The 56,431-nt window shown below is 65.6% G+C and carries 52 protein-coding genes (1 of these 52 cut by a window edge); 20 read left to right on the top strand and 32 right to left on the bottom strand.

Features of this window, described 5'->3' with window-relative positions; translation table 11 throughout:
- Positions 1-3: 3 nt before the first annotated feature.
- Positions 4-1,929 carry a molecular chaperone DnaK gene (gene dnaK / locus AC6CIE_RS09940; protein ID WP_175123160.1) on the top strand — a complete coding sequence of 642 codons (1,926 nt, stop codon included), beginning with the start codon at positions 4-6 and terminating at the stop codon, positions 1,927-1,929.
- Between the two features lie 109 nt (positions 1,930-2,038).
- Complete coding sequence (dnaJ, locus tag AC6CIE_RS09945) at positions 2,039-3,169, top strand: molecular chaperone DnaJ (protein WP_175123159.1); 1,131 nt, start codon at positions 2,039-2,041, stop codon at positions 3,167-3,169.
- A 135-nt stretch (positions 3,170-3,304) separates the two neighbouring features.
- Here the strand turns inward: dnaJ and AC6CIE_RS09950 are convergent, their stop codons facing one another.
- The 3 genes from AC6CIE_RS09950 to AC6CIE_RS09960 all read right to left on the bottom strand — a co-directional run bounded on the left by AC6CIE_RS09950 (position 3,305) and on the right by AC6CIE_RS09960 (position 8,118).
- The gene (locus AC6CIE_RS09950) at positions 3,305-3,586 is read right to left on the bottom strand and encodes a DUF4148 domain-containing protein (RefSeq protein ID WP_313064936.1); all 282 of its coding nucleotides are present in this window, start codon (positions 3,584-3,586) and stop codon (positions 3,305-3,307) included.
- Positions 3,587-4,694: 1,108 nt separating this feature from the next.
- Positions 4,695-5,084 (bottom strand): DUF4148 domain-containing protein, encoded by a 390-nt coding sequence (locus tag AC6CIE_RS09955; protein WP_175137208.1) that lies wholly within the window; start codon positions 5,082-5,084, stop codon positions 4,695-4,697.
- 286 nt (positions 5,085-5,370) lie between these two features.
- Positions 5,371-8,118: a M16 family metallopeptidase gene (locus tag AC6CIE_RS09960; protein ID WP_367351526.1), complete on the bottom strand. Its 2,748-nt coding sequence runs from the start codon at positions 8,116-8,118 to the stop codon at positions 5,371-5,373.
- Positions 8,119-8,250: 132 nt separating this feature from the next.
- Here AC6CIE_RS09960 and AC6CIE_RS09965 point away from each other — a divergent pair, with 132 nt between their 5' ends.
- The 3 genes from AC6CIE_RS09965 (at position 8,251) to AC6CIE_RS09975 (ending at position 10,138) form a co-directional block, all read left to right on the top strand.
- Positions 8,251-8,850 (top strand): GNAT family N-acetyltransferase, encoded by a 600-nt coding sequence (locus tag AC6CIE_RS09965; protein ID WP_218344901.1) that lies wholly within the window; start codon positions 8,251-8,253, stop codon positions 8,848-8,850.
- 248 nt (positions 8,851-9,098) lie between these two features.
- On the top strand, positions 9,099-9,479 hold the full coding sequence (locus AC6CIE_RS09970; RefSeq protein WP_498092172.1) for a hypothetical protein: 381 nt from the start codon (positions 9,099-9,101) through the stop codon (positions 9,477-9,479).
- A gap of 101 nt (positions 9,480-9,580) precedes the next feature.
- Entirely contained in the window at positions 9,581-10,138 is a 558-nt protein-coding gene (locus AC6CIE_RS09975) for a GNAT family N-acetyltransferase (protein WP_175123153.1), read from the top strand.
- 46 nt (positions 10,139-10,184) lie between these two features.
- On the opposite strand, the gene AC6CIE_RS09980 is transcribed toward AC6CIE_RS09975, so the two are convergent.
- Both AC6CIE_RS09980 and AC6CIE_RS09985 read right to left on the bottom strand, forming a co-directional pair.
- Positions 10,185-11,357 (bottom strand): vWA domain-containing protein, encoded by a 1,173-nt coding sequence (locus tag AC6CIE_RS09980; protein ID WP_175184131.1) that lies wholly within the window; start codon positions 11,355-11,357, stop codon positions 10,185-10,187.
- 25 nt (positions 11,358-11,382) lie between these two features.
- On the bottom strand, positions 11,383-12,264 hold the full coding sequence (locus AC6CIE_RS09985; RefSeq protein WP_175123151.1) for an AAA family ATPase: 882 nt from the start codon (positions 12,262-12,264) through the stop codon (positions 11,383-11,385).
- A 175-nt stretch (positions 12,265-12,439) separates the two neighbouring features.
- Here AC6CIE_RS09985 and AC6CIE_RS09990 point away from each other — a divergent pair, with 175 nt between their 5' ends.
- Positions 12,440-12,793, top strand: a complete 354-nt coding sequence (locus AC6CIE_RS09990; RefSeq protein WP_056568700.1) for a c-type cytochrome — start codon at positions 12,440-12,442, stop codon at positions 12,791-12,793.
- 12 nt (positions 12,794-12,805) lie between these two features.
- Complete coding sequence (locus AC6CIE_RS09995) at positions 12,806-13,168, top strand: c-type cytochrome (protein WP_175123150.1); 363 nt, start codon at positions 12,806-12,808, stop codon at positions 13,166-13,168.
- Positions 13,169-13,232: 64 nt separating this feature from the next.
- Here AC6CIE_RS09995 and AC6CIE_RS10000 read toward each other — a convergent pair whose 3' ends face one another.
- A complete protein-coding gene (locus AC6CIE_RS10000; RefSeq protein WP_056321316.1) occupies positions 13,233-13,658 on the bottom strand; it encodes a DUF1841 family protein in 426 nt (141 codons plus the stop codon).
- Positions 13,659-13,863: 205 nt separating this feature from the next.
- On the opposite strand from AC6CIE_RS10000, the gene icd reads away from it, so the two are divergent.
- From icd to AC6CIE_RS10015, 3 genes are all read left to right on the top strand, one after another.
- Positions 13,864-15,120, top strand: a complete 1,257-nt coding sequence (icd, locus tag AC6CIE_RS10005; RefSeq protein WP_056568692.1) for an NADP-dependent isocitrate dehydrogenase — start codon at positions 13,864-13,866, stop codon at positions 15,118-15,120.
- A gap of 155 nt (positions 15,121-15,275) precedes the next feature.
- A complete protein-coding gene (locus AC6CIE_RS10010; RefSeq protein WP_498092173.1) occupies positions 15,276-16,547 on the top strand; it encodes an O-antigen ligase family protein in 1,272 nt (423 codons plus the stop codon).
- Positions 16,548-16,759: 212 nt separating this feature from the next.
- On the top strand, positions 16,760-18,316 hold the full coding sequence (locus AC6CIE_RS10015) for a methyl-accepting chemotaxis protein (protein WP_481146081.1): 1,557 nt from the start codon (positions 16,760-16,762) through the stop codon (positions 18,314-18,316).
- On the opposite strand, the gene AC6CIE_RS10020 is transcribed toward AC6CIE_RS10015, so the two are convergent.
- From AC6CIE_RS10020 to kdpF, 9 genes are all read right to left on the bottom strand, one after another.
- Positions 18,279-19,178 (bottom strand): 4-hydroxy-tetrahydrodipicolinate synthase family protein, encoded by a 900-nt coding sequence (locus tag AC6CIE_RS10020; RefSeq protein ID WP_498092174.1) that lies wholly within the window; start codon positions 19,176-19,178, stop codon positions 18,279-18,281. The two genes, AC6CIE_RS10015 and AC6CIE_RS10020, sit on opposite strands and share 38 nt — an antisense overlap.
- Before the next feature lie 3 nt (positions 19,179-19,181).
- Positions 19,182-19,508 (bottom strand): hypothetical protein, encoded by a 327-nt coding sequence (locus tag AC6CIE_RS10025; RefSeq protein WP_498092175.1) that lies wholly within the window; start codon positions 19,506-19,508, stop codon positions 19,182-19,184.
- 139 nt (positions 19,509-19,647) lie between these two features.
- Positions 19,648-20,409, bottom strand: coding sequence for a TorF family putative porin (locus AC6CIE_RS10030; protein ID WP_498092176.1), 762 nt, complete (start codon positions 20,407-20,409; stop codon positions 19,648-19,650).
- Positions 20,410-20,555: 146 nt separating this feature from the next.
- The gene (gene kdpE, locus AC6CIE_RS10035; RefSeq protein ID WP_495602173.1) at positions 20,556-21,248 is read right to left on the bottom strand and encodes a two-component system response regulator KdpE; all 693 of its coding nucleotides are present in this window, start codon (positions 21,246-21,248) and stop codon (positions 20,556-20,558) included.
- A gap of 9 nt (positions 21,249-21,257) precedes the next feature.
- Positions 21,258-24,119 (bottom strand): DUF4118 domain-containing protein, encoded by a 2,862-nt coding sequence (locus tag AC6CIE_RS10040; RefSeq protein ID WP_498092177.1) that lies wholly within the window; start codon positions 24,117-24,119, stop codon positions 21,258-21,260.
- Between the two features lie 51 nt (positions 24,120-24,170).
- Positions 24,171-24,779, bottom strand: coding sequence for a potassium-transporting ATPase subunit KdpC (gene kdpC, locus AC6CIE_RS10045; RefSeq protein WP_218344893.1), 609 nt, complete (start codon positions 24,777-24,779; stop codon positions 24,171-24,173).
- Positions 24,780-24,819: 40 nt separating this feature from the next.
- Positions 24,820-27,063, bottom strand: a complete 2,244-nt coding sequence (kdpB, locus tag AC6CIE_RS10050) for a potassium-transporting ATPase subunit KdpB (RefSeq protein WP_498092178.1) — start codon at positions 27,061-27,063, stop codon at positions 24,820-24,822.
- 21 nt (positions 27,064-27,084) lie between these two features.
- A complete protein-coding gene (gene kdpA / locus AC6CIE_RS10055) occupies positions 27,085-28,863 on the bottom strand; it encodes a potassium-transporting ATPase subunit KdpA (RefSeq protein WP_498092179.1) in 1,779 nt (592 codons plus the stop codon).
- On the bottom strand, positions 28,863-28,952 hold the full coding sequence (gene kdpF, locus AC6CIE_RS10060) for a K(+)-transporting ATPase subunit F (protein WP_056321339.1): 90 nt from the start codon (positions 28,950-28,952) through the stop codon (positions 28,863-28,865). Before kdpF ends, kdpA begins: the two co-directional genes overlap by 1 nt.
- Positions 28,953-29,690: 738 nt before the next feature.
- Here kdpF and AC6CIE_RS10065 point away from each other — a divergent pair.
- Together AC6CIE_RS10065 and AC6CIE_RS10070 are read left to right on the top strand one after the other, a co-directional pair.
- Complete coding sequence (locus AC6CIE_RS10065; protein ID WP_175123140.1) at positions 29,691-29,969, top strand: DUF4212 domain-containing protein; 279 nt, start codon at positions 29,691-29,693, stop codon at positions 29,967-29,969.
- Positions 29,969-32,059 (top strand): sodium:solute symporter family protein, encoded by a 2,091-nt coding sequence (locus AC6CIE_RS10070; RefSeq protein WP_239216219.1) that lies wholly within the window; start codon positions 29,969-29,971, stop codon positions 32,057-32,059. Before AC6CIE_RS10065 ends, AC6CIE_RS10070 begins: the two co-directional genes overlap by 1 nt.
- On the opposite strand, the gene AC6CIE_RS10075 is transcribed toward AC6CIE_RS10070, so the two are convergent.
- From AC6CIE_RS10075 to trxB, 5 genes are read right to left on the bottom strand one after another with little or no spacing between them, the layout of a single operon-like run.
- Entirely contained in the window at positions 32,056-33,186 is a 1,131-nt protein-coding gene (locus AC6CIE_RS10075; RefSeq protein WP_498092180.1) for a hypothetical protein, read from the bottom strand. The genes AC6CIE_RS10070 and AC6CIE_RS10075 overlap by 4 nt on opposite strands.
- Entirely contained in the window at positions 33,173-33,841 is a 669-nt protein-coding gene (locus AC6CIE_RS10080) for a hypothetical protein (RefSeq protein WP_498092181.1), read from the bottom strand. The genes AC6CIE_RS10075 and AC6CIE_RS10080 overlap by 14 nt, the downstream gene beginning before the upstream one ends.
- On the bottom strand, positions 33,838-34,167 hold the full coding sequence (locus AC6CIE_RS10085) for a DMT family transporter (RefSeq protein WP_056568656.1): 330 nt from the start codon (positions 34,165-34,167) through the stop codon (positions 33,838-33,840). Before AC6CIE_RS10085 ends, AC6CIE_RS10080 begins: the two co-directional genes overlap by 4 nt.
- Complete coding sequence (locus tag AC6CIE_RS10090) at positions 34,164-34,838, bottom strand: Smr/MutS family protein (protein ID WP_218344888.1); 675 nt, start codon at positions 34,836-34,838, stop codon at positions 34,164-34,166. Before AC6CIE_RS10090 ends, AC6CIE_RS10085 begins: the two co-directional genes overlap by 4 nt.
- Entirely contained in the window at positions 34,825-35,784 is a 960-nt protein-coding gene (trxB, locus tag AC6CIE_RS10095; RefSeq protein WP_218344887.1) for a thioredoxin-disulfide reductase, read from the bottom strand. Before trxB ends, AC6CIE_RS10090 begins: the two co-directional genes overlap by 14 nt.
- A 42-nt stretch (positions 35,785-35,826) precedes the next feature.
- Between trxB and AC6CIE_RS10100 the strand changes: the two genes are divergently transcribed.
- Positions 35,827-38,208 (top strand): DNA translocase FtsK, encoded by a 2,382-nt coding sequence (locus AC6CIE_RS10100; RefSeq protein WP_175137219.1) that lies wholly within the window; start codon positions 35,827-35,829, stop codon positions 38,206-38,208.
- The gene (lolA, locus tag AC6CIE_RS10105) at positions 38,208-38,831 is read left to right on the top strand and encodes an outer membrane lipoprotein chaperone LolA (protein WP_175123354.1); all 624 of its coding nucleotides are present in this window, start codon (positions 38,208-38,210) and stop codon (positions 38,829-38,831) included. Before AC6CIE_RS10100 ends, lolA begins: the two co-directional genes overlap by 1 nt.
- 141 nt (positions 38,832-38,972) lie before the next feature.
- Here lolA and AC6CIE_RS10110 read toward each other — a convergent pair whose 3' ends face one another.
- The 9 genes from AC6CIE_RS10110 to AC6CIE_RS10150 all read right to left on the bottom strand — a co-directional run bounded on the left by AC6CIE_RS10110 (position 38,973) and on the right by AC6CIE_RS10150 (position 48,690).
- On the bottom strand, positions 38,973-39,410 hold the full coding sequence (locus AC6CIE_RS10110) for a RidA family protein (RefSeq protein ID WP_498092182.1): 438 nt from the start codon (positions 39,408-39,410) through the stop codon (positions 38,973-38,975).
- 39 nt (positions 39,411-39,449) lie between these two features.
- On the bottom strand, positions 39,450-40,919 hold the full coding sequence (locus AC6CIE_RS10115) for an N-acyl-D-amino-acid deacylase family protein (RefSeq protein WP_498092183.1): 1,470 nt from the start codon (positions 40,917-40,919) through the stop codon (positions 39,450-39,452).
- Between the two features lie 13 nt (positions 40,920-40,932).
- Positions 40,933-41,805 (bottom strand): MurR/RpiR family transcriptional regulator, encoded by an 873-nt coding sequence (locus AC6CIE_RS10120; protein ID WP_175123132.1) that lies wholly within the window; start codon positions 41,803-41,805, stop codon positions 40,933-40,935.
- Positions 41,806-41,834: 29 nt separating this feature from the next.
- Positions 41,835-42,833, bottom strand: a complete 999-nt coding sequence (locus AC6CIE_RS10125) for an ABC transporter ATP-binding protein (protein WP_175184148.1) — start codon at positions 42,831-42,833, stop codon at positions 41,835-41,837.
- Positions 42,830-43,837 (bottom strand): ABC transporter ATP-binding protein, encoded by a 1,008-nt coding sequence (locus AC6CIE_RS10130; protein WP_498092184.1) that lies wholly within the window; start codon positions 43,835-43,837, stop codon positions 42,830-42,832. The genes AC6CIE_RS10125 and AC6CIE_RS10130 overlap by 4 nt, the downstream gene beginning before the upstream one ends.
- 2 nt (positions 43,838-43,839) lie before the next feature.
- Positions 43,840-44,709 (bottom strand): ABC transporter permease, encoded by an 870-nt coding sequence (locus tag AC6CIE_RS10135; RefSeq protein WP_056568629.1) that lies wholly within the window; start codon positions 44,707-44,709, stop codon positions 43,840-43,842.
- A gap of 9 nt (positions 44,710-44,718) precedes the next feature.
- Positions 44,719-45,660 carry an ABC transporter permease gene (locus tag AC6CIE_RS10140; protein WP_218344884.1) on the bottom strand — a complete coding sequence of 314 codons (942 nt, stop codon included), beginning with the start codon at positions 45,658-45,660 and terminating at the stop codon, positions 44,719-44,721.
- 90 nt (positions 45,661-45,750) lie between these two features.
- Complete coding sequence (locus AC6CIE_RS10145; protein ID WP_498092185.1) at positions 45,751-47,310, bottom strand: ABC transporter substrate-binding protein; 1,560 nt, start codon at positions 47,308-47,310, stop codon at positions 45,751-45,753.
- Positions 47,311-47,421: 111 nt separating this feature from the next.
- On the bottom strand, positions 47,422-48,690 hold the full coding sequence (locus AC6CIE_RS10150) for an amino acid deaminase (protein WP_498092186.1): 1,269 nt from the start codon (positions 48,688-48,690) through the stop codon (positions 47,422-47,424).
- Positions 48,691-48,867: 177 nt separating this feature from the next.
- On the opposite strand from AC6CIE_RS10150, the gene AC6CIE_RS10155 reads away from it, so the two are divergent.
- The 4 genes from AC6CIE_RS10155 to AC6CIE_RS10170 all read left to right on the top strand — a co-directional run bounded on the left by AC6CIE_RS10155 (position 48,868) and on the right by AC6CIE_RS10170 (position 52,981).
- Positions 48,868-49,659, top strand: coding sequence for a deaminated glutathione amidase (locus AC6CIE_RS10155; protein WP_343736657.1), 792 nt, complete (start codon positions 48,868-48,870; stop codon positions 49,657-49,659).
- A 107-nt stretch (positions 49,660-49,766) separates the two neighbouring features.
- Entirely contained in the window at positions 49,767-51,107 is a 1,341-nt protein-coding gene (locus tag AC6CIE_RS10160; RefSeq protein ID WP_056568621.1) for a replication-associated recombination protein A, read from the top strand.
- Between the two features lie 45 nt (positions 51,108-51,152).
- Positions 51,153-52,499 carry a serine--tRNA ligase gene (gene serS, locus AC6CIE_RS10165; protein ID WP_175137226.1) on the top strand — a complete coding sequence of 449 codons (1,347 nt, stop codon included), beginning with the start codon at positions 51,153-51,155 and terminating at the stop codon, positions 52,497-52,499.
- Positions 52,500-52,732: 233 nt separating this feature from the next.
- Positions 52,733-52,981: a hypothetical protein gene (locus tag AC6CIE_RS10170; protein ID WP_175123125.1), complete on the top strand. Its 249-nt coding sequence runs from the start codon at positions 52,733-52,735 to the stop codon at positions 52,979-52,981.
- A gap of 232 nt (positions 52,982-53,213) precedes the next feature.
- Here AC6CIE_RS10170 and AC6CIE_RS10175 read toward each other — a convergent pair whose 3' ends face one another.
- On the bottom strand, positions 53,214-53,546 hold the full coding sequence (locus tag AC6CIE_RS10175; protein WP_218344881.1) for a virulence factor: 333 nt from the start codon (positions 53,544-53,546) through the stop codon (positions 53,214-53,216).
- Between the two features lie 295 nt (positions 53,547-53,841).
- On the bottom strand, positions 53,842-54,354 hold the full coding sequence (locus AC6CIE_RS10180) for an ASCH domain-containing protein (protein ID WP_175123123.1): 513 nt from the start codon (positions 54,352-54,354) through the stop codon (positions 53,842-53,844).
- 196 nt (positions 54,355-54,550) lie between these two features.
- Between AC6CIE_RS10180 and AC6CIE_RS10185 the strand changes: the two genes are divergently transcribed.
- Both AC6CIE_RS10185 and AC6CIE_RS10190 read left to right on the top strand, forming a co-directional pair.
- Positions 54,551-54,748, top strand: coding sequence for a hypothetical protein (locus tag AC6CIE_RS10185; RefSeq protein WP_056568607.1), 198 nt, complete (start codon positions 54,551-54,553; stop codon positions 54,746-54,748).
- A 1-nt stretch (position 54,749) separates the two neighbouring features.
- The gene (locus tag AC6CIE_RS10190) at positions 54,750-55,940 is read left to right on the top strand and encodes an amidohydrolase family protein (RefSeq protein ID WP_498092187.1); all 1,191 of its coding nucleotides are present in this window, start codon (positions 54,750-54,752) and stop codon (positions 55,938-55,940) included.
- On the opposite strand, the gene AC6CIE_RS10195 is transcribed toward AC6CIE_RS10190, so the two are convergent.
- A protein-coding gene (locus AC6CIE_RS10195) for a LysR family transcriptional regulator (RefSeq protein WP_498092188.1) crosses the window boundary here: on the bottom strand, positions 55,937-56,431 show its 3' portion. Its footprint extends 408 nt past the window's final position; the window shows 495 of its 903 coding nt (coding positions 409-903); its start codon lies off the right edge, out of view; it ends in the stop codon at positions 55,937-55,939. The two genes, AC6CIE_RS10190 and AC6CIE_RS10195, sit on opposite strands and share 4 nt — an antisense overlap.

Genomic DNA, 56,431 nt, shown 5'->3' on the forward strand with positions numbered 1-56,431 from the left:
ACCATGAGCAAGATTATTGGCATTGACCTGGGAACGACCAACAGCTGCGTGGCTGTCATGGACGGCGGGCAGGTCAAGATCATCGAAAACGCGGAAGGTGCTCGCACCACTCCCTCCATCGTTGCCTACATGGATGACGGCGAGACCCTGGTCGGCGCGCCTGCCAAGCGTCAGGCCGTGACCAACCCGCGCAACACGCTGTACGCAGTGAAGCGCCTGATCGGTCGCAAGTTCGAAGAAAAAGCCGTGCAAAAGGACATCAATCTGATGCCCTACGCCATCGTCAAAGCCGACAACGGCGACGCCTGGGTTGAAGTGCGCGGCAAGAAGATGGCGCCTCCCCAAGTGTCGGCCGACGTGCTGCGCAAGATGAAGAAGACCGCCGAGGACTACCTGGGCGAAGAAGTGACCGAGGCCGTCATCACCGTGCCCGCGTACTTCAACGACAGCCAGCGCCAGGCCACCAAGGACGCCGGCCGCATCGCGGGCCTGGAAGTCAAGCGCATCATCAACGAACCCACCGCCGCGGCGCTGGCGTTCGGCCTGGACAAGACCGAAAAGGGCGACCGCAAGATCGCCGTCTATGACTTGGGCGGCGGCACGTTCGACGTGTCGATCATCGAAATCGCCGATGTGGACGGCGAAAAGCAGTTCGAAGTGCTGTCGACCAACGGCGACACCTTCCTGGGCGGCGAAGACTTCGACCAGCGCATCATCGACTACATCATTGCCGAGTTCAAGAAGGAACAAGGCGTTGACCTGTCCAAGGACGTGCTGGCGCTGCAACGCCTGAAGGAAGCCGCCGAAAAGGCCAAGATCGAACTGTCGTCCGCGCAGCAGACCGAAATCAACCTGCCGTACATCACGGCCGATGCTTCCGGTCCCAAGCACCTGAACCTGAAGATCACGCGCGCCAAGCTGGAAGCGCTGGTCGAAGAACTGATCGAACGCACGATCGAGCCCTGCCGCGTCGCCATCAAGGACGCCGGCGTCAAGGTTTCCGACATCGACGACGTGATCCTGGTCGGCGGCATGACCCGCATGCCCAAGGTCCAGGAAAAGGTGAAGGAATTCTTCGGCAAGGATCCGCGCAAGGACGTGAACCCCGACGAAGCCGTCGCCGCTGGCGCCGCCATTCAGGGCTCCGTGCTGTCGGGCGACCGCAAGGACGTGCTGCTGCTGGACGTCACGCCGCTGTCCCTGGGTATCGAAACCCTGGGTGGCGTCATGACCAAGATGATCCAGAAGAACACCACGATCCCGACCCGGTTCTCGCAGACGTTCTCGACGGCCGACGACAACCAGCCGGCCGTGACGATCAAGGTCTTCCAGGGCGAGCGCGAAATCGCCGCGGGCAACAAGGCCCTGGGCGAGTTCAACCTTGAAGGGATCCCGCCGTCGCCGCGCGGCATGCCGCAGATCGAAGTCACGTTCGACATCGACGCCAACGGCATCCTGCACGTGTCCGCCAAGGACAAGGGCACCGGCAAGGAAAACAAGATCACCATCAAGGCCAACTCGGGTCTGTCGGAAGACGAGATCCAGCGCATGGTCAAGGATGCCGAGGCCAACGCCGAGGAAGATCACCGCGTCGCCGAACTGGCTCAGTCGCGTAACCAGGCCGACGCGCTGGTGCATGCCACCCGCAAGTCGTTGACCGAGTACGGCGACAAGCTCGAAGCTGCCGAGAAGGAAAGCATCGAGGCCGCCATCAAGGACCTGGAAGAAACGCTGAAGGAAGGCGACAAGGCCGCGATCGACGCAAAGGTCGAAGCCCTGTCCACGGCTTCGCAGAAGCTGGGCGAAAAGATGTACGCCGACATGCAGGCGCAGCAAGCCGCCGGCCAGCAGCAAGCGGCCGACAACGCGAAGCCGGTGGACGACAACGTCGTTGACGCCGACTTCAAGGAAGTCAAGCGCGACCAATAATGGCCGGGCACTGACCTGCCTCTGCCGCCCGGTAGCCGGAGAAATCCGCCTACCGGGCGTACTCATTCTGTAGCACTGAAAAGAAGGCTCGGTTTCGAGCCCACGGATCATGGCAAAACGCGACTATTACGAAATCCTGGGCGTGGCAAAAAACGCCTCGGACGACGATCTCAAGAAGGCCTATCGAAAGCTGGCCATGAAATACCATCCGGACCGTAATCCGGACAGCAAAGAAGCCGAAGAGAAGTTCAAGGAAGCCAAGGAAGCCTACGAGGTCCTGGGCGATGACCAAAAGCGCGCCGCATACGACCGCTACGGTCATGCAGGCGTCGACCCCAACGCCGCTGGCATGGGCGGCGCGGGCATGGGCGGCGGTTTCGCCGACGCGTTCGGCGACATCTTCGGCGAGATCTTCGGCGGCGCCGGCGGCGGCCGTCGCGGCGGCGGACCCCAGGTCTACCGCGGCGCCGACCTCAAGTACGCGCTGGAAATCACCCTGGAACAAGCGGCAGCCGGTTTCGACACCGAAATCCGCGTCCCCAGCTGGGAAAACTGCGACACCTGCCACGGCTCCGGCGCCAAGCCCGGCACCTCGCCCAAGACCTGCCGCACCTGCGGCGGCTCGGGCGCCGTGCGTATGCAGCAAGGCTTCTTCAGCGTCCAGCAGACCTGCCCCACCTGCCACGGCAACGGCAAGGAAATCACCGACCCCTGCCAAGCCTGCGACGGCGTCGGCCGCATTCGCCGCAACAAGACCCTCCAGGTCAAGATTCCGGCCGGCATCGACGACGGCATGCGCATCCGCTCCAGCGGCAATGGCGAACCCGGCATCAACGGCGGTCCTCCCGGCGACCTGTATGTGGAAATCCACATCAAGCAGCACAAGATCTTCCAGCGCGACGGCGACGACCTGCACTGCGAACTGACCATCCCGTTCACCACGGCGGCACTGGGCGGCGAACTCCAGGTCCCCACGCTGGGCGGCAAGGCCGAGATCTCCATCCCCGAAGGCACGCAATCCGGCAAAACCTTCCGCCTGCGCGGCAAGGGCATCCGCGGCGTGCGCGGCAGCTACCCGGGCGACCTGTACTGCCACGTCGTGGTGGAAACGCCCGTGCGCCTGAGCGACGACCAAAAGAACATCCTGCGCCAATTCGAGGCTTCGCTGAACGACGGTGGCGATCGCCACTCGCCGCAAAGCAAGTCCTGGACGGACCGTGTCAAGGAATTCTTCAGCTGATCAGTCTTCAACTGATCGCGCTGCCGCTCAGCGCAAAAAGCCGCGACGAGAGTCGCGGCTTTTTTTCGTTTGGTCGCCAACAATGCTTGGCGCGTCAGGGACAGCGTTGCGGGATCACGCAGAACTGCGAGCCCCTTAGCGGGTGCTCGGCGGGTAGTCGAGTTCGCCGAACGTGTACTCGCCGTTGGCCTTGGCGCGCTCGAGCTGGACGCGCACGTCCTGCTCGGTCAGGTTGGAGGTGCTGGGCTGTGCCGCCGGATAGTCCTGCTCGCCAAACGTGTATTGGCCGCTGACCTTGGCTTCCTGCAGTTCGGCCGCCACCTGGGAACGGGACTTGGATTGTTCAACGCCAGCTGCGTGAGCGCCGGCGCCTGCCAGGGCCAGGGAAACAAACAGCGTCGTGGCCAGGATTTTCATGAGTGAGACCTCCAGATTGCTTTAAGTGAAACCGAGTCCGGCGGCCCATCGTCGTGGTCCATCTGATGATCTCGATGGCCAGATGCAGCACGCCAAATCCCGGCATGAACCCGAACGGCATGAAACCACCTTCCAAATTGGCGAGATATCGAAGGGCTTCTAAAAATTACGCATATGCGGGAATACGCAGTCCAGGAAGCCTTTGCCAGCATGCAATGCACAAGCCTGTATGCAGGTCCTATACCGAGCGCTCCACTAGGGGCGCAACGCAGCGCTGCCATAAGCTCTCCACCAACGCGCAACGCACACTTCTGCCCAGGGCTCTCCACCAACTCGCAACGCACACTTTTGCCCAGGGCTCCCCATCAGCGCGCAGCGCACCCCCGTTGACGCAACGCATCGCGTAAGCGTTGCAAGGCCGCCCGCGCGGCCGACGCAACGCGGGCCCCGCAAGATCCTCCACAGGCGAAAGCTCGTCGCCAAAACGCCAAGAAATCCGCCCGTCCCAGCGTCCGAGGCCGTTCGACAGGGCGAGCCTGGTGTGGCCGCGGCACTCGGCGCGCGGGGCGTCGATAAGCCCAACGGAATCCGAAGGAACCGCCGAAGGCGGTGACGAGGATGAGGCAGGGGAAGTCCGGAGCGAAGGCTCCGGACCGCAATCGTGGCCCCGTGCGCCGAGTGCCGTGGCCGCGCCAGGCGCTAAAGAACCCCAATGGCAGCCCAGCAAAATCCCGACGAAAAAAAGAGACCGCGACAATCGCCACGGCCTCTTCGCTACTACCACTGCAACTTCAACTGCGAACTTCAACTGCAAACTGCAACTGCGAACTGCAACTTCAACTGCGAACTGCAACTTCAACTGCGAACTGCAACTTCAACTGCAACTGCGAACTGCAACTGCAACTGCGAACTGCACTTCACCTGCTGACTTCAACTTCAACTGCTGACTTCAACTTCAACTGCTGACTTCAACTTCAACTGCTGACTTCAACTTCAACTGCTGACTTCAACGACTACTGCTACTGCTACTTCAACCGCCGCTGTACACCGAAAATACCGGCCTCAGGCCATGATGCCACCCGAGGCCGGCCGGGCTACAGCAAGCAGCTCACCGGCTGATCGGCGGGTACTCGAGCTCGCCGAACGTGTATTGACCGCTGGCCTTCGCTTGCGCCAGTTCCTGCTGAACGTCGGCACGCGACTTTGCGCTGCTCGACGCTGCGACGACCGGCGGGTACTGCAATTCGCCGAACGTGTATTGACCGCTGACCTTGGCTTGTTGCAGCTCGGCTTGCACTTCCTGCGAGCTCAGGCTGGTCTTCTGGGGCAGGGCGGGCGGATAGTCCAGCTCGCCGAACGTGTACTGGCCGCTTGCCTTCGCTGCTTGCAGTTCCGTCGCCACTTGGGCGCTGCTCTTCGCTTGCTCGACGCCGGCGGCTTGTGCGCCGAAACCGGCCAGGGCCAGGGATAGGAAAAGGGTGGTTGCTAGGGTTTTCATGGTGAGACCTCCAATTCGTCGTAAAGAGGGACCGAATCCGGCGGCACTCCGTCGTGGTTCGTTTGCTGTTCCCGATGGACTGAATTGTGCGCGCCTTCCCACCTGGGATAAACCCTTAATCCCTGAAAACATCTTTCCAAATAACCGAGTAATAGTTCGGGCTAGATGAATTAGCCCCACCAATGGAATGGTCAAGCCCAATCCCAGCATCATCAAACCGCAACAGCCCACCCACTATGCAAAAAAAACCCCTGCCGAGGCAGGGGCTTTCCCAACAGAGGGTGCATCAGGGTTTCTTGAAATCCCCCGCCAGCGCCGTGCTGAACCCGTCCGGACGCACATACTTGCGCAGCGCCGCGTTCACCGTCTCCGGCGTCAAGGCGGAAATCTTCTTGTCCATTTCTGCAGACCACGCAAACGTACGGCCGCGCTCCAGGTAATCCAGCCACGTGCTTGCCAACACGTCGTCCTGCGCCCGAGCCAGATTTCGATAGTTCAGCAGCGCCGTAATGCCCTCCGTGATTTCCTTCTCCGAGAAACCGTCCTTCAGCACGCGCGCCAGTTCCTCGTTGATCGCCTTCTCCAGCCGCTCGCGATTCTGCGGCGCGTAGATCGCGTAAATGCTCCAGCTTGCGGTCGGTTCAAACGCCGACACCGACAGCGAGCTGCGCACGTTATACGACAGGCCTTCCGTCTCGCGCACCCGGTTCCACAAGCGCGACGTTTCCGACGCACCGAACAGGTAATTGGCCAGGTACAGCGCCGGATAGTCCGCGTCCGTATCCTGCACCTTCAACGGCATGCGCGACAGATAGAACGCATTCGCCTTGTCCGGCGTGTCGATGTCGAACTGCTTGGCCGGCACGTCGCGGTACGGGTTCGGCACGCGGGTGTAGGCCGGCGCCTTCTTCCATCCGGCCAGTCCCGTGCGCAGCGACTTTTCCACCGCTGCCGGCTCGAAATCGCCCACCGCCGAGAACTCGATATCGCCAGCGCCGTAGAACTTGGCGTGGAACGTTGCCAGCGCCTCGCGGTTCAGGCCGCGCACGCTAGCCAGCGACTCTTCGAACGTCGGCACATAACGCAGATCGTCCGCAGGCCACGGATTGTCGTGGCGCGCCAGCGCGCGGCCGGCCAGCGCCGACGGTTCCGTCATCGCATTCTGGATCGAGGTTTCAAGTTGGCGTTGATATTCCTCGACCTGCTCCTTCGGGAAGCTGGCGTTGCGGATGATCTCCAGCGCCAGCGCCGTCAACTCAGGCAGATTCTCGCCCTTGGTCGACATCGCCACCTTCAGCGTCGTGCCGCCGCCGGTAAAGCCAAGTTCAGCCTGCAGTTTGTCCAGACGGTCCTGGATATCCTGGCGCGACAGCTTGTCCGTGCCGCGCAGCAGCAGGTCGGCCGCCGCGCTGGAATTGACGCGCTGGCCCAGCAGGTCCTTCTCGTTGCCGAACTGGATCAGCATCTGCGCCTGCACACGGCTGCCGCGCGTCGCCTTGGGCAGCAGCGCCAGTTTCACCGGACCATTCGGCAGATCAAGCGTCGTGCGTTGCGTCAGCTTGTCGATGTTGGCCGGCGAGGGATCGAACGCCGACGCAGCCTTGAAGTCTGGATCGCCCTTGTAGTCCTTGAACACCGCCGTGAGGTCCACGCGTTCCGTCTGCGGCGCACGCACCGGCTTCTCGGTCGGAATGTAGCGGCCCTCGATGCGGTTGCTCTGCACCAGATAGGTCGTCGCGGCCTTTTGCACCTCGGCCAGCGTTGCCTTGCGCGCGCGGTCGCGTTGCAGGAAGAACAGGCGCCAGTCGCCCGCGGCGATCGCTTCGGACAGCGCCACGCCCACCTGCTCGGGATCGCTGTACGTCTGTTCCCACGACGTCAGCCACTTGCTGCGCGCGCGGTCCAGTTCCTGCTCCGTGAAGGGCTTCTTGTCGAGCGTCTCCAGCGTGCTCGTCATCGCCTTCATGGCGGCGTCCAGATCCTTGCCCGGCGTCAGTTGCGCGGCGAACATCGCCAGTCCCGGGTCCAGGTTTTCCATCGTGAAACCGAACACGCCCGAGGCCAGCTTGGTCGGCACCAGGGCATGGTACAGGCGGCCCGAAGGAGTGTCCGCCAGGATCGTCGTCGCCAGGTCGAACGGCACGAAGTCCGCGCTGCCGCCAGCCGGGATGTGATACATCGCCGCGACCAGCGGCGTGCCGCCGGTGCGGCGCAGCGTCACCGAGCGCTCGCCGTCCTGCGTCGGTTCCACCGTGTATTCCGGCGGCAGCTTGCGGTCGGGTTTGGGCAGCTTGCCCAGCGTGGCTTCGATGTCCGCCAGCGTCGTCTGCGGGTCGAACTTGCCCGCCACGATCAGCACGGCGTTGTCCGGCTGGTAATACTCGTGATAGAAGGCGCGCAGTTGGCCGATATCCACGTTTTCGACGTCCGAACGCGCGCCGATCGTGTTCTTGCCGTAGCTGTGCCACTGGTAGGCGGCAGCCTGCATCTTCTGCATCAGGATGCGGAACGGGTTGTTCTCGCCGCTTTCCATCTCGTTGCGGACCACGGTCATTTCCGAGTCCAGGTCTTCCTTGGCGATCAGCGAATTGACCATCGCATCGGCCTGCCAGCCGAGGTACCACTTCAGCGTCTCGGGGTTGGCCGCGAAGCTCGCGAAGTAATTGGTGCGGTCGCTGGACGTCGAGCCATTGGCCTGCAATCCGCGGCGGGAGAACTCGCCCATCGCGTTGCGGGTGGTCGACGTGCCCTTGAACAGCATGTGCTCCAACAGGTGCGCCATGCCGGTCTGGCCGTAGTTTTCGTTGCGCGAGCCCACCAGGTACGTCATGTTGACCGTGGTGGACGGCTTGGATTCGTCGGGTACCAGGAGCACCCGCAGGCCATTGGCCAGTCGGTATTCGGTGATGCCTTCGATCGAGGCGGCCTCCGTGACGCCGGCCGGCAGGCTGGCGGCTCCGGCCTGAAAGGCCAGGAAGGAGGAAAACAGCAGCACGCCTAGCGGGCGCGGCAGCTTCGACAGGGACAAGCGCATGGCGGACTATTCCTTTGGCATGGCAGAATCCGTTGGAGTGTATACGTTGGCAATGGTTCAGGCGGGCGAAAAGGGCGCCTTCGCCGCCATCGCTGGACTACCATCGCTGGCCGCCATGCTGAGGAAGTTGATATGTCCCTGAACATCGAAGTCGAAACGCCCCGCCTCGTGCTGCGGCAATGGCGCGCGGCGGACCGCAAGCCTTTCGCCGCCCTGAATGCCGACCCGCAGGTGACGCAGTTCCTGTTGCCGATGACGCCCCAGGAAAGCGATGCCCTGGCCGACAGGCTGGCCGCCGGCATTGACGAGCACGGCTGGGGCTTCTGGGCCGTGGAGGCGCCGGGCGTGGCGCCCTTCATCGGCTTCGTCGGCATCAAGCCGCTGGCGCCCACGCTGCCTTTTGCGCCTGGCGTGGAGATCGGCTGGCGTCTCGCGCAACCGTTCTGGGGACGGGGCTACGCCAGCGAAGCGGCTGATGCCGCATTGCGGGTCGGCTTTGAACAGGTGGGCGCGGAAGAAATCGTTGCCTTCACGGCTACGGACAACGTGCGCTCACGCGCCGTGATGGACCGTCTGGGCATGGCCGCCGAACCCGAATGCTTTGACCATCCGGCCGTGCCGGCGGGACACCCGCTGCGTGCGCATGTGCTTTACCGGCTTGGACGTGAAGCATGGCGGCGGCGTCGGGAGGCGGGCGGCGCCAACGATGGCGCCATCTTTGCGGCGGCTTGATGCTCCGCCAAGCCGCGCCAGTGTTGATGGTGCGATGCAGCAGTTCAGTTCTCCCAGGCGATTTGAACCAATTCCGGTCGCGGGTGTAAGCTTTCAAGGACGCATTAGCTGTTGCTGACGGGATGCGCGACGGCCGTCTTACCGGCTTCCCGTCCAACGCCAGACGCTGCCTCAGCGCGGCGCCGGTGCTTGTCGTTCGCGCCTTCGCCGCCGGCATCCTGCCGGCGCATTCTTCGGAGGAACGACCCATGCTGACCGAAATCGTCACGCGTGCCTTGTCCCAACTGACCGGTAGCGCCCTCAAAGGCGACGGGATCAAAGGACAGTTTCAATACGCTTATGCCAGTGATGACGGCCAATACGTGGCCATACTTACCCATGACATGACCACCTATGTGGTGGACCTGAGTACGCAGCGGTATTTCGCGGAGTGCGGTGGATCGCCTCGCGGATTTGCCGGCCATGTGCTTGAAATGGAGGGCGCCAGCGCGCGCTCCCATCCGTGGCCCGCCGCGCAAGATTTGTTCGACCTGGACATGGACGCCGACGAATTGTCGTGGCGGCAATGCCCCGGTTTGCGCCACATGAGTACAAGCGCGCATCGATCTGTGGAGAGCCGCGCCGCCTGAGAGTGGCCAGAAGCGGCAACGTTTCACTGAACCGGCGTCATCGCCGGTTTTTTTTCGTCCGCTTGATACCGGCAGGCGGCGCCATCGCTAAAATTCCCGCCATGAAAACGCCCGCCGAATTCCGCGCCCCGCAGGGCGCCACGCTGGTTGACTGCACGCACGAGCGCCACGCCGACCAGATCCTGGCCATCTTCAATGACGCCATTGCGACATCCACTGCGCTGTACGACTACAAGCCGCGGCCGCGCGAAGCGATGGACGGATGGTTCAAGACCAAGCAGCAAGGCGGCTTCCCCGTCGTGGGGCTTGAGAATGCGGACGGCGAGTTGATGGCGTTTGCCAGCTACGGCACGTTCCGCGCGTTTCCCGCCTTCAAGTATTCGGTTGAGCATTCCGTGTACGTGGACGGGCGCTTTCGTGGCCGCGGTCTGGGCGAAGCCATGATGGCCATCCTGATCGAGCGAGCGCGCGCCAATGGCGTGCACGTGCTGGTCGGTGGCATCGACGCCTCGAACCAGGGCAGCATCCGCCTGCATGAAAAGCTGGGGTTCGTACATGCCGGCACGATCCGCCAGGCCGGCTTCAAGTTTGGACGCTGGCTCGATCTGGCGTTCTATCAGTTGACGCTGGACACGCCCGACAACCCCGTCGACGGCTGACAGCGCCAACCGCGGCGGCAGCATCGCCGCCGCGACGGCGCAACTCCTACTTCGACAGCACCCGCATCGCCTGCTCCAGGCCCGCAACGGTCACGGGATACATGCGGTCCTGCATGATGTCGCGCATCAGCGCAATGGATTGGCGGTACTGCCAGGACGCCGTGGGCTCGGGATTCAGCCAGACCGACTTGGGCCACGCGTCCAGCAGCCGGCGCATCCATTCGGCGCCCGGTTCCTTGTTGTAGTGCTCGACCGAACCCCCCGGCTGCAGAATTTCGTATGGGCTCATCGTGGCGTCGCCCACGATGATCAGGCGCCAGTCCGGGTTGTACTTGCGCAGCACGTCCCAGGTGTCGAAGCGCTCGTTCTGGCGGCGGCGGTTGCTTTGCCACAGGCTTTCGTACGGGCAGTTGTGGAAGTAATAGACCTCAAGGTTGCGGAACTCGCTGCGTGCCGCCGAGAACAGTTCCTCGACCCGGCCGATGTGGTCGTCCATGCTGCCGCCCACGTCCAGCAGCATCAGCACCTTCACCGTGTTGTGGCGCTCCGGGATCATGCGCAGGTCCAGATGCCCTGCGTTGCGCGCCGTGCTGGCGATGGTGTCGTCCAGGTCCAGTTCCAGTTCGGCGCCCTGGCGCGCGAAGCGGCGCAGGCGGCGCAGCGCCACCTTGAAATTGCGCGTGCCCAGTTCGACCTGGTCGTCGTAGTCCTTGAACTGGCGCATGTCCCAGACCTTGACCGCCGTGCGGTTGCCGGCCGATGCGCCGCCCACGCGGATGCCTTCGGGGTGATAGCCGCCGTTGCCGAACGGCGAGGTGCCGCCCGTTCCGATCCACTTGCTGCCGCCGGCGTGGCGTTCCTTCTGCTCGTCCAGGCGCTCCTTGAAGAGCTCCATCAGCTTGTCCCAGCCGTGCTTTTCGATGGCGGCCTTTTCTTCGGGCGACAGGCTTTTCTCGAACTGCTTGATCAGCCAGTCGAGCGGGATGTCCTTGCCCGCGGGCAGCGCGGCTTCGATGCCGCGGTAATACGCGCCGAAGGCCTTGTCGTAGCGGTCGTAGAGGGACTCGTCCTTGACCAGCGTGGCGCGCGCCAGGAAGTAGAACTCGTCCAGCGTGGGCGACATCAGGTCCTGGCGCAGCGCGTCCACCAGCGTCAGGTATTCGTTGACCGAGACGGGCAGCTTGTGCGCCCGGAGGTGATAGAAGAAGTCGATCAGCATGTGCGGGCCGCCCGTGGATGCCGGATCAGCGGCGTTGGCCGCCGCGCGTCATGGCCGCCAGGCGTTCGAGCAGATGCACGTCCTGCTCGTTCTTGAGCAGCGCGCCGGCCATCAGCGGCACGGCGGTGGCCGTGTGGGCGTCGATCTGCGCGGCCGTGACGTCTTCGGCCAGCAAGAGGCGCAGCCAATCCAGGAGTTCGGACGTGGACGGCTTTTTCTTCAGCCCGGGCGCATCGCGCAGCGAGAAGAACGTGTCCAGCGCGGCGCGCAGCACGTCCTGCTTCAGGTCCGGATAGTGGACGGCCACGATGTCGCGCATCGTCTCGCGGTCCGGGAAGCGGATGTAGTGAAAGAAGCAGCGGCGCAGGAATGCGTCAGGCAGGTCCTTTTCGTTGTTGGACGTGATGATGACGAGCGGACGGTGGCGCGCGGCGATGGTCTCGCGCGTTTCGTACACATGGAATTCCATGCGGTCCAGCTCGCGCAGAAGATCATTGGGGAACTCGATGTCGGCCTTGTCGATCTCGTCGATCAGCAGCACCACCGGCTCGTGCGACTGGAACGCCTGCCACAGCGTGCCCTGCACGATGTAGTTGCGGATGTCGCGGACTTTTTCGTCACCCAACTGCGAATCGCGCAGGCGCGACACGGCGTCGTATTCGTACAGACCCTGATGCGCCTTGGTGGTGGACTTGATGTGCCATTGCAGCAGCGGCCGGCCCAGCGCGCGGGCCACTTCCTCGGCCAGCATCGTCTTGCCGGTGCCGGGTTCGCCCTTGATGAGCAGCGGGCGCTGCAAGGTAAGGGCGGCGTTCACGGCGAGCTTGAGGTCATCGGTGGCGACGTAGCTGTCGGTGCCATCGAAGCGGACTGGCTTGGCGGATGAGGCGGTCTGGGCTGCGGACATGGTCTGATGGCTTCTGTGGTTTGATTGGGATCAACACTAACGCAAGGTATTAATCCTGAGCAATTATCGTACAATCAGGCGGTTTTGCTTTGGGTTCCACCCGCAACGTGTTTGCAGAGGGCCTTTTCGTGTGAGCAGGCCCTAGTCCTTAGCCATACCAAGAAGAGTCATTCCAATGAAGTTGCGAACCTCTCTGAAGTACACGGTTTCCGTGTTGGCCACGATGGCATCCTGTGCGATCGCCGGCCAGGCTGTTGCTGCAGACGCAGCGCCGGTCGGTAATGTCCAGAATGCCCGCGACAAGGTTTCGATGTGCATCGGTTGCCATGGCATCCCTGGCTACAAGGCATCGTTTCCCGAGCTTTACCACGTTCCGATGATTGCTGGCCAAAATGCCAAGTACATCGAAACCGCCCTCAACGAGTACAAGAAAGGCGCGCGCAGCCATCCCACGATGGACGCCGTTGCCGGCAGCCTGTCCGATCAGGACATTGCCGACTTGGCCGCGTACTACTCGAATCTCAAATAAGGGGGCAAAATCATGAACCGCACCATGCTTGCCCTTGCGGGCGCGACCCTGGCCATCTGGGGCTCTGCCGCCCAGGCGCAGGATCTGGCGGCCGGCAAGGCCGTCTTCGAGAAATTCAACTGCGCGTCGTGCCACGGCGCCGACGCCAAGACGGCGGTGGATCCGGCCTATCCGACGCTGGCCGGGCAGCACGCCGACTACCTGGCGCATGCGCTGAAGGCCTACAAGCGGGGCGCCTCCGGCAGCGCCGCCACGGCCAACGTGCGCAAGAACCCCATCATGGGCGCCTTCGCCACGCAGTTGTCCGACCAGGACATCTCCAACGTGTCGGCGTGGCTGGCCACGCTGCCCAGCGATCTGGGCGTGCGCCGCTAGGACGCAACGATTTCCGGCCGATGTGAATGAAAAACCCTCGCTAGCGAGGGTTTTTTTCGTTGGGTCAGAGGCTGGCGCGGCGGCGGATCAAGTCGATGTAGGTGTCGCTGTCCAGCGGCGTGCCCAGGCGCTGCGCTTCCCAGACCACCTGGCCCAGGCATTCCATGATTTCGTGCGCGGCGTGATGCGCGTCCGAGCGTGCGGTGAGCTGCTGGTAGGCCTGGCGAATGCCCGGCGGATGGTCGATTGACAATTGTTCCGCGATGGCCAGGTGCATGGACAGGTGCAGGAACGGATTCGTGCGGCCTTTTTCCACCGCGTATTCCGCCGTCATGGCGTCCGGGCTTTCGAGGTCCGCGTGGTATTCGGGATGCTCGATGATCCAGTCCAGCGCAATCGCCTCCAGCGGGGTCAGGACCTCGTTGGCGCGATGTTTGCGCCAGGTTTCAATAAAGAATTCGCGGACTTGGTCGCGGGAGGGATTGAACATTCGGGAGGGGGCCAAAAGCAGGATGTGGTCGCTTTATTTTACCGCCCCGCGCGGACCGCCGGTTTCGCCCGGCGCTTTGCGATATAGAATGGGTTGCTATCCGCCATCCGGTGTGCGGTTCGCAGGAGGCGGTATAACCCGCGGAATCGGACGCTGTCCGATCCTGGCGCGTGCAAGAAAACCACCCGGAGCAAATGGAGCATTCATGTCCTACCAACATATCAAGGTTCCCGCCGGCGGCCAGAAAATTGCGGTCAACGCCGATTTCTCGCTGAATGTGCCTGACCAGCCCATCATCCCCTTCATCGAAGGCGACGGCACGGGCGCCGACATCACCCCCGTCATGATCAAGGTCGTCGACGCGGCGGTGCAGAAGGCCTACGGCGGCAAGCGCAAGATCCATTGGATGGAAGTCTATGCCGGCGAAAAGGCCACCAAGGTCTACGGTCCTGACGTGTGGCTGCCCGACGAAACCCTGGAAGTCGTCAAAGACTACGTGGTTTCCATCAAGGGCCCGCTGACCACCCCGGTCGGCGGCGGCATCCGGTCGCTGAACGTGGCGCTGCGTCAGCAGCTTGACCTGTACGTCTGCCTGCGCCCCGTGGCGTACTTCAAGGGCGTGCCGTCCCCGGTGCGCGAACCCGAAAAGACCAACATGGTGATCTTCCGCGAGAACTCGGAAGACATCTACGCCGGCATTGAATACATGGCCGAAAGCGAGCAGGCCAAGGAGCTGATCCAGTTCCTGCAGACCAAGCTCGGCGTCAAGAAGATCCGTTTCCCGAACACCTCGTCCATCGGCATCAAGCCCGTGTCGCGCGAAGGCACCGAGCGCCTGGTGCGCAAGGCCGCGCAGTACGTCATCGACAACGACCGCACGTCGCTGACGCTGGTGCACAAGGGCAACATCATGAAGTTCACCGAAGGCGGCTTCCGCGATTGGGGCTATGAGCTCCTGCAGAAGGAATTCGGCGCGCAGCTGATCGACGGCGGTCCGTGGTGCAAGTTCAAGAATCCCAAGACCGGCCGCGAGATCATCGTCAAGGATGTGATCGCCGATGCGTTCCTGCAGCAGATCCTGCTGCGTCCGGCCGAATACGACGTCATCGCCACGCTGAACCTGAACGGCGACTACATCTCCGACGCGCTGGCCGCGCAGGTGGGCGGCATCGGTATCGCGCCGGGCGCCAACATGTCCGACTCGGTAGCCATGTTTGAAGCCACCCACGGCACGGCGCCCAAGTACGCGGGCAAGGACTACGTGAATCCCGGTTCCGAGATCCTGTCGGCGGAAATGATGCTGCGTCACATGGGCTGGACCGAAGCCGCGGATCTCATCATTTCCAGCATGGAAAAGTCGATCCAGTCCAAGAAGGTCACGTACGACTTTGCCCGTCTGCTGGAAGGGGCGACGCAGGTGTCGTGCTCGGGCTTTGGCCAGGTGATGATCGAGAACATGTAAGCCTCGGCCGGGGCTCCTCGCCGGGCTGCCGCTGTGCGCTTGGGGCTCCATCTCGATTTTGAGCAAAACCCGCCCGCCGTCATGGCGGGCGGGTTTTGTCTAACCACCCGCATCATGCGTATTGCGTGTGCATTGTTCTTTTCAGGTTGATTGTTGTGCCCCGAATGTATGTAAATCTGGTCGCCTGGCTGGTGTTGCTCATGCCCGCCCTGGCGCTGACCAGTCCCGTTGGCGGTCCCGCCGTGCTGTACCTGAGTGCATTGATCGCGCTGACGGCCATTGCCGTCAATGCGGTGAAGCGCTACGAGCCCATGGATTTCCGGGCGCTTTGGCCCATGGCGTTGGCGCTGCTGTCCCCGCTCGTCTGTATGCTGATCACGTCTTCCGTGAAAAGCGTGTGGAGCAATTCCGAACTCGAAAAGCTGCTGCGCTTTGCATTGGCCCTGCCCGTGTTGTGGCTGCTGCTGCGCGCTCCGCAGCGGCTGCTGCGCCATATCGAATGGACCGTATTGGCCGGCGCGCTTGCCGGCTCCATCCTGCTGATCACGATGATGCTTACGGGCGGCCGCGGCGCGGTGGTCGAGGTTGGCGGACGCTATAACGCCGTGGCCTTTGCGAACATGGTGCTGCTGTTCGGGGGAATGACCTTGCTGTCGCTCGGCTGGGGCCCCGGATCGCGCTGGCCGCGACTGGAGACCGGCCTGAAGGTCCTCGCCGCGGCGCTGGCCGTGTGCGCGACCTGGATGTCCGAAACCCGCAGCAGCTGGATGCTGCTGCCCATTCTGGGACTCGTCTTCCTGCTGGGCCTGCGCAACTGGCGGCGGCGCCACAAGGTGTACTGTGCACTGGCCGTGAGCGTGGCGCTGGTCGTCAGCGCGGCGGCCATCTGGACGTTCAGCAGCCGCATGCAGGAGATCACCCACGACGTGCAAGGGTTCGCCACCTCGGCCAACCGTGACACGTCCTTCGGCATCCGGTTGCAACTGTGGCATGCCGCAATCCTGATGTTTGAAAAAAGCCCGGTCGTGGGCATTGGTCCCAGCAAGTTCCGCGACGAGCTGCGTGTGCTGCAAGGGCAGGGCATTGTGACGCAGGAAGTCGTCGACGGTTTCGGCGAGCCGCACAACGACCTGCTGGCGGCGCTGGCGGGGTACGGCGTGCTCGGCCTGCTGAGCATGCTGACGCTGTATCTGCTGCCGGCAGCCATTTTCTTCCGGCGTTTGGCCAGTGATGACCGCGTGGTCCGCGTGGGCGCCCAGATGGGCCTTCTGTTCTGCCTGAGCTATTGCGCCTTCAGCCTGACCGAGATGATGTTCCGCAACATGCGCAGCGTGCCCACTTACGCGCTGATCACGGTGACGCTGATTGCGCTGACGACGGCGCGTCCGGCGCGCAAGATCCCGCCGGCGTCCCAGTCCGTGGCTTGAATTCGCGCGGGCCAGTCCCGCAACCGGCTTCCATAAGAAACGCAAGGCGCGACACGCCTTGCGTTTTTTTTATCGGATTTGAGCTAGATCAAAGTGACTAGTCAAATCGAATTCAAACGAAGTTTGAAAGAGTATGCTCGACGGCCAAATTACATAAAACGTCACATCCAGCTAGATATTGTTTCTAATTGGTGGCGTGTCAAAGAGAGTCGATGAGTACTTCCAGCTTGCGTAGGGAACTGTTGTGGTTCGTGTTTGCCATTGGCGCCGCCGTCCTGGCGCTGGGGGTGTGGGACGCCTGGCAGCGCCGTGCCGAGATGGTGGACGACCGCAAGACGGAGCTTCGCCATGTCCTGGATATGGCCGCGGGCATCGTCCGCGGCGGCAAGCAGCGCGTGCAGGAAGGTGTGCCGCTGGCCGACGCCAAGCGCGACGTGGCCCGCCAACTGTCGCAATTGCGGTACGGCGGGGACGGTTATGTGGGCGCGTTTGGCGACGACTACGATCTGCTGGTGCATCCCGACGCGAAGCTGGTGGGCACCAACGTGCGCGCCACGCGCGACAGCCAGGGGCAGCCGTTGTTTGAAAACCTTTACGCGCAGGGCAAGGCGGGCGGTGGCTATGTGCGCTACCTGTTTCCGCGCCCCGGTTCCGAGGACCCGTTGCCCAAGCTGACCTACGCGGCCTATGACGCGGAATGGGGCTGGCTGATGTTCACGGGCCTGTACGTGGACGACGTCGATGCAGCGTTCTACGGCACGCTGTGGCGGCAGGGCAGCGTGACGCTGGTGCTGCTTGCGCTGGTGCTGACGGCGGCGCTGCGCTTTTTCAGCACACACATCCTGCGGCCGTTGAACGAGGCAGTGGCCGTGTGCGAGCGCGTGGCCAATGGCGACCTGTCCAGCGGCATCTCGCGTCATCACCGGGGCGAGATCGGCCGCCTGTTCGACGCAATGGCGCGAATGCAACAGCGGCTGGACGCGGCGGTGCGCAGCATCGTGCATTCCACGGCGTCCATTGCGGCCGCATCGCGCCAGATTGCCGCGGGCAGTGTCGACCTGTCCGACCGCACCGAAAAGCAGGCCGCCGCGTTGGAACAGACCGCGGCCAGCGTGGAGGAAATCACCGCCACTGCCCGCCAAAGCGCCGAGCACGTGCGTGAGGTCAGCGCGCTGGCCGGCGAAGCCGCACGGCTGGCGCGGCAGGGCAGCGACGAGACGCAGCATGCGATCGACGCGATGCGCGAGATCTCGCAAAGTTCGCAGCGCATCGACGAGATCATCGGCCTGATCGACGTGATCGCGTTCCAGACCAACATCCTGGCATTGAACGCCGCCGTCGAAGCCGCACGGGCGGGCGAACAGGGGCGCGGTTTTGCCGTGGTGGCCGGCGAAGTACGGGCGCTGGCGCAGCGGTCCGCCACCGCCGCCAAGGAAATCAAGTCGCTGATCGAAGCGTCGGCCGACTCGGTGGCGCGCGGCAGCCAGCGGGTGGAACAGGCGAGCGCCACGATGGGAAGCGTGCTGGAATCGGCAGCCACCAGCGCGCCGCTGATGAGCGAGATCGCCACGGCGTCCGGCGAACAGAGCGCGGGCATCGAGCAGATCAACCAGACCGTGACGCATCTGGACGAGGCGACCCAGCAGAACGCCGCGCTGGTTGAGGAGTTTGCGGCGTCTGCCGCCGCGCTGCACGGTCAGGCGGGCGATCTGGCCCGCGCCGTGTCGATCTTCAGGCTGTCTGCAGCCGCTCAGCCGATGCCGGGATAAGGCTCATGGCCCGCCGCAGTTTCGCGCCCAGGTCGCGGCTGGCGGGCATCATCGGCATGCGCAGCTCGTCGGCGATGAGGCCCTGCATGGCCAGCGCGCGCTTGACCGGCGCGGGATTGGGCTCGCTGAACAGCAACCGGATCAGGGGACGCAATGGGTCGAAGCAGTCGCGCGCGGCCTCGACGTGGCCGGCGTGTGCAAGCTGCATCATCTCGACGAAGCGCTCCGGAAACAGGTGCGCGGCAGCCGGAATCGCGCCGCGCCCGCCCGCCAGGAAGTGATCCAGCAAGGCCAGGTCCTCGCCGCAAAGGGCATTGAGGCGGCCCCGCGCATTCATGGCGCCCAGCACGGCGGGATTGCATTCCTTGACCGCCCCGAAATTGGGCAGCGCCGCCAGCGCTTCCATGGTTTCGACCGTCATGGCGACACCTGCGCGCTTGGGGATGTTGTACAGGATGATGGGCCGCTCGGTGGCCCACGCGATCTGCCGGTAATGCCACAGGATGCCGGCCTGGGATGGCCCCAGATAGTACGGCGGGGGAACCAGGTAGCCGGCGGGTGCGTAGCGGTCCAGTCGTCGCACCGCGGCGGCCACGCCCCGCGTATCGACGCCGCCCACGCCCAGCACCAGCGGCAGCGCATGCGCGTCGCTGGCGATGGCTTCGATCATGTCGGTCTTCTCGGGCATGCTGAGCAGGTTGCCCTCGCCGGTGGAGCCGAAGAGGACCAGGCCGGCGATGCCGGCGTTGCGGTAGTAGCGGGCCAGCGCCTGCGCGGCGTCCAGGTCCACGTGGCCGCCGCGCATGGGCGTCACCATCGGCAGCCACAGGCCTTCGAATGCGGGTTTGGCAAGGGTGTCCATGGCTCATCGCTCCGTGAGGGCGGCGGCCGGGCGCGCCGGACCGAATTCAGCGCAGGGCAGGCCGCGCATGATCGCGGCCATCATGGCGTCCAGTTCGCCGCGTTCGCATTGCAGTTCGAGGGTGCTTTGGGCGTGCGCATGGTCGACCGACAGCAGGTAGACTCCGATGCGATCGCCCAGTGCGCGGTGCAAGGCCAGCCGCACGTTCAAGGCGTCCAGCGTATCGATGCGCACGGTCAGCGCAATCAGGCTGCATTGCGGCGGCGGCGCGGGCTGGGCAGCCAGGGCGGCGTCGAGGGGGGCCGGGCGGCGGTGCGATCGGGGAATCATGGCGGTGTGGGGGCGGGGCCGAAGACGGCGACCCGCGAATCCGGTGGTTGACGACGATTCCACTATAGGAATGCCGCCGTAAATCCTGCCGATAAATGCGGGGGCGCAGTATAAAAACGGCGTCAACGGCCGCGGCGTTTCAGAACGTCTTGGTCACCGACAGGAGGCCCGTGGCGCGGCCCATGTCACGGCCGCGCGTGTTGGTGTAGACGGCGCGGTCGGCGTTGGTGTCCAGATAGGCCAGCGAGACCGACAGCCCCTGCCCGAGGTCCTTGGTCACGCCCAGCTTCCAATCCGTGTAGGAGCCGTTATCCACATTGCGCACGATCTGGCGGCCCGCATGAACGTTGATGACGAGCCCCCAGACGCCGGTATCGAAGTTGCCCGACAGGTCAAAGTATTGGCTGTACTTGCTGTCGGCAAAGCCGAACAGGTTGGTCAGCGCAAGTGAGTACTTGAACATCACCGGGCCGTAGCCGATGCCGGCGTAGAGTTCGGTGGTGTCGGGGCTGGTGTAGCCGGACGGATAGTCGCCCGGGTAGTAGTACTGCAGCACGCCCAGGTCGACGGGCACGTTGTCCGTGAGGTTGCCCTGGTAGCCGCCGTAGAAGTCCATCTCGACGGGCGCGGACACGTCGCTGTTGCTGTCGTTCAGCCAGCTGATGCTGGAGTTCCAGTTGCCCAGGTAGAAGCCGCTGGCGTGCGTGAGGTCGAAGCCGCCCTGGATGGCGGGCTGGTTGTTGGTCTGCATGAGGCCGCGATAGCGGTACTGGCTGGCGAGCGTGACATTGGCCGTCAGCGAGTACGGCGATGCGGCATCGGCGGCGCTGGGGGCGTCGGCGGCCTGTGCCACGGGAATGAGGGAAAGCAGCGCCAGTGCTGCGAGGGTGGTGCGGGGCATGTGGAGCCTCCTGGTGTTGAGCGGACCGCAACAATAGGAGGATCGGCATAAAGCGCGAGACAAGACTCGCGCCCTGCGCGTAAAGCGCGTATCAAAAAGCGGGTTTTGAAATGGCGTCTATCGAAGCCGGCGTTGAATGCGTCTGCTCAGCCCGCGAAGCGATAACCTACCCCGATCTCCGTCAGCAGGAACACCGGTTGCGCCGGGTCGGCTTCGAGCTTCTGGCGCAGATGACCCATGTAGATCCGCAGGTAGTGATTGCTTTCGACATGGGACGGCCCCCATACCTGCCGCAACAGCTCGCGGTGCGTCATGACCTTGCCGCGATGAGCCAGCAGCGCGGCGAGCAGGCGGTACTCCATGGCGGTCAGGTGCACGTGCTGGCCGGCGCGTTCGACCACGCGCCGCGAGAAGTCCACGCGCACGTCGCCAAACACGATCTCAGCCGCATTGCCCGCGCCGCCGCGGCCATGCCGGCGCAGCAGCACGCGCAGGCGCGCCAGCAGTTCGCTCACGCCGAAAGGCTTGGCCAGATAATCGTCGGCGCCCGCGTCCAGCGCCGCCACCTTGTCGGCCTCGGCGCTGCGTGCGGACAGCACCAGCACCGGCACCTCGGTCCAGCTGCGCAGCTCGCGGATCAGGGTCATGCCGTCGTCGTCGGGCAGGCCAAGGTCGAGCACGATCGCGTCCGGCTGGCGGGTGCCGGCTTCGATCAGGCCGCGCTTGACCGTGTCGGCCTCGTGCACCACGCAGCCTTCGCTTTCCAGCGCCTGGCGGACGAACCGCCGGATGTTGGCGTCGTCTTCGATGATGAGGACTACGGGCTGAAAATCGAACATGTCGCGGACTCAGGCGGTTTCGGGTTGGATTGAGGGCGGGGCGCCCAGCGGCAGGCTGAAGACGAACTGCGCGCCGCTGGCCTGGCCCGGCGCGTGTTCGACCCAGATGCGGCCGTGATGGGCGGCGACGATGGCTTCGCACACGGCCAGGCCCAGGCCGACGCCGGGCGTGGCGGACTCGCGTTCGCCCCGCGTGAATTTTTCGAAGATGCGGCGCTCGGCGCCCGGCGCGACGCCCGGACCGTTGTCGGTGATGGCCACGCGCATTTCGGCATGGTGCGGCACAGACATTTGCGTTTCAGCCGTGTGCACTTCGGCCTCGTGCATCCCGGCCTCGCATACCCCGTCTTCATGCACGTAGGCATGGATGCGCAACGTGCTGCCGGCCGGCGTGTACTTGGCCGCATTCTCCAGCAGGTTGCACAGCACGCGTTCGATCAGCACGCCGTCGCACTCCACCAGCGGCAGCGCCGACAGGGGCGAAACGTCGACCTTGCGGCCCGCCAGCGGTTCGCGCATGGCCGCCAGCGCGGCGCCGACCAGCTCCTCGATGGATTGCCACTCCATACGCAGCGGCGCGTCGCGGCTTTGCAGCCGCGCCATGTCCAGCAGGTTGACGACCAGTGCGTGCATGCGCTGCGCCTGATCGCGCATGGCGCGCACGGTGTCCTGCACGCCGTCGGGCAGCGCGTGCTGCTGGCGCATCAGCGTATCGGTCATGCCGACCAGGCTGGTCAGCGGCGTGCGCAGGTCGTGCGACACCGCTGCAAGCAGCGAGTTGCGCAGCTTTTCGGATTCCATGCTGACCACGGCCTGCTGCGCGACTTCCACGTAATGCAGGCGTTCCAGCGCAATGGCGATGAGCGTGGCGTAGGCCTCGACCTGGCGGCGCGTGTCGGGATTTGCGTAGAGGCTGCGGCGGGGGGCATCCAGCACCAGCACGCCGCGCGTGCGCATGGGCGCCTTGAGCGGCAGGTACAGCAACGCGCTGTTCGACAGGGTGGCGGTGCCCGCGCCTGCAGGCTGGCCGTGGTCGTACACCCACTGCGCCAGCGCCGATTCCGGAGCGGTCGTGTCGCCGCTTCCGGGCGAGGCGAGTTTCAAGCGGTCGTCCAGGCCCAGGATGTAGAGCGAGCAGCGCGCGCCGAACGTGGCATGCACGAACGAGCCGGCGAGCGCGACGATCTGCTCGGGCAGCAGGGCGGACGACAGTTCGCGCGCGAATTCGTAGAGGCTGCGCGCATCGGCCTCGCGCTTGACCGAGGCCTGCGCCTGCAGCCGCAGGCCGGCGGTAAGTTGGCCGATCAGCAGCCCCACGCCCAGCAGCACGCCGAAGGTCAGCAGATACTGCACGTCAGACACGGCGAACGACGACAGCGGCTGCACGAAGAAAAAGTCGAACAGTCCCACGCTGACGACGGACGCCAGCGCGGCGGGCCCGCGCCCGTGGCGCAGCGCCACTGCGGCCACCGCCAGCAGAAAGAGCATGACGATGTTGGTCTGGTGCAGCGTCGGGAACGCAAGCGCCGACAGCGCCGTGGCCACCGCGCAATAGCACAGCGCCCACGCATAGCCTGCAAGCGGCCGCGCCCCGCGTTCGTCATCGGACGGGCGGGCGCGGCGTCCCAGCGTGAACGGGTCGCGTCCGGGCGGCGCCTGCGCGGGCAGGGGTGGCGCGCCCAGCCGGATGATGTCGATCTCCGGGCAGCCGGCGGCCAGCATGTCGGCAAAGCTGTGGCGCCGCCACAGCCATCCAGGCGACATGACGGCGGTAAGCAGCGCGGTCAGCGACAGTCGCAACCGCTGCCAGCCGCCCGCGCGGGGCCGGCCCACGATCGCCTTGGTGATGTTGTGGCGGCGGACGTAGCGGACGACGGCATCGACCATGTCGCCACCCGCCAGCGTCTCGGTGCGCGCGCCCAGCGCGTCGGCGAGCGCCAGGCTGTGCTGCAGCCGCTCGACGTCGGCCGCCGCGGGCGGCGCGGCGCGCGGCGTGTCGATGGTGACGACGTGCAGATCGCAATCGAGTTGCTGGCTCATGCGATGGGCGCTGCGGATCACGTAGTCGGCGTCGGTATCGGACCCGACGCAGGCGACGATGGCTTCGCGCGTGCGCCACACCGAATCTATGGCGCGGTCGCGGCGATAGGCCTGCACGTCGTCGTCCACGTGCTCGGCGGTGCGGCGCAGCGCCAGTTCGCGCAGGGCGATCAGATTGCCCTTGCGAAAGAAATTGCGGGCCGCGTGGCGCGCCTGTTCGGGCAGGTAGACCTTGCCTTCCTTCAGACGGCGCAGCAGTTCGTCGGCCGACAGGTCGACCAGCATGACCTCGTCGGCCGCGTCGAACACGTCGTCGGGCACCGTTTCCCAGACGCGCACGCCGGTGATGCTGCCGACGGCCTCGTTCAGGCTGTCCAGATGCTGCACGTTCAGTGTCGTCCAGACGTCGATGCCGGCCGCCAGCAGTTCCTGGATGTCCTGCCAGCGTTTGGCGTGACGCGAACCCGGGGCGTTGGAATGGGCCAGCTCGTCGACCAGCACGAGCGCGGGGCGGCGCAGCAGGGCGCCGTCCAGGTCGAACTCTTTGAGGGTGTGGCCGCGGTAGGCCACGTCCTTGAGCGGCAGGACCGGCAGGCCGTCGAGCAGCGTCGCGGTCTCGCGGCGGCCGTGGGTTTCGACGATGCCGGCGAGCACGTCCGTGCCCTGCGCCGCCTGCGCGCGCGCCGCGGCCAGCATGGCGTAGGTCTTGCCCACGCCGGCCGACGACCCGAAGTACACGCGCAGCTTGCCGCGCACCGCCTGGCGCTCGGCGGCGTCCAGGGTCTTCAATAGCGCGTCCGGATCGGGACGCTCGCCAGCGATGTCAGCCATGAACGCGCAAGGGAGGGGAGGAAACGGCTGGCAATACTATACGCCGCCGCATCAGCGCGCCACGCGCAGCTTGTCCAGCGCCAGGTTCAGCGTCAGCACGTTGACCGCGGGGTCGCCCAGCACGCCCAGCGACGGGGCGGCGGTGTGCGCCCGGATCAGCGCATCGACCTCGCCACGCGGCAGGTTGCGGGCGCGCGCCACGCGGTCGGCCTGGTACGCCGCGGCCGCCGGACTGATGTGCGGATCCAGCCCGCTGCCCGATGCGGTGATCAGGTCGACCGGAACGGGCGCGGCATTGTCCGGGTCTGCCGCTTTCAGGGCCGCGATGCGCGCTTCGATGGCCTCGGCCAGCGCGGGGTTGCGCGGGCCGAGATTCGAGCCGCCGGAAGCCGCCGCGTTGTACGGCATGGGCGTGGTGGCCGAGGGGCGGCCCCAGAAGTATTGCGGCGAGGTGAACGATTGGCCGATCCATTCCGAACCGATCACCTTGCCGTCCTGCTCGATCAGCGAACCGGCGGCCTGGTGGGGAAACACGGCGGACGCGATGCCGGTGGTCAGGAAGGGATACGCCAGGCCGGTGATGAGCGACAGCGCGGCGAAGAGGGTCAGCGCGGGGCGCAGGATGCCGCCTTGGCGCGGCGTGGAGGTTGCTGAGTTCATGAGGATTTCCTTTGCGTAGGGGCTTGATCGCGGGCGGGCATCACACCCAGCCCAGCGCGGCCAGCACCATGTCGACCAGCTTGATGCCGGCAAACGGCACCAGGAGGCCGCCCAGGCCGTAGATGAGCAGGTTGCGGCGCAGCAGCACCGAGGCGCCCAGCGGGCGGTACCGCACGCCCTTCAGGGCCAGCGGGATCAGCACCACGATGATCAACGCGTTGAAGATCACGGCCGACAGGATGGCCGAGGACGGCGTGGCCAGCCCCATGATGTTCAGCACGTCCAGCTGCGGATACACCGTGGCGAAGGCGGCGGGGATGATGGCGAAGTATTTGGCGACGTCGTTGGCCACGCTGAACGTAGTCAGCGCGCCGCGGGTCATCAGCATCTGCTTGCCGATCTCGACGATCTCGATGAGCTTGGTCGGGTTGGAATCCAGGTCCACCATGTTGCCGGCTTCCTTGGCGGCCTGCGTGCCGGAGTTCATCGCCACCGCCACGTCGGCCTGCGCCAGCGCGGGTGCGTCGTTGGTGCCGTCGCCGGTCATTGCGACCAGACGGCCTTCCGACTGGTAGTTGCGGATGAGCTTGAGCTTGGCCTCGGGCGTGGCTTCGGCCAGGAAGTCATCGACGCCCGCTTCGGCCGCGATGGAGGCGGCGGTCAGCTTGTTGTCGCCGGTGATCATCACCGTCTTGATGCCCATGCGGCGCAGCTCGGCAAAGCGCGACTGGATGCCGGGCTTGACGATGTCCTTGAGCTCGACGACGCCCAGCGCGCGGTTGCCGTCGCTGACCATCAGCGGCGTGCTGCCGCGGCGCGCAACGTCTTCGGCCAGACGCAGGGCCTCGGGCGGCACGGTGGCGCCCTGCGCGACCAGCCAGGCCTGGATCGCGTCGACCGCGCCCTTGCGGATCTTGCGTTCGCCCAGGTCGACGCCGCTCATGCGGGACTGCGCGGTGAACGGCACGAACTCAACGCCGGTCATGCGCGGGGCCGGCGCATGGATGGCCTTGTCCGCCAACGCCACGATGCTGCGGCCTTCCGGCGTCTCGTCGGCCAACGACGCAAGGCGCGCGGCGTCCGCCAGTTCGCGCGCGGACACGCCGGGCGCGGGCAGGAAGGTGGAGGCCTGGCGGTTGCCGAAGGTGATGGTGCCGGTCTTGTCGAGCAGCAGCACGTCGACGTCGCCGGCCGCTTCGACGGCGCGGCCCGAGGTGGCGATCACGTTGGCGCTCATCATGCGGCTCATGCCGGCCACGCCGATGGCGGACAGGAGGCCGCCGATGGTGGTGGGGATCAGACAGACCAGCAGCGCGACCAGCACGGTCACCGTGACCGCCGCGCCGCCGCCTGCGGCCGAGACGGCATACAGCGAGAAGGGCATCAGCGTGACGACGACGAGCAGGAAGACCACGGTCAGGCCCACCAGCAGAATGGTAAGCGCCAGCTCGTTGGGCGTCTTCTGGCGCTTGGCGCCTTCGACCATCGAGATCATGCGGTCCAGAAAGCTCTCGCCGGGGTCGGCGGCGATGCGCACGAAGATCCAGTCCGACAGCACGCGCGTGCCGCCGGTGACGGACGAGAAATCGCCGCCCGACTCGCGAATGACGGGCGCGGATTCGCCGGTGATGGCGCTTTCGTCGACCGAGGCCACGCCGGCGATGACCTGGCCGTCGCCGGGCACCGTGTCGCCGGCTTCGACCAGGACGACGTCGCCGCGGCGCAGCAGGCCTGAAGGCTGGCTGACCGCCTGGCCGCGCCATTGCGCGGGGTCGGCATCTGCCGCATCGGCGTCGCGAAAGCCCTTGAGCAGGCGCGCGTCGATGGTGGTGCGCAGGCCGCGCAGCGTGGCCGCCTGCTGCTTGCCGCGGCCTTCGGCCAGCGCCTCGGCAAAGTTGGCGAACAGCACGGTGAACCATAGCCACACGGTGATACCCAGGATGAATCCCGGCGGCGCTTCGGCCTGCCCGCGCAGGGCCATGATCCACAGCACGGTGGTGAGCAGGCTGCCCACGTAGACCACGAACATCACGGGGTTTTTGAGCTGCGCAGCGGGCGACAGCTTGCGCAGGCTGTCGACGATGGCGGGGCCGACCAGCGCGCGGGACCACATGCCGAAGGCGGCCGCCGCCTCGGGGCCGGCTGCGACGGGGCGGGCCGCGTCAGGCCGGGCCGCGCCAGGCCGGGCCGCGTCAGGCTGAGCCGTGACAGGCTGCGCGCCCGCAGCGGGCACCCGGGCCACGCTGCCGCCCGAGCTGGTTGTTTCCATTTCAATCTTGGCCATGTTCTTTCCTAGCCTGTTGCATCAGGGTTGCAGGTGTTCCGCGACCGGGCCGAGGGCCAGTGCGGGCACGTAGGTGAGGGCGCCGACCAGCAGCACCGCGCCGATCAGCAGCGTCACGAAGAGCGGGCCGGTGGTCGGCATGCTGCCGGGGCCGGCGGGCAGCCGGCGCTTGGCGGCCAGCGAACCGGCCATCGCCAGCACGGCAACGATCACGGCGAACCGGCCAAACCACATCGCGATGCCCAGCAGCACGTTGTAGAAGGGCGTGTTGGCCGACAGCCCGGCGAAGGCGCTGCCGTTGTTGTTGGCGGCCGACGAAAGCGCGTAGAGGATTTCCGAGAAGCCGTGGATGCCCGGATTGAGCACGCCGGCCTGGCCCGCCGTCACGGACACGGCCAGCGCCGTGCCGCCCAGCACGAGCAGCGGCGTGGCCAGGATGACGATGGAAACCATCTTCATGTCGAAGGCCTCGATCTTCTTGCCCAAATACTCGGGTGTGCGCCCGATCATCAGCCCGGCGATGAAGACGCCCAGGATCGCAAAGGCCAGCATGCCGTACAGCCCCGAACCCACGCCGCCGTACACGACTTCGCCCAACTGCATCAGCAGCATGGGCGACAGGCCGCCCATCGCCGACAGCGAGTCGTGCATGCCGTTCACCGCGCCGCAGGAGGCAGCGGTGGTGACCGTCGCAAACAGCGAGGTGGCGGCGATGCCGAAGCGCGTCTCCTTGCCTTCCATGTTGCCGCCGGGCGTCACGGCCCCGGCCTGGACGGCCATCGGATTGGGCTGCTGCTCGAAGTACGCGGTGGATAGCGCGAAGACGGCAAACAGCGCCGTCATCGCCGCCAGGATCGCGATGCCCTGGCGCCGGCTGCCCACCATCTCGCCGAAGGTGAAGCACAGGGCGGCGGGGATGGCCAGGATCGCCAGCATCTGCAGGAAGTTCGACAGGGGCGTGGCGTTTTCAAAAGGGTGCGCCGAGTTGGCGTTGAAAAAGCCGCCGCCGTTGGTGCCCAGCAGCTTGATCGCTTCCTGCGACGCAACCGGCCCCATGGCAATCGTCTGTGTGCGCGTCGTGACCGGGTCGGTGACCGCCGCGCCGGCTGCGTCCAGTACGGGCTGGCCCTGCGCGTCCAGGCGCGGTGCGTCGTAGCGCACCGCTTCGACCGTCTGCACTTCCTGGTAGGCGCTGAAGTTCTGAATCACGCCCTGGCTGACCAGCGCCACCGCCAGGACCAGCGACAAGGGCAGCAGCACATACAGCGTGCAGCGGACCATGTCGGCCCAGAAGTTGCCCACCGTGGCCGAACAGTGCCGCGCCAGTCCGCGGATCAGCGCGAACAGCACGGCAATGCCGGTCGCGGCGGACACGAAGTTCTGCACCGTCAGCGCCAGCATCTGCGTCAGGTAGCTCATCGTGGATTCGCCGGCATAGCCCTGCCAGTTGGTGTTGGCGACGAAGCTGATGGCGGTGTTCAGCGCGGAATCGGGCGACACGGCGCCCAGGCCCGCGGGGTTCAGCGGCAGCAGCCCCTGCACGCGCTGCAGCGCGTAGACGGCGGCAATGCCAACCAGGTTGAAGACCAGCACGGCGGCGGCATAACGCTTCCAGCCCATTTCCGCCTGCGGGTCGATGCCCGCCAGCCGGTAGATGCCGCGCTCGATCGGCCGGCCCCAGGCGGTCAGCCGGGATCGGCCGTCCTCCATGGCGATGCGGATGTAGCGGCCCAGGATGGGCGCGATCGCAAGAAGGACTGCCAGGTACAGGACCAGCAGTCCGACGAATTTGGGGGTCATCAGAATTTCTCCGGTTTGAACAGCGCGACCAGCAGGTACACGAACAGGAATGCGGCCGTCAGGCCGCTCAGCCAGTAGAGCCAGCTCATGGCTGGTCTCCGGCGGACAATGCGTCGCAGAACCGGACAAGGGCCCAGGTCAGCCCGGCCATCACGGTGAAGATGGCGATATAAATGAGATCCACGTTTTTTCTCCCCGGGAGGCTTGCTCCCTTCGAACAGGCCTGCGCGGCAGAAAGCGGATGCGCGCCGGGCAGGCGAGGTGACCCTTCAGGACACCGGCAGGTTACGGAGCGGGGGGTAAAAACGGGGTATAGCTTGGCGAGCGGGGTGTAAACGGCGCGTAAAGATGATCTGGAATGCTGTGGGTTCCATGCCCGGAATCGGGCGCTTCGCGATGCACGGACTTGGACGGCCGGCGCCATCGGCCATGATCACTAACTGAGCACTGCTCAAGAATTAGGCGGTACGATGGGCCGATTTGCCGGAAAAATCCCAATATTTAGTACGGCGACCCCAAAATGCACTCATATGGTGCATGGAATATGTAAATGAATGCTCCGTCTTAGGGCATTCCCCTAGTGTGGCATTCCCGCATCTGGTGCAGAATCTCTTCCCATGCAGGTGAGGAGACAAAGCCCTGCATGGGCAAATACCGGCGGCACCGGTACATAAAAAAAGTAAAGCAGTACTCAAAAAAAGCAAACGCACAACGGCTGGCACCAGGAAGTGCCAGCCGTTGTCGCATAAAAAGCCGGCAAATCAAGCTTCAGGGCTTTTCAAGCGCTGCGTTTGGCGATATTCAGATGGGATCTGCTTATCCACGCTATGCCGCAAACGCGCCTTACTCCGTCCCGGACATCCATCACGCCCTACTGGCGCCGCAATCTGCGGCTGATCGTGCTGCTGCTCGCCGTCTGGGCGGCGCTGACCTTCATCCCCTCGTACTTCGCACGCAGCCTCTCCTTCGACTTCATCGGTTGGCCCTTCGCCTTCTGGATGGCCGCCTATGGCGCTCCGCTGGCCTACCTGATCATCATCGCCGTCTACGCCCGGGTCATGAATCGCGCCGATGAGCGCGCCGACGAAACCGGGGAGCCGCGCTGATGCCGTTTTTCACCGGAGACACTCCGCAGGAGTTCCGCATCCGGCTGCGGCGCATCTATGTGCTGTACACGGCCGGCTTCGCGCTGATGATCCTGCTGATGGCGCTGGCCGAGATCCTGGGCATGCCGCGCAACTGGATCGGCTATGTGTTCCTGCTGGTCACCGTCAGCCTGTACGCCGGCATCGGCATCGTCTGCCGCACGTCCGACCAGGTCGAATACTACGTCGCGGGCCGGCGCGTGCCGGCCATCTACAACGGCATGGCGACGGCGGCCGACTGGATGTCGGTGGCATCCTTCATCGGCGTGGCGGGCACGCTGTACCTGACCGGCTACGGCGGGCTGGCCTACATCATGGGCTGGACGGGCGGCTACGTGCTGGTAGCGATGCTGCTGGCGCCGTATCTGCGGCGCTTCGGCCAATACACCATTCCCGATTTCATGGGCGCGCGCTACGGCGGCAACCTGCCTCGGTTGGCCGGGGTCTTCTGCGCCATTCTGTGCTCGTTCACGTATCTGGTGGCCCAGATCTACGGCGTGGGCATCATCACCACGCGGATGACCGGCATCTCGTTCGAACTGGGCATCTTCGTGGCGCTAGGCGGCATGCTGGTGTGTTCGTTCCTGGGGGGCATGCGCGCGGTCACGTGGACGCAGGTCGGGCAGTACATCATCCTGGTGATCGCGTATCTCGTGCCGGTGATCTGGCTGTCGGTCAAGCACACCAACATGCCGTTGCCGCAACTGTCGGGTGGGGCCGTGCTGCAGCAGGTGACCGAAAAAGAGGTCTACCTGCAGAACGATCCTTCGGAGATCGAGGTGCGCAGGATCTGGCAGCAGCGCGCCGACGAAATGGCGCGCCGTCTGCAGGCGCTGCCCGAGTCGTGGACGCTGGAAAAGGACAAGCTGCGCAGCCGGCTGGCCCAGTTGAACGCGGGCGATGCGCCCATGGTCGAGATCCGGTCGGCCGAGCGCGAACTGGCCGCCTATCCGCCGACCGTCGAGGATGCGCGCGCCACGTGGTCGCAGGCCAAGGCGACCTTCGAGGCCAGGGCCGCGCCGCCCACGCCACATGCCGAGCCGTTCCCTGCGAAGGACGCCGAGGAACGCAGCAACATGCGCATCAACTTCCTGGCGATGGTGCTGTGCCTGATGCTGGGCACCGCGGGCATGCCGCACATCCTGATGCGCTCCTACACGACGCCGTCCGTCATCGAGGCGCGCAAATCGGTGTGCTGGTCGCTGCTGTTCATCCTGCTGTTGTATTTCATGGCGCCCGCGCTGGCGCTGCTGGTCAAGTTCGAGATCTATACGCAGGTCGTTGGATCGAACTTCCTCAGCCTGCCCAACTGGGTGCATGCCTGGAGCGCGGTCGACACCAACCTGCTCGACGTCAGCGACATCAATCGCGACGGCGTCGTGCAGCTCAGCGAAATCAGCATGGGGGCGGACGTGGTGGTGCTGGCCATGCCAGAGATCGGCGGGCTGCCTTACGTGATTTCGGGGCTGGTTGCTGCGGGCGGGCTGGCGGCGGCGTTGTCCACGGCCGACGGTCTCCTGCTGACGCTGTCCAATTCGCTGTCGCACGACATGTGGTACCGGGTCGTGTCGCCGCGGATGTCGGCGGCGCGCCGGGTGATGGTGTCCAAGATCCTGCTGCTGGTGGTGGCGTTTGGCGCGGCGTGGGTCGCGGCGCGCAAGCCGGCGGACATCCTGTTCATGGTGTCGGCCGCGTTTTCGTTTGCGGCCTCGTCGTTCTTTCCGGCGCTGGTCATGGGCGTGTTCTGGCGGCGCGCGAACAAATGGGGCGCCACGCTGGGCATGGCGGCCGGGCTGGCCGTGACGTTCGCCTATATGACGCATACGCATCCGTGGCTGCGGGAGTCGGTGCTCGGCATCGCCCGCACGCAACCGGTGGATCTGTGGTGGGGCATCCAGCCTATCGCGGCGGGTGTGTTCGGTGCGCCCGTGGCGTTTCTGACGATCGTGGTGGTGTCGCTGCTGACGCCGCCGCCTGACCGGGCCACGTTAGCGCTGGTGGATTACCTGCGCAATCCGGACGTGCGTCACCCGCAGCCGGACAACACCTAGGGGGCGGGGCAGGCGGCCGGACTGCGGTCTTGGGTATCGGCGCAGGCTGCCCAGGCGGCGCCGGGCATCGCCTGCAACAGCGTCAGGACCTGACCCGGCGCCCATAGCCATTGCACACCGCCGGGCGCGCGGCCCGCTGCCTTCCAGATACGTTGGCGGGCGTCGGCGCTAAGGTCGAAGCGCCCATTGGCGCCGCTGTTGCCGCTGGCCAGCACGGACGAAGGATCGCGCTTGGCGTCGTAGACATCGGCGTCGCCACGCGGCTGCACGATGGCCCAGTCGTAGTGGTAGGAGTCCAGCGCCGGCGGCTGCCAGTTGGGGCTGGGCAAGACGAGGATCGGGTGTTCGCCCTGCACTGCGCGATACGGCAGTGCCGCCTGCGCGCCCAGGCCGTCTTCAGTGTCGCGGACCGGCCGCAGGTAGCGCTGGGCGGCTCCGCCTTTTGCGTCATGCACGATGACCTCGTTCGCCTCGCCGGTTTCGGGCGCGTGGCGGATGGTCCGTAACAGGCGGCCTGCGGCGTCATGCACGTAGCGCACTTGCGGGCGCGTGGCGCCGTCGCAGGCGCCGTCGGCCAGTTCCGCCAGCCAGCCGTTGGCGTCGTAACGCAGGCAATGCCGCACCGGGCGATTCTGCCGGTCGTCCCAGGCACGGGAGCGGAGGTCATAGCCGGTCAGCCTGCCGGCCGCGTCGTACCGAAAGCGGGTTTCGTTGTCTGGCGGCGGCAGGGCGGGGCCGGGCTGGGCGCGCGCCTCATCCACCGTGTGCGGGCTGTATTGGGCAATGCCGCAAAGATGCTGGCGGCCGTCTACGCCGCGTTCGACGCGCAGCACGGTGACGCCGATGCGCGCGCCGGGTTCGGCTGCATAGACGGACCAGTCCACGCGTTCGGCCCAGAGGATCGGCGTGGCGCGCGGACCGTCTGGCACCTGGACAGGGGGCAGCCAGCTCCGGACGCGGGAACCGTCTTTGCCCAGCAACGTGTTGGTGTCGTCGAGCCGGACGTCGGCGACGACGGTCAGCTTGTCGCCCGAAGCCAGCGGCTGGCACAGGGCCAGCGCAAGCCCCGGCGCCGCGGAAAGCGCGGCAAGGGCAAGCAGGCGCAGGACGAAATCAGTTCGCGGCATTGTGCAGCCATGCAACGAGGCCCCACAACTCGGCGCTGACACCGCCCAGCCTCAGCGTCCCGTCGCGCGACTCCATCAGCAGGAAGGGATAGGCCTTGCGCTCGAGCGTGCCGGCGGGCGGCAGCCGGTAGGGGGTGAAGTGGCCGGACGACAGCAGATAGGTGTTGGTCATGTCGCCAACATCCACGTGCAGGTACCAGACGATCAGATCCGTGCCCTTGAACGCGGCATCGGATTCGGGATACGTGCCGCCTTGGCCGGCGGGAATGCCGCTGGCCAGCACGCCCAGGAAGACCGAGCGCGGTCCGTATTGCGGGTGGTAGTCGCCATCGCTGTTGCGGCGGGTGAAGGCTTCGCGGATGAAGCCAGCGGCTCGCGAGCCGGGCACCACGGATTTGTCGAACATCGCATCGAGCTGCGCGTCGTTCAACGGGCCCCGCGCGGCGGCCAGCCGGTCCATGTCCTGCGTGAAGACGGTCAGCCAGGCCCGGTAGCGCTTGAGCTCGGCCGCGCGGTCAAAGTCGTGGGCGGATGCGCTGCCGGCGAATAGGCAGGCCAGGCACAGGAAGGCCGCCAGCGCGCGGCGTAACGTGCCCTCCGCCAGGAAGCCCTGGGCCAAAAAGCAGCGCGCGAGGACCGCGGCGACGGCCGTCAATGCGAGACGGATTTGGAGAAAACGTTCATCACCACCACGCCGGCGATGATGAGGCCGATGCCGATAAGCGCGGGCGTGTCCAGATGCTGCTTGAACAGCACCGCGCCCACGATGGAGATCAGCACGATGCCGACGCCGGACCAGATCGCGTAGGCAATGCCCACGGGGATCTCGCGCAGCGTCAGCGACAGGAAATAGAACGAGATCAGGTACCCGAAGACCGTGATGACGGACGGCACCAGCCGCGTGAACCCTTCGGACCCCTTGAGGGCGCTGGTGGCGAAGATCTCGGCGACGATCGCCACGCCCAGGTACAGCCATTTCATTTGCGCGGACCCTCAGACTGTCGCAGCAGCACCAGCAGGGCGCCCGCGCCGCCTTCGCGTTCGGGTGCTTCGGAAAACGCCATGACCTCGGCCTTCTGGACCAGCCACGTGCGCGCCTTGTCCTTCAGGACCGGCTCAAGGCCTTCCGAGTTGTAGCCCTTGCCGTGCACGATGCGCACGCAGCGGATGCCGTGTTCCTGGCACTCGTCCAGGAACGACAGCAAGGCATGGCGGGCCTGCTCGACGCGCAGGCCATGCAGGTCGAGTTCAGCCCCGGCGCGCCATTGGCCGCGGCGCAGGTTGCGCGCGGTGTCGGGCGCCACGTCGCCGCGCACGAAGGCGGTGCCGCCTTCGGACAGCAGATGCGTGATCTCGCCGCCGTCCGAGACGCCGGCATCGGCGCGGCTGGGCGTTTCGCCCAGCGCGTTGGCGCGGCGCAGGGCGGGCGCGGGTTCCGCGGCGGGCTTGTGCGTGACGCGTTCCGTGTGCCGGATCGGCGTGACGGACTTCATCGAACGCTTGAACGCCGCCAGATCGTCCTCGGGGGGCGATGCCGCGCGCGCCGGCGCTGCTGCCGCCCGTTGCGGGGCAAGGGCGGCGCGCTCGCGTTCTTCCTGCAGGTCCTTCTTCAGGCGTTTCAGGTCGGCCACGCCGACCTTATTGCCCCGCATTCTCCAACCACCGTTGGGCGTCCAGGGCGGCCATGCAGCCCGTGCCGGCGCTGGTGATCGCCTGGCGGTAGACGTGATCCTGCACGTCGCCGGCGGCAAACACGCCGGGCACCGAGGTCATGGTGGCCATGCCGGACAGGCCGCTCTTGGTGACGATGTAGCCGTCCTTCATCTCGAGCTGGCCCTGGAAGATTTCCGTGTTGGGCTGGTGGCCGATGGCGATGAAGGCGCCGGTGACGGCCATGTCTTCGGTCGCGCCGGTGTCCACGTGGCGAACACGCACGCCGGTCACGCCGCTGTCGTCGCCCAGCACTTCTTCCAGCGTGTGGAAGGTCTTGAGCTCCATGTTGCCGTTTTCGACCTTGCTCATCAGCTTGTCGACCAGGATGGGCTCGGCGCGGAACTTGTCGCGGCGGTGGATCAGGGTGACCTTGCGGCAGATGTTGGACAGGTACAGGGCTTCTTCGACGGCGGTGTTGCCGCCACCGACCACGACCACGTCCTGGTTGCGGTAGAAGAAACCGTCGCAGGTGGCGCAGCCGGACACGCCGCGGCCCATGAAGGACTGTTCGGACGGCAGGCCCAGGTATTTGGCCGAGGCGCCGGTCGCGATGATCAGGGCGTCGCAGGTGTAGACCTTGCCGGTGTCGCCGGTCAGGGTGAAGGGGCGCTTGGAGAGGTCGACCTTGGCGATGTGGTCGAACAGCATTTCCGTGTTGAAGCGTTCGGCATGCTTCTGGAAGCGCTGCATCAGGTCGGGGCCCTGCACGCCATCCGCGTCGGCCGGCCAATTGTCGACGTCCGTGGTGGTCATGAGCTGGCCGCCTTGGGCCAAACCTGTAACAAGAACAGGGTTAAGATTGGCGCGTGCCGCATAGACGGCCGCCGTGTAACCGGCGGGGCCGGAACCGAGTATCAAAACTTTAGCGTGCGTAGGCGTGGACATGGGCAGGTATCTTTAGGGTAACGCCCAATTATAATGAGCCGCATGCCGCGTATCTCGACTGCTTCTCCGCGCGCCTCGCGCAACACCCGCAACGGACCTTCGCCGCTGCAAACGCGCATTTCCGCGCTGTTGCGTGAAGCCCGCTGGATCCTCTTTGCCGCCCTGGCGGCCTGGCTTACCCTGGTGCTCGCCACCTGGAGCGCGTCCGACCCTGGCTGGTCGCACTCGGTTCCGGGCGATGTCGTGCGCAACCAGGGGGGGCGCCTGGGCGCCTATCTGGCCGACATCCTCCTCTATCTATTCGGTTTTTCCGCCTGGTGGTGGGTCATCCTGCTGCTGCACCGCGTTCGCGCCGGTTATCGGCGGCTGGCCGCGCAGTTGCGCGTCGCCAATAGCAAGCAGCCCGAAGTGCTGCCGCGTGTCCATTGGGAAGAGGGCATCGGCTTCTTTCTGCTGATGGTGGGCTCGCTGGGCATGGAAGCCCTGCGCCTGGCCAGCCGCGGCACGCACCTGCCCGGCGCCTCGGAAACGTCCAGCGGCGCGGGCGGGGTCATCGGCCAGATGCTGGCCGGCCTGATCGGCAGCAGCATCGGCTTTACCGGCGCCACGCTGGCCTTCCTGGTCATGCTCGCAATCGGACTCAGCCTGTTTTTCTCGTTCTCGTGGCTGGCGGTGGCCGAGCGCGTCGGTTCCTGGCTGGAAGGCCTGGTCCGCAAGATGCGCAATTCGTATACGGCGCGTCAGGACCGCAAGGTCGGCGAAGTCGCCAAGGCCGTGCGCACCGAACAGGTCGTGGCCAAGCAGGAAAAGCTGGTCCACGAGCAGCCGGTGCGTATTGAACCGGCCATCACCGTGGTGCCCAAGTCCGAGCGCGTCGAAAAGGAAAAGCAGCAATCGCTGTTCTTCCCGCCCACCGGCGGCGCCGAAGGCGACCTGCCCACCCTCGGTCTGCTCGATCCGCCCCTGAACAACCAGGAAACCGTCTCGGCCGAGACCATCGAATTCACCTCGCGCCTGATCGAAAAGAAGCTGGCCGACTTCGGCGTGTCGGTTACCGTGGTCGCGGCGCAGGCCGGCCCCGTCATCACCCGCTACGAGATCGAACCGGCCACCGGCGTGAAGGGCAGCCAGATCGTCAACCTGGCCAAGGACCTGGCAAGGGCGCTCAGTCTGGTCAGCATCCGCGTGGTCGAGACCATTCCTGGCAAAAACCTGATGGGGCTGGAACTGCCCAATCCGCGCCGCCAGATGGTGCGCCTGTCCGAGATCCTGGGTTCGCAGACCTATCACGCCAGCCATTCCGTCGTGACCATGGCGCTGGGCAAGGATATCGCCGGCAACCCGGTGGTGGCCGATCTTGCCAAGATGCCTCACCTGCTGGTGGCCGGCACGACCGGCTCGGGCAAGTCCGTCGGGATCAACGCGATGATTCTGTCGCTGCTGTACAAGGCCGACGCCTCGCACACCCGCCTGATCCTGATCGATCCCAAGATGCTCGAAATGAGCGTCTACGAAGGCATCCCGCATTTGCTGGCGCCGGTCGTCACCGACATGCGGCAGGCGTCCAACGCGCTGAACTGGTGCGTGGGCGAAATGGAAAAGCGCTATCGCCTCATGAGCAAGATGGGCGTGCGCAACCTGGCCGGCTACAACACCAAGATCCGCGACGCGATCAAGCGCGAAGAGCCGATCCCGAATCCGTTCTCGCTGACGCCCGACCAGCCCGAGCCGCTGTCGCCGCTGCCGACCATCGTGGTCGTCATCGACGAGCTGGCCGACCTGATGATGGTCGTCGGCAAGAAGATCGAAGAACTCATCGCCCGTCTCGCGCAGAAGGCGCGGGCGGCCGGCATCCACCTTATCCTGGCCACGCAGCGTCCCAGCGTGGACGTAATCACCGGCCTCATCAAGGCCAACATCCCGACGCGTATCGCGTTCCAGGTGTCGTCCAAGATCGACTCCCGCACCATTCTTGACCAGATGGGCGCGGAGACGCTGCTGGGTCAGGGCGACATGCTGTACATGCCGCCGGGCACGGGCCTGCCGGTGCGCGTGCACGGCGCGTTCTGCAGCGACGACGAAGTCCATCGCGTGGTCGAGAGCCTGAAGTCGCAGGGTGAACCCAATTACGTCGAGGGCCTCCTGGAAGGCGGTCTGGACGGCGACGGCGCCGAGGGCGCCAGCAGCGTCACGGGCATCGGCGGCGACGCGGAATCCGACCCGATGTACGACCAGGCCTGCGAAGTCGTGCTCAAGCACCGCCGCGCGTCGATCTCGCTGGTGCAGCGTCACCTGCGTATTGGTTACAACCGTGCGGCCCGGTTACTCGAGCAGATGGAGCAATCGGGTATGGTGTCGGCGATGCAATCCAATGGGAACCGCGAGATCCTGGTTCCCGCAGCCGCCGCCCGAGAGGAAGCATGATGAAGACGTTTCAAAGGCTGGCCGCCGTCGCGGTCCTGGGCCTGTCGCCGACTTTGGTGCTGGCCGCCAGCGCGCAGGAGCAGTTGCGCGCTTTCGTGAGCACGGTCACCTCGGCCACCGGATCGTTCTCGCAGTACACCGTCAACGATCAGGGCCGGACGCAGCCCGCGCAGACCGGGGTGTTCTCGTTCCAGCGGCCCGGCAAATTCAAGTGGGCCGTGCAAAAGCCTTATGAGCAGTTGGTGATTTCCGACGGCCGCCAGGTGTTCCAGTACGACCCGGACTTGGCCCAGGTCACCGAGCGCAAGGTTGACGCGGCGATTGGCACGTCGCCTGCGGCCATTCTTTTCGGCTCCGGGTCGCTTGAGCAATCGTTCGACGTATCGGCGTTGCCCGCCAAGGACGGCGTGGACTGGCTGCGCGCCAAGCCGCGCACGGCCGACGCCGGGTTCTCGCGCGTGGACATCGGCATGAAGAACAACCTGCCGGTGCGTGTGGAGCTGCTGGATTCGTTCGGCCAGACCACTCGCGTCGACCTGTCTGGCATTCAGGCCAATCCGCAATTGCCCGCCAAGGAATTCCAGTTCACCGCGCCCAAGGGCGTGGATGTGGTGAAGATGTAGCGCGGCGCTGGCTCCAGCCCAATGCAGAATGCCCGGTGAAAACCGGGCATTTTCGTTTTGACGGCGGGGTCAGACACCTTCCGTTAGCATGCGCCACGCCGCCGGGCCGCCCCAAGGCGGGGCCGCCCCCGTGGGGGGCAGCTAGACCACGTTAGTGGTCGCGGCGTGGGGGCTCCTATACGCCACGCAATCGACTTCCACTTTCGCATCCACGACCAGACTCGACTGCACGCAGGCACGCGCCGGCGGATTCGCGCCGAAATACTCCTTGAACACCTTGTTGAACGACGCGAAATCCCGCGCGTCGTCCAGCCAGACGCCGCAGCGCACGACGTGTTCGGGACCGTAGCCGGCTTCCTGCAGGATCGCCAGCACCTGCTGGATGGTCTTGTGGCTTTGCGCGACGATGCCGCCTTCGATCACTTCGCCGTTGTCCATCGGCACCTGGCCGGACACATACAGCCAGCCGTCCGCAGCGACGGCGCGGGCGAAGGGCATGTGCGAGCCGCCCTGGCCGGTGCCACCGGCCACGCCGTAGCGGGTGATGCCGTTGTTGTCGGGAGTGGGGGTAGCGCTCATGGGATGGTTCTCCTTGAAGATGTCCGGATGCCGCCGCAGTCAGGCGGCCGAAAGATCGGGGTAAGACTTTCGCAGGTCGCCGCTGCGCGGCAGCCAACGGCCAGCGCGCTCGCCGGTGGCCTGGCCCTTGCGGTAGGACAGGACGCCATTGACCCACACCGCCTCGATGCCCGCTGCAGTCTGTACGGGCTCAGCGAAAGTGGCGCTGTCGATAACGGTGTCGGGGTTGAACAGCACCAAGTCAGCGTGATAACCCTCGCGCACGAAGCCGCGCTCGGCCAAACCGAAGCGGGCGGCAGACAGGCCGGTCATCTTGTGCACGGCCTGGGCCAGCGGAAACAGGCCTACGTCGCGGCTGTAATGACCCAGCACGCGGGGAAAGGCGCCCCACAAGCGCGGATGCGGCATGGGGTCGTTCGGCAGGCCGTCTGATCCGACCATCGTGAGGCAGTGCGACAGCACGCGTCGCACGTCGTCCTCGTGCATGTTGTGATACACCGCGCCGGCCGGTTGCAGCCGCTTTGCCGCCTCCAGCAAGGTCACGCCCCAGTCGGCCGCGATGGCCGCGAGCTTGCGGCGCGCCTGTTCCGGATGCGGCTCGGACCACGTGATGTCGATGTCGAATTCGTCCGTGACCTGCTTCAGATCCAGCGTCGACGAACTGGCCGAATACGGATAGCAGTCGCAACCCACGTGCTGCATGCGCCCCGCGTTCTCCAGCGCGAACAGCACCTCTTTCGTGCGGCCCCAGTTGCCGGCCCCCGCGCATTTCAGGTGCGACACCACCACCGGCACGCGCGCATGCAGGGCGATGTCGAAGGCTTCCTGCATGGCCTCCAGGATGGCGGCGAACTCCGAGCGCAGATGCGTCGTGTACAGCGCGCCGAACTCGTCCAACGCCTCGGCCAGCAGCTTGACCTCGGCCGTATCCGCCTCGAACGCCGACGCATAGGCCAGGCCCGTGCTCAGGCCGATCGCGCCGTGCGCCAACGCATCGCGCAACTGCTCGCGCATCGCCAGCACTTCTTCCCGCGTCGCCGCCCGGTCCAGCCGGTCCATGTGATTGCTGCGCAAGGCGGTATGCCCGACCAGCGCGGCCACGTTGACTACGGGCTGCGCGGCCTCGATGGCGCGGGTGTAGTCGGCAAAGGTGGCGTAGCGGAAGTCCTCGCGCTTTCCCAGCAGGTTCATCGGGTCGGGCGGATCGCCGCGCAGCGTCACCGGCGAGGCGCTGATGCCGCAATTGCCCACGACTACTGTCGTCACGCCCTGGGACAGCTTGGGCAGCATGTCCGGCGTGCGGATGACGTTGGTGTCGTCGTGCGTGTGGACGTCGATGAAGCCGGGCGCCAGCGCCAGGTCGGTGCCGTCGATGATCTGGCGCGCAGGGGCGCCAGGCAGGTCGCCGATGGCGGCAATGCGGCCATCTGCCAGCGCCACGCTGGCGCGGATTTCCGGACCGCCGGAGCCGTCCAGGATCCGGACGTTGCCTATGAGGGTGTCGTACATCTTGGTTTCCAGATCAATCGCCCAGCGGCAGGCGGTTCGGCCCGCCGCGGTGCTCGTCCAGCGCCAGCTTGATGCGGCGCAGGCGTTCGCGGTTTTCTTCCTGGTTCAGCATGGCCAGTTCGGTCGACAGCAGGTCGATGGCCAGCATCATCGCGTAGCGCGAGGCGGAGGGCTTGTAGATGAAGTCGGTTTCGTCGGTGCGGATGGGCAGCACGACGTCGGCCAGTTTCGCCAGTTCGGACGAGGCGTCCGTGATGGCGACGATGCTGGCGCGGTACTGCTTGACGATGCGCGCCGCTCCGACGATTTCAGGCGTGAGGCCCGAGGCCGACAACACTAGCACGGCGTCGCGCTCGTCCAGCGTGGCCGCCACCATGCGCAGCAGCACGGCGTCGCTGTAGACGGCGATGGGATAGCCCAGCCGCACCAGGCGCGACTGCACTTCCTGCGCCAGCACCGCGGATGCGCCGCCCATGCCGAAGACATAGATCATGCGTGCGCCGTCGACGATGGACGCGGCCGCTTCGAACAGCTGCTCGGTGAAGGCCGGCAGATGCGCGCGCAGCGTGCTCTCGATGTCGGCGTAGATGCGGGCGTAGAACGTGCTTTCTTCGGCCGGCGCGCTGGGATCCAGAAAGCGGCTGCCCACCGTGCTGGCCTGCGCCAGCTTCATCTTCAGGTCGCGCGTGTCGTCGCAGCCCACCGTGCGCGCAAAGCGCGAAATGGTGGCGATGCTGACGCCGGCCTTGGCGGCAAGCTGGTCCACCGTGGCGCTGGCGCTCCAGATGATGTCGTCCAGAATGGCGTCGGCCACCTTGCGTTCGGTCACGCTCAATGCGTCCCGCCGACTGCGTATCTGGAAGACGATGTCGCGGATGATGTTCATGTGTGATTCCTGGATCAATTCGGGCGGGCTCAGGCCGCGAGCGCGGGATCGTCGAGTCGGATGCAGGACACGTAATGGTCCGCGCTGACGCCCACGGCCGGCGGCACGGCCGCGGCACAGGCGTCGATGGCGTGCGGGCAGCGCGTGCGGAACACGCAGCCGGAAGGCGGGTTCACCGGGCTCGGGATATCGCCCTTCAGGAGGATACGCGAACGCGGGGCGCGGGGATCCGGCACGGGCGCGGCAGACAGCAGCGCACGCGTGTAGGGATGGCGGGGGCGGGCGTAGACCTCGCTGGTCGGCCCGCGCTCCATGACGCGGCCCAGGTACATCACCACGACGTCGTCGCACAGGTAATCCACCACGGCCAGGTCGTGCGCCACGAACAGCATGGTCAGGCCCAGGTCGCGTTGCAGATCCTGCAGCAGGTTCAGCACCTGCGCCTGCACCGACACGTCCAGCGCGGATACGGGTTCATCGGCCACGATGAAGTCGGGCTCAACCGCCAGCGCGCGCGCAATGCCGATGCGCTGGCGCTGGCCGCCGGAAAATTCGTGCGGATAGCGGCGGCTGTGGTCCGCATTCAGGCCCACGCGTTCCAGCAGTTCGCCGATCCGCTCGGCGCGGCGGTTCTGCGCCAGCTTATGCGTGTCCAGCGCCTCTCCCAGGATCTCGGCCACCGTCATGCGCGGATTCAGGCTGGCGTACGGGTCCTGGAACACGATCTGCATGCGGCGGCGCCACGGCAGCATCTGCTTTTCGTTCAGCGTGGTGATGTCTTGTCCGTCGAACACGATGCGGCCGGCAGTGGGGGCAAACAGGCGCAGCAACGCGCGGCCGGTGGTGGTCTTGCCGGAACCGGATTCGCCGACGAGGCCGACGATGGTGTTGCGCGGTACGTCGAAGCTCACGCCGTCCACGGCGCGCACGACGGGGGCGTTGCGCGCCTGCGAGGTCGGAAAGTGGACCTTCAGGTCGTCGATGCGCACCAGCGGCTCGGCGGCGCGGGGAGTCGGAATGCTCGTCATATTGGGTTCACCTTGATGCAGCGGGCGCGGTGTTCGGCCTGCACCGTCACCAGGTCGGGAACGCCCGCGCGGCAGTCGTCCGCGGCCAGCGGGCAACGCGGCGCGAACGTGCAGCCTGCCGGCAGCGACAGCACGCTGGGCACGTTGCCCGGAATGGCGCGAAGACGTTCGCCCGACGCCAGCAGCGCGGCGGTCGGCAGACAGGACAGCAGCCCGCGGGTGTAGGGATGCGTGGGCTTTTCGAACAGGTCGTAAACGCCGGCGTCCTCGACTACGCGTCCGGCATACATGACGGCCACGCGATGCGCGATCTCGGCCACCACGCCCAGGTTGTGCGTGATGAAGAGGATGCTCATGTTCATCTCGGCCTGCAGGCGGCGCAGCAGGTCCAGGATCTGCGCTTGCACCGTCACGTCCAGCGCCGTGGTGGGCTCGTCGGCGATCAGCACCGCGGGATTGCACGCCAGGGCCAGCGCAATCATCACGCGCTGGCGCATGCCGCCCGACATCTGGTGCGGGTATTCGTTGACGCGGCGGTCGGCCGCCGGAATCTCGACGCGCTCCAGCATCTCGCGGGCGCGCTTCAATGCCGCGGCGCGCGAGCCGCCTTCGTGCTGCAGCACCGCCTCGGCAATCTGGTCGCCCACGGTGTACAGCGGGTTCAGGCTGGTCATGGGCTCCTGGAAGATCATCGCGATCTCGGCGCCGCGGATGCGTTGCAGCGTGGCCGGCGCGGCGTGCGCCAGATCGTGCTGGACGCCCTGGCGGTCGCGGAACAGGATCCTGCCGGCCTCGATGCGGCCCGCCGGCTTGGGCAAGAGGCCCATGATGGACAGGCTGGTCACGGATTTGCCGGAACCGGATTCGCCGACGATGGCCAGCGTCTCGCCGCGGGCCAGGTCAAATGTGACGCCGTCCACCGACTTGGCGATGCCGTCGCGGCTGTGGAACCAGGTCTTCAGACCTTCCACCGACAGCACGATGTCTCGGGTGCTTGCGGTCATGTTTACAGCTCCTTGCGCAGGCGCGGATCGAGAACGTCGCGCAGGCCGTCGCCCACCAGTTGCAGCGACAGCACGGACAGCACGATGGCGATGCCGGGAAAGATCATGATCCAGTCCGCCGAGCCCATGTACTGCTGGCCGGCGTTGATCATGGTGCCCCAGGTCGGAATGTCGGGCGACACGCCCACGCCCAGGAACGACAGGCCCGCTTCGGCCAGGATCGCGTACGCGAAGATGAAGGTGCCCTGCACCAGGATGGGAGACACCAGGTTGCGCAGCACGTGGACGGTGACGATGCGCCACGTGGGCACGCCCAGCGCGCGGGCCGCTTCCACGAAGGGCAGCTCGCGGATCACCAGCGTCGAGGCCCGCACGATGCGCGCCAGGCGCGGCGTGTACACGATCCCCAGCGCGATCACCACGTTGACCAGCGACGGCCCCAGCGCGGCCACCAGCGAGATCGCCAGCAGGATGTCCGGGAACGCCATCATCGCGTCGATCAGCCGCGACACGAACTTGTCGGCGGTGCGGAAGAACCCAGCGATCAGTCCCAGCGCAATGCCCAGCACGCTGGACAGGATGACAACGGAAAAGCCCACCATCAGCGACAGCCGTCCGCCGTGGATGACGCGGCTGAACACGTCGCGGCCGAAGTCGTCGGTGCCGAACCAGTGCGCGGCGCCCGGCGCCTTCAGGCGGTTCATGATGGACAGCTTGAACGGATCGTAGGGGCTGATCCACGGCGCCAGCAGCGCGGCGGCCGCCAGCACGACGATCACGATGAGGCTGATCAGCACCGTCTTGCGCGACACCAGCAGGCGCAGGACCTGCCAGCGGTCCGAGCCGGGATTCATGGAAGTTGCAGTCGTCATGTCGATGGCTCAGTAACGCACGCGGGGGTCGACCACCAGATACAGCAGGTCGATGAACAAATTGATCAGCACATAGATGGCCGCGATGATCAGCAGCGCGCCTTGGATGACGGGGTAATCCCGCCGCAGCACGGCCGACACCACCAGGCTGCCCACGCCGGGCAGGCCGAACACGGTCTCGGTCACCACTGCGCCGCTGATGAGCAGCGCCGTGGTCAGGCCCAGCACTGTCAGGATCGGGATCAGCGCGTTGCGCACCGCGTGCTTCAGGATGACCTTGCGTTCCGGCAGCCCCTTGGCGCGCGCCGTGCGCACGTAGTCGTCGCGCAGCACGTCCAGCATGCTGGCGCGGATGAAGCGGGTGATCAGCGCAGAATTCACCAGTCCCAGCACGACCGCAGGCAGGATCAGGTGCGACAGGCGCGTGGCCAGCGAGGCGTCCGGTCCGCCATAGCCGGCCACCGGCAGCCAGCCCAGCTTCACGGAGAACACCTGCATCAGCAGCAGCCCCAGCCAGAAGCTGGGCACGCTGGACGTGAACATCGAGAACGACAGCACCGATTGGTCCAGCGTGGTGCCCCGCTTGACCGCCGACAGAATGCCGACCGGCAGCGCGATGGCGCTGGCGATCAATAGCGACATTAGCGTCAGCAGGATCGTCGGTTCGGCGCGGTCGGCCAGCGCCGACAGCACCGGCTTGTTCATGAAGATTGACTGGCCCAGGTCGCCCTGGAGCAACTTGCCCAGCCACGACACGTACTGCATCGCCACGGGCTGGTCCAGCCCCAGCTGCGCGCGCAGGGCGGCGATGTCCTGCTGGCTGGCCTGGGGGCCGAGCATCACGGCGGCCGGGTCGCCAGGCGTGAGGCGGATGATGACGAACACGATGGTCGCGACGATGAACATCACGGCCACCAGCCCGACCAGCCGATTCAAGAGATAACGCAACACGGTGAAGTCCTGGAAATCATTCTCGTGGGCGCGAGCGGATCGCGCGGTCTGCGGTGGCGGGCGGCTGCGGCCGCCCGCCGGGGCAGGGGCTTACTTGGCCGCCTTCCAGGCGTTCCAGAAGTACGGCCACGGCACCGCCTGTGTGCCTTGCAGCGATGGCGAGCGCGCGGCTTGCGCGTTGAAGTCGCCCACCTTGATGAACGGCACTTCGTCGTACACGGCCTGCTGCACGTCGGCCCAGCGCTTGACGCGCTCTTCCTGCGACCCGGCCTGGTTGAAGGCGTCCAGCACCTGATTGCGGCGCGGCGTGTCCCACCAGCCTGGCGCGTCCTTGGACGGGAAGTCGATCAGCGCGGGCTCAGGCAGGAAGGGGCTGTGGGTAATGAAGATGTCCCACACGGCGGGGTCCTGACGGCGTTGCGTCAGCGTGGCCCAATCCACGACCTGCATGTCCACCGTGAAGCCGGCGGCCTTCAGGTATTCGGCAGCGACCAGCGCCATCTTGTAATGGAACTCGTACTGCTGGCTGGTCAGAATGCGGATCTTGCGGTCCTGCACGTTGGCGCTGTCGACAAGCTTCTTGGCCGCCGCGGCGTCGCCCTTGTTGTAGACCTTGCCGCCCAGCGACGTGGCCCACGGGAAGCCTTCCGGATACAGGTCGCCGTTGAGCTTGTAGAAGTTCTTGTCGCCGAGCGCGGCGAACAGCATGTCTTCTTCGTTCAGGGCCAGCTGCACCGCCTGGCGCACGGCCTGGTTCGACATGATGCCCTGCTTGGTGTTGAGCACCAGGCGAGGCCAGCCGAAGGGCTTGAGCATGACCGGATCGGAGCGGCCATTCTTCAGCTTGGGCAGCGACTCCACGGGCAGCGAGTCCACGTAGTCGAACTGGCCTGCCACCGCGCTTTCCACGCGGGTATTGGCGTTGCTGACCGGCACGAAGCGGATCTCGTCCAGGTATTGCTTGCGCGCGCCGCCGTAGCCGTTGGGCTCGCCTTCGCGCTGCTTGTAGCCGTCAAAGCGCACCAGCTGCACGTACTGGTCGGGCACGCGGGCCTTGAGCTGATAGGGGCCGGTGCCGACGAATTCGATCAGGGACGGCGCGATCTTGCCCTTGGGCATGACGACCGCGGCGCTGTTGTTCATGGCCAGCAGCGCGGTCAGCGGCGCGTACGGCTGCTTGAGGGTGATGCGGATCGTGTTGGCGTCCGGCGCCTCGATGCCGCTGATGATCTTGGCGGCCATCTTGCCGCGCGTGGCGGTCTCGGTCCAGCGCTTTAGCGACGCCAGCACGTCCGACGAATCCATCTTCGAACCGTCATGGAACGTGATGCCCTGACGCAGCGGGATCGTATAGACCAGCCCGTCGGCCGACACTTCCGGCATCTTGTCGGCCAGCAGCGGCGTCAGGTTCCACTTGGCGTCAAAGGTGTACAGCGTCTCGAAGAAGTGCTGGGTCAGGATGCCAACCAGGTCGGCCGTGCTGGTCATCGGGTCCAGCGTCGGCGGCTCGCCGATGGTGGCGACAGAGATCGTGCCTCCCTTGACCGGCGTGGCACAGAGGGCGGGGGTCGACAAAGCGGTCAAGCCAATTGCGCCGGCCGCGAGCAGGCTCTTCAGCCCACCGCCTCGCCGGGAGGTACGGAAGTTCATGATTCTCTCTCCAGAGGAACAGAAACAGGTTGTCGCGTGAAATCGGATGCGCGCCGGTGCCCGGATGCTGCGGTCCCCTTGGGGCCTGGCGCGGTGCCGCGGGCAGGGGGACTAGAAGAAGGTTTCGGCTACGCCGGTGACGCCGTAGTGCTCATTCACCAGCAGCACCTGGCGCCACTTGTCGAACGTCAGGCAGGGATGCGAAATGTCGAAGGCGATCATGTCGCCGACCTGGATGTCGTCGCCGTCGCCCACCTGCATGAAGGCGTGCTGGTCCATCATCGCGGACAGCTTCCAGTGCGACGGCGCGGCGCCGGGCTGCACCGAGCCGGGCCTGTACAGCAGGGCGGGAGTGGGCAGGCCCGCGTCGAAGGCGGCGTCGCGCTTGCCCATCGCGATGATGGCGCGGCTGGGTTCGGGCAGCGACTGCACGTAGGCCCAGACCTGCAAGGCGGGCTGCAAGCCGGGCTCCATCTTGCGCGCCACCGGGTTCTGCGCATTGATGCGCTCGGCGGCGGTGCGGTAGATGCCCACGTCGTGCGACAGGTAGCAACCCGGACGCAGCACCACTTCCAGGGCGCCGCCGATGTCCAGTTGCGAAAATTCCTCGGCGACCACATCGAACCAGGCCGAACCGGCGCCGGAGATGATGGCCGGACCGTTCTTGCGCAGCCGGCCCGCGGCGGCCAGGCCGCGCAGCGCATCGGTGGCGCGGCGCAGGAACGCGCGGATGGCGCCTTCTTCCTGCAGTACGCCTTCGTAGACTTCGATGCCGGCCAGCGCCAGGCCGGGCCAGCGGGCGATCTCGTCGGCTACGGCCTGCAATTGCGCATCGTCGCGCACGCCGGTGCGTCCGCCGGCCGGACCCAGTTCGATCAGCACGGGCAGCACCTTGCCCTCGTCGCCGAAGAACTTGCCCAGTTGCGCGGCGTTGGCGACCGAATCCACGATGCAGAAGAACGTAAAGGCGGGATCCTGCAACAGTCGCGCGATGATGGCCATGTTGGCGCGGCCCACGAGCTGGTTGGCCATCAGCACCCGGCGCACGCCGTGCTGGTAGGCCGCCAGCACTTGTGGCGCGGTGGCCAGCGTGATGCCCCAGGCGCCGTTGTCGATCTGGCGCTTGAACAGCGCCGGGCTCATCGTCGTCTTGCCGTGCGGCGCCAGCTTGACGTGATAGGCCTCCATGAACTGCTGCATCCACTGCAGGTTGTGGCGCACACGCGCTTCGTACAGCACGGCCACCGGCAGGCTCACGTCTTCGTTCAGCAGATTCCAGTTCAGCGCCGCCACGTCGGCGGTGGTACAGGACTCGGGAAACGCGCCCAGGCCTTTGCCGTTCACGTCCAGCGGCGCTGCGGGGGAGGAGGAGTTGGTCATGGCGGCGGTCCGGTATGGAAAATATTTACGTCAAAACTGGTTTTTTTCATTATCGTGAAAGAAATTTACAAGCGGGAGCTAGGAGTTTCCCGTAGCCCCGGCCGCGCCGACGGTGGGAAAATAGGTCCATGCTGCGCGCCCCACAGGGCGCGCCCGTGCTTCGACAAAGGAAAAGCCATGCTGAAAGTCGCCCTGGGCCAGTTCGCCGTCAGCCGCGTCTGGGAAGAAAACGCGCAGGTCTGCGTGGACCTGATGGAACGCGCCCGCGCCGGCGGGGCGGGGCTGCTGGTTCTGCCCGAAGGCATCCTGGCCCGCGATATCACCGACCCGCAGATCGTGCTCAAGGCCGCGCAGCCGCTGGATGGCCCGTTCATCACCCGCCTGCTCGACGCCAGCCGCGGTTCGGACCTGGCCACGATGATGTGCGTCCACGTGCCGACGGGCGAGGGCCGCGTCTGGAACACGCTGGTCACCATCCGCGACGGCCAGATCCTGTCGCAGTACCGCAAGCTGCACCTGTACGACGCCTTCACCATGAAGGAGTCCACCAACGTCACCCCCGGCACCGACATCCCGCCGCTGCTGGACATCGCCGGGCTGCGCGTGGGTCTGATGACCTGCTACGACGTGCGCTTTCCCGAACTGGCCCGCCGCCTGGCGCTGGACGGCGCCGACCTGCTCGTGCTCCCGGCCGCCTGGGTGCGCGGTCCGCTCAAGGAAATGCACTGGGAGGTCCTGGTGACCGCGCGGGCGTTGGAAAACACCTGCTACGTCGCCGCCACTGGCGAATGCGGCGAACGCAATATCGGGTGCAGCATGGTCGTGGATCCGCTGGGGGTGGTCACGGCGCGGGCCGGCGAAGCGCCTGCGCTGGTCTTTGCGGACATTGACCCCGAACGGCTGGCCCATGCCCGCAAGGTCTTGCCCGTGCTGGCCAACCGACGGTTCGGTCCGCCCGAACTGGCGTAGGCCTGGCGTGCTGCCGCCGAGCGGGGCGGCTGGCAGGCAAGGGGGCCGAGCCGGACATGGTGTAATGCAGGCTTGAAATCCTTGCTGTATTCCTTCATCTGCTGCCAATGAGCAACGATCTCTTCGCGGCCGATCCTGCGCATCGGCCTTACGTTCCCCTGGCCGAACGCCTGCGTCCCCGCACCCTGGCCGACGTGGTCGGCCAGTCGCATCTGCTGGGACCCGACAAGCCGCTGCGCGTCGCCTTCGAATCCGGCCGTCCGCACTCCATGATCTTCTGGGGGCCACCGGGCGTGGGCAAGACCACGCTGGCGCGTCTGATGGCCGACGGCTTTGACGCGCAGTTCATCGCCATCTCGGCCGTGCTTGGCGGCGTGAAGGACATCCGCGACGCTGTGACGGTGGCGCAGATCGCGCAAGGCCAGGGCCGCCGCACGATCCTTTTCGTTGACGAGGTTCACCGCTTCAACAAGGCGCAGCAGGATGCTTTCCTGCCGTATGTCGAAAGCGGGCTGTTCACGTTCATTGGCGCGACCACCGAAAACCCCTCGTTCGAGGTCAACTCCGCCTTGCTGTCGCGAGCGCGCGTCTACGTGCTGCAGTCGCTGACGGCCGAAGAGCTGCAGCAGCTGGTTGACCGCGCCGTGCAGGCGCTCAACGAAGGACAAGACGACGGCGCGGCGATCCGCATTGAACCCGACGCGCGCGAGCAACTGGCCGCCTGGGCCGATGGCGATGCGCGCCGGCTGATCAGCGCGGTGGAAGTCGTGGCCGAATCGGCGCAGTCCGCCGGACGCGACACGGTGGATGCGGCCTGGCTTGAAATCTCCCTGTCGCAGAATCTGCGCCGCTTCGACAAGGGCGGCGACGCCTTCTACGATCAGATCAGCGCGTTGCACAAGTCGGTGCGCGGTTCCAATCCGGATGCGGCGCTGTACTGGTTCTGCCGCATGATCGACGGTGGCGCCGATCCCAAATACCTGTCGCGGCGCCTGGTGCGCATGGCGGTTGAAGACATCGGCCTGGCCGACCCCCGCGCTACGGATCTTGCGGTAAACGGCGCCGACATCTACGAGCGCCTTGGTTCCCCCGAAGGTGAGCTCGCGCTGGCGCAGGCCGTGGTCTACATGGCGTGTGCCGCAAAGTCCAACGCCGTCTACAACGCGTACAACCAGGCCCGCAAGTTCGCGGCGGAACACGGCAGCGCGCCGGTGCCCATCCACCTGCGCAACGCGCCGACCAAACTGATGAAACAGCTGGGCCACGGCAAGGCCTATCGCTATGCGCACGACGAGCCCCACGGCTACGCCGCGGGCGAGCAATATTTCCCTGACGGACTCAAGCCTTCCTTCTATCGGCCGACCGATCGCGGCCTGGAGGCTAAAATCCAGCAGAAGCTGGCATTCCTGCGCGAGCTGGACGCGCAGGAACGCGCCAAGAACCGGTGACGGGCAAAGTCCCGCCACCTTTTTTGCAACCTCACCGACCTCACCATGCTAGACCCGATACTGCTGCGTAAAGACCTGCAAACCGTCGTAGACCGCCTGAAGACCCGCGGCGTCGCCTTCGACACGGAACGGTTCAACGACCTGGAGTCTCGCCGCAAGGCCGTCCAGACCGAGACCGAGTCCCTGCAAGCCCGCCGCAATGCGCTGGCCAAGCAGATCGGCCAACTGAAGGCCAAGGGCGAGGACGCCAGCGCCGTCATGGCGGAATCGCAGGCCGTGCCCGAGCGCCTGAAGCAGCTCGAAGAAGAGCTGGCTGCGCTGCAGCAGCCGCTCAACGACCTGCTGATGTCGGTGCCGAACCTGCCGCACGCCAGCGTGCCGCTGGGCGAATCCGCCGACGACAACGTCGAGGTCCGCCGCTGGCTGCCTGGCGAAGCGGGCGCTGACGGCAACCCGCCTGCGCTGGCCTTCGAAGCGCGCGACCACGTGTCGCTGGGCGAACCGCTGGGCCTGGACTTCGACATGGCCGCCAAGCTGTCGGGCGCGCGCTTTTCGTTCATGCGCGGCCCCATCGCCCGCCTGCACCGCGCGCTGGCGCAGTTCATGCTGGACCTGCAAACCGGCACCCACGGCTATACCGAGTGCTACACCCCCTACATCGTCAATGCCTCGACGCTGTACGGCACGGGTCAGTTGCCCAAGTTCAAGGACGACATGTTCGCGGTCTCCAAGGGCGGCGGCGACGACGATCCCAAGGTCGACGACCAGGGCAAGCCGTATGTGCGTGAAGACCAGTACCTGATCTCCACGTCGGAAATCACGCTGACCAGCGTGGCCAGCGGCGCGATCCAGGCTGCCGCCGATCTGCCGCTCAAGCTCACTGCCCACACGCCGTGCTTCCGCTCCGAAGCCGGCAGCGGCGGCCGCGACACCCGCGGCATGATCCGTCAGCACCAGTTCGACAAGGTTGAAATGGTGCAGATCACGCAGCCGGACCAGTCGTACGACGCGCTGGAAGAAATGGTCGGCCACGCCGAGCGCGTGCTGCAGTTGCTGAACCTGCCTTACCGCGTCGTGCTGCTGTGCACGGGCGACATGGGCTTTGGTTCGGCCAAGACCTATGACCTGGAAGTCTGGCTGCCGGCGCAAAACACCTGGCGCGAGATCTCGTCGGTGTCCAACTGCGAAACCTTCCAGGCCCGCCGCATGCAGGCGCGTTTCCGCAATGCCCAAGGCAAGCCGGAATACGTGCACACGCTGAACGGTTCGGGATTGGCGGTTGGCCGTGCGCTGGTCGCCGTGCTGGAAAATCACCAGCAGGCCGACGGCAGTGTGCTGATTCCGGAAGCGCTGCAGCCGTACATGGGTGGTATTTCGGTACTCAAGCCCTGATATTGGCGCACGTCCATCGGCCATATGGCTGATAAAAAGACGGAGCCTTCGGGCTCCGTTTTTTTTTATCATTGCCGACATATTCCTGTCGTTTTGGAACGCTATCGTGCTCGCGTGAGTGCTTAATTTTTGATGTGAGCAATTGTGTATTTGGCATAAAAGGGCCGGATAGTTACGGCACAATACACCGGCGTTCTACACGCTTCATTCACTTATATAACAAGGAGTTGTCCATGACTTCAAGAATGATTGGAGATTTTCGTGTGAGATGCTCTGTGGCAAAGGAAGACGAGCAGGGCTATCGGGTGCAAATATGGACCCGCCGTATTGGCGGTACCGCACCCGAAAAATGCTGGACCGTGCCGGGACAGCCGCCCTTCGCTGAATTGCACGAAGCAGAACAGGAAAGCCGTCATCTGTTTCAGGGCATCAATGGTGTGCGTTTCAACGGTGAACCGGAGTTTGCTCATGCGTCCGCATAATGGTTGGTGGCGGGCGTCCAGTGCGCCGCGCCGCTGGATTGATCTCGTTCAGGAATCGCCGCGTTGGGCCGATGAAAAGGCCAAACCGGTATTGCAACAACCGGCCTCGCTGGCCGCAAAACCCGTCCAGGCCCCCGCGGCCTGACAGGTCGTCGCGCGGGACACCGGACATTGCCCCGACGAAAAAAGGCCACTCGCAAGAGTGGCCTTTGCTTTTTGCCGCCGGGCATATTCAGTGACGGTCGCGCCCATGTCCATGGCCGTGGCCGCGGTAATGGCCGTGGCGGGGCCCCGGGCCTCGCCATTCGCGGCGGTCGTAATAGCGGCCGCCACCGTAATACACCGGCCCCGGATAAACGACGGGCGGCGCGACATAAACCGGTGCAGGACGGTAATACACCGGTGGGGGCGGTGCGACGTACACCGGCGCCGGGGCCACGTAGACGGGTGCGGGATAGACGACGCCTGGAACACCGATCGAGATACCAACGTCCACGCGGGCCAGGGCGACGCTGGAAATCAGCAGACCCGCGGCACCGACACCTGCAATAAGCCATTTTTTCATCTTGCACCTGCCTGCTGCGAGACGCAGCAAAGTTGAGTATTCGTTGGTGCTATTTTCGGCGGTTTGCGCAAGCTATTCGTAAGCATCCCGGGCGCAATGGCGACAATCCGCAACCGCCCCCGTTTTCAAGCGGGTGCGCGTGCTGCACTGCGGCAGCGGGCGCCCGCTCTGGCGAGTTCGCGATTGAAGTCGATTGAAATAGGATGGAATTAACTGAAGCGGAGGGCTGGTGTTACAGCTGGACACTAACTCCAGGCGTGCAGCCGTACCGGTGTTGTTGCGGCACACCAGCCGGCTAGTAGTCCGACTTGTTGTAAGGCGTCGTCTGGCGGTATTCGACCACCCACACCCAGGGATTGGCCGCCCACGCATGTGCGCCATAACGTTCGCACCACATCAGCGCGAACGCAGTCTGCAGAGGCACGCCCGGCAATAGCGCAGAACTCTGATAAAGCGACTGCGTGCCTTCGGCACGCGCGTCGGCCTCGGTCAGGTTCTGTAGCCGCTGAATGCGTACGCCCACGACGACGGCGCTGGCAAAAGGCGAGCCCGCTTCATCGGCCAGGATGATGGTTTCGCCCGATTTGCCATAGGGGCACCTGACCCAGCTCGAAGTCTTGCGCAATTCGGAAGGTTTATCCGGTGACGGTCCCATGGCCACCCATCTTCCGGAATCCGCGGCGTCCGCATACCAGACCGTAGTGAACTTGGACGGCTGCGGCTTGAGGATGCGCCGGCTTTGCACCTTGGCGCCATCCAGAATGGCTTGCTTGAGCGGTTCGCTGAATTGAAGTAACTGCCGTTTCATGTGCTAGCTGTATCCCTCGCGATGAACGCTTGCGCGCTTATTGCTGTTATGGCCGGGGCCGGCACGTGCCACCTGCTTGAGACTTGCTCAAGCTCCGCATGCGGAGTATGACGTGTCACGACTTACCTGTCAGGTAGGGCGCTTCATATGTGTTGTCTTTTTGAAAACGCCTGGGCGTTATTTGTATACTCGACCAATGACTACCGACCTCCACAATCTCAAGCCCGGTTACTACTGGTACACCATGGCCAACGACCCGCTGGCCGTCATCCATATTCATGAAGACGGCGGCGCCACGCTCATGGGCACGGACTATCGCATCGGCGCCGAAGGCGTCGCCGACATGGTCCGGCAAGGCGAACGTTTCTTCTGGATCGAGCCGCCTCAAGTCTGAGATGGCGGATCTGCTCCTCAAGAACGTCCGCACGGCACAAGGCGAGGGCGTTGACGTCCTGGTGCGCGGCGGCCGCATCCTGCGGATCGGACCGGGTCTCGATGCCGATCCCGGCGTAAACGTCGAAGACGGCGGGGGCGCCTTGCTGCTGCCCGCCCTCATCGAGGGCCACACCCATCTGGACAAAACGACCTGGGGTTCCGCCTGGTACGTGAACAAGGTCGGACCGTCCCTCACCGACCGCATCGACAACGAACGCAACTGGCGCGCCGCCACGGCACATGACGCCGCCAGCCACTCGCACGCATTGGCGCTCGCATTTCTGCGGGCGGGCACGACGCGGATCCGCACCCACGTTGACGTCGACACCGACGCCGGGTTGAAGCATCTGGAAGGCGTGCATGCCACGCGGCAGGCGCTGGCCGGCCGCGTCGAGATCCAGACGGTGGCCTTTCCGCAATCCGGTCTCTTGGCCCGTGCCGGCACGGCCGAGCTGCTGGACCAGGCACTTGCCGGCGGGGCGGACGTGCTGGGCGGACTGGACCCATCCGCCATCGACCGCGACCCCGTGAAATCCCTGGACGTGCTGTTCCGCCTGGCCGACAAGCATGGCAAACCGGTCGACATTCATCTGCACGAACCCGGCGAACTCGGCGCCTTCACGCTGGAGCTGATCCTTGACCGGGTGCAGGCGCTGGACATGAAAGGCAAGGTCGTGATCAGCCACGCCTTCTGTCTGGGCGCCCTCGACGCCGCTCGTTTGAACGGGCTGCTTCGGCGGCTGGCGTTGCTGGACGTGGCCCTGCTGACCACCGCGCCGGCCTCGCGGCCGGTGCCTGCGGTGCGGGCCTGCCGCGAGGCGGCCGTGACGCTGTTCGGCGGCAACGACGGCATCCGGGACACCTGGACGCCGTACGGCAGCCCGGACATGCTGGAACGCGCCGCGCTGATCGGGCTGCGCAACGATCTGCGCCGCGACGACGAGATCGAGTGGGCGTTTGAATGCGTGACCCGCGCGGCAGCCCGCGCCTGCGGGTTTGCGGATTACGGCCTGGCCCCCGGCGCGCGTGCCGACCTGGTGCTGGCCGACGCCAGTTGCATTGCCCAAGCCGTGGTGCAGCGCACGCCCCGGCGCCTGGTGGTGTCCAACGGCGTGGTCGTGGCGCGCAACGGCGAAGACGCCATCGCCTAGCGGGCGCGCTGCGCGGCCGCGGCGCCCAGGCCGAGTTGCGACTCGGCCAATTCCACAAACGCCCGCATCAATTCCGAACGCACGCCGGAGCGCAACCAGATCGCCCCCACCGTCCTGACCGGACAAGGTTCGGGCAGCGGCCAGCGTTTGACGTGCGCGGACGGTGTGCCCGTACTGGCCCAATCGGGCAGCAGCGCGACACCCAACCCTTCGGCGACCAGTTTGGCAATGGATTCGATGCCGTCCAGTTCAAAGCGGACGCGCGGACGCAGGCTGCGCGCGCGCAGGTAGTCGTCCGCCATCTTGCCGCCCACCACGCTGCGGTCGTAGCAGATATACGGCTCCCGAACGATGACGGCCAAGGGGTCGTCGACCTGCATGTCGGCGGGGGTGACCAGCACCAGGGGCTCGTGCCGCAAGTCGCGCCACACGCAGGTCTTGGGAATGGGAAACAGCGGGTGCACCAGCAGCGCGCCGTCCAGTTCGCCCGA

Source organism: Achromobacter sp. GQ309, assembly GCF_059759315.1.

Coding starts and splice junctions, on each gene's coding strand:
- dnaK (WP_175123160.1), top strand. CDS start 4: ATGAGCAAGATTATTGGCATTGACCTGGGAACGACCAACAGCTGCGTG.
- dnaJ (WP_175123159.1), top strand. CDS start 2,039: ATGGCAAAACGCGACTATTACGAAATCCTGGGCGTGGCAAAAAACGCC.
- AC6CIE_RS09950 (WP_313064936.1), bottom strand. CDS start 3,586: ATGAAAATCCTGGCCACGACGCTGTTTGTTTCCCTGGCCCTGGCAGGC.
- AC6CIE_RS09955 (WP_175137208.1), bottom strand. CDS start 5,084: ATGAAAACCCTAGCAACCACCCTTTTCCTATCCCTGGCCCTGGCCGGT.
- AC6CIE_RS09960 (WP_367351526.1), bottom strand. CDS start 8,118: ATGCGCTTGTCCCTGTCGAAGCTGCCGCGCCCGCTAGGCGTGCTGCTG.
- AC6CIE_RS09965 (WP_218344901.1), top strand. CDS start 8,251: ATGTCCCTGAACATCGAAGTCGAAACGCCCCGCCTCGTGCTGCGGCAA.
- AC6CIE_RS09970 (WP_498092172.1), top strand. CDS start 9,099: ATGCTGACCGAAATCGTCACGCGTGCCTTGTCCCAACTGACCGGTAGC.
- AC6CIE_RS09975 (WP_175123153.1), top strand. CDS start 9,581: ATGAAAACGCCCGCCGAATTCCGCGCCCCGCAGGGCGCCACGCTGGTT.
- AC6CIE_RS09980 (WP_175184131.1), bottom strand. CDS start 11,357: ATGCTGATCGACTTCTTCTATCACCTCCGGGCGCACAAGCTGCCCGTC.
- AC6CIE_RS09985 (WP_175123151.1), bottom strand. CDS start 12,264: ATGTCCGCAGCCCAGACCGCCTCATCCGCCAAGCCAGTCCGCTTCGAT.
- AC6CIE_RS09990 (WP_056568700.1), top strand. CDS start 12,440: ATGAAGTTGCGAACCTCTCTGAAGTACACGGTTTCCGTGTTGGCCACG.
- AC6CIE_RS09995 (WP_175123150.1), top strand. CDS start 12,806: ATGAACCGCACCATGCTTGCCCTTGCGGGCGCGACCCTGGCCATCTGG.
- AC6CIE_RS10000 (WP_056321316.1), bottom strand. CDS start 13,658: ATGTTCAATCCCTCCCGCGACCAAGTCCGCGAATTCTTTATTGAAACC.
- icd (WP_056568692.1), top strand. CDS start 13,864: ATGTCCTACCAACATATCAAGGTTCCCGCCGGCGGCCAGAAAATTGCG.
- AC6CIE_RS10015 (WP_481146081.1), top strand. CDS start 16,760: ATGAGTACTTCCAGCTTGCGTAGGGAACTGTTGTGGTTCGTGTTTGCC.
- AC6CIE_RS10020 (WP_498092174.1), bottom strand. CDS start 19,178: ATGGACACCCTTGCCAAACCCGCATTCGAAGGCCTGTGGCTGCCGATG.
- AC6CIE_RS10025 (WP_498092175.1), bottom strand. CDS start 19,508: ATGATTCCCCGATCGCACCGCCGCCCGGCCCCCCTCGACGCCGCCCTG.
- AC6CIE_RS10030 (WP_498092176.1), bottom strand. CDS start 20,409: ATGCCCCGCACCACCCTCGCAGCACTGGCGCTGCTTTCCCTCATTCCC.
- kdpE (WP_495602173.1), bottom strand. CDS start 21,248: ATGTTCGATTTTCAGCCCGTAGTCCTCATCATCGAAGACGACGCCAAC.
- AC6CIE_RS10040 (WP_498092177.1), bottom strand. CDS start 24,119: ATGGCTGACATCGCTGGCGAGCGTCCCGATCCGGACGCGCTATTGAAG.
- kdpC (WP_218344893.1), bottom strand. CDS start 24,779: ATGAACTCAGCAACCTCCACGCCGCGCCAAGGCGGCATCCTGCGCCCC.
- kdpB (WP_498092178.1), bottom strand. CDS start 27,063: ATGGCCAAGATTGAAATGGAAACAACCAGCTCGGGCGGCAGCGTGGCC.
- kdpA (WP_498092179.1), bottom strand. CDS start 28,863: ATGACCCCCAAATTCGTCGGACTGCTGGTCCTGTACCTGGCAGTCCTT.
- kdpF (WP_056321339.1), bottom strand. CDS start 28,952: ATGAGCTGGCTCTACTGGCTGAGCGGCCTGACGGCCGCATTCCTGTTC.
- AC6CIE_RS10065 (WP_175123140.1), top strand. CDS start 29,691: ATGCCGCAAACGCGCCTTACTCCGTCCCGGACATCCATCACGCCCTAC.
- AC6CIE_RS10070 (WP_239216219.1), top strand. CDS start 29,969: ATGCCGTTTTTCACCGGAGACACTCCGCAGGAGTTCCGCATCCGGCTG.
- AC6CIE_RS10075 (WP_498092180.1), bottom strand. CDS start 33,186: ATGCCGCGAACTGATTTCGTCCTGCGCCTGCTTGCCCTTGCCGCGCTT.
- AC6CIE_RS10085 (WP_056568656.1), bottom strand. CDS start 34,167: ATGAAATGGCTGTACCTGGGCGTGGCGATCGTCGCCGAGATCTTCGCC.
- AC6CIE_RS10090 (WP_218344888.1), bottom strand. CDS start 34,838: ATGCGGGGCAATAAGGTCGGCGTGGCCGACCTGAAACGCCTGAAGAAG.
- trxB (WP_218344887.1), bottom strand. CDS start 35,784: ATGTCCACGCCTACGCACGCTAAAGTTTTGATACTCGGTTCCGGCCCC.
- AC6CIE_RS10100 (WP_175137219.1), top strand. CDS start 35,827: ATGCCGCGTATCTCGACTGCTTCTCCGCGCGCCTCGCGCAACACCCGC.
- lolA (WP_175123354.1), top strand. CDS start 38,208: ATGAAGACGTTTCAAAGGCTGGCCGCCGTCGCGGTCCTGGGCCTGTCG.
- AC6CIE_RS10110 (WP_498092182.1), bottom strand. CDS start 39,410: ATGAGCGCTACCCCCACTCCCGACAACAACGGCATCACCCGCTACGGC.
- AC6CIE_RS10115 (WP_498092183.1), bottom strand. CDS start 40,919: ATGTACGACACCCTCATAGGCAACGTCCGGATCCTGGACGGCTCCGGC.
- AC6CIE_RS10120 (WP_175123132.1), bottom strand. CDS start 41,805: ATGAACATCATCCGCGACATCGTCTTCCAGATACGCAGTCGGCGGGAC.
- AC6CIE_RS10125 (WP_175184148.1), bottom strand. CDS start 42,833: ATGACGAGCATTCCGACTCCCCGCGCCGCCGAGCCGCTGGTGCGCATC.
- AC6CIE_RS10130 (WP_498092184.1), bottom strand. CDS start 43,837: ATGACCGCAAGCACCCGAGACATCGTGCTGTCGGTGGAAGGTCTGAAG.
- AC6CIE_RS10135 (WP_056568629.1), bottom strand. CDS start 44,709: ATGACGACTGCAACTTCCATGAATCCCGGCTCGGACCGCTGGCAGGTC.
- AC6CIE_RS10145 (WP_498092185.1), bottom strand. CDS start 47,310: ATGAACTTCCGTACCTCCCGGCGAGGCGGTGGGCTGAAGAGCCTGCTC.
- AC6CIE_RS10150 (WP_498092186.1), bottom strand. CDS start 48,690: ATGACCAACTCCTCCTCCCCCGCAGCGCCGCTGGACGTGAACGGCAAA.
- AC6CIE_RS10155 (WP_343736657.1), top strand. CDS start 48,868: ATGCTGAAAGTCGCCCTGGGCCAGTTCGCCGTCAGCCGCGTCTGGGAA.
- AC6CIE_RS10160 (WP_056568621.1), top strand. CDS start 49,767: ATGAGCAACGATCTCTTCGCGGCCGATCCTGCGCATCGGCCTTACGTT.
- serS (WP_175137226.1), top strand. CDS start 51,153: ATGCTAGACCCGATACTGCTGCGTAAAGACCTGCAAACCGTCGTAGAC.
- AC6CIE_RS10170 (WP_175123125.1), top strand. CDS start 52,733: ATGACTTCAAGAATGATTGGAGATTTTCGTGTGAGATGCTCTGTGGCA.
- AC6CIE_RS10175 (WP_218344881.1), bottom strand. CDS start 53,546: ATGAAAAAATGGCTTATTGCAGGTGTCGGTGCCGCGGGTCTGCTGATT.
- AC6CIE_RS10180 (WP_175123123.1), bottom strand. CDS start 54,354: ATGAAACGGCAGTTACTTCAATTCAGCGAACCGCTCAAGCAAGCCATT.
- AC6CIE_RS10185 (WP_056568607.1), top strand. CDS start 54,551: ATGACTACCGACCTCCACAATCTCAAGCCCGGTTACTACTGGTACACC.
- AC6CIE_RS10190 (WP_498092187.1), top strand. CDS start 54,750: ATGGCGGATCTGCTCCTCAAGAACGTCCGCACGGCACAAGGCGAGGGC.